The following is a 51,249-nucleotide window of genomic DNA, read 5'->3' as shown; positions in this document are numbered from 1 at the left end:
AGACTTTCTGCACACCTACAACCACCACCGCTGCCACACCGCACTCGGCGGCCACCCACCGATCAGCCGTGTGAACAACGCTTCGGGTCAATACATCTAGGCGGCCCCCCAGCCGGCGGCCGGGTGAGGGTACGGGTGGCACCGGGGCTCCCCGTCGGGGGTGGGCCCCGCCGGGGGCTCCGGTCCGGCCTGCTCGTCAGAGGAGGCACTCACGGCTCTCGCCGCCCTTCGGCATCCGGATCAGCACTGCGGGCGTCGCCCGTGATTCGCGGCGTGCTTGCGGCGCGACTTCTTCTTCCGGCGGCGCTTCGAGGACATGGGACCTCCACGGGGACACGGGCGGAGCGCGGGCGACTCCGGGATCGGAGCACAGGCGACTCCAGGAACATGAACATAAGCACCCTATCCCCGCATTTACCTACCCTCCACCGCAAACCGTGAGAGCATCCAGCCGTCCCACGCCGCGTGCTGCCGGACACCACACCCCCGCCCGGCCACCCGCCCGTCACAGAGGAGCAGACACCATGACCGGTGACCCGGAGCCGATCAGCCCCCAGGCCCGCCGCGCGCTGGAACAGGAGCTGGCCGACCTGCAGGACGAGCGCCGGCTGGTCGCCGGAACGCTCCAGGACACCACCTCGGTGGGCGACCAGGCCGACCAGGCCGACGAGTTGCAGCGTGCCGATCAGCTGGAGCGCCTGGACCGGCGCATCGAGGACATCACCGTACGGCTGCGCCAGGCGGGAACGGCCGGTCCCGCCCCCACCGACGTGGTCGGCGTCGGCAGCACGGTCACCGTCCGGTTCTCCGACGGCACGACGGAGACACTGCAGATCGGTGAGGTCGCCGAGGCGCTGGACCAGACCCTGGTGACGTCCGACAGCCCGCTCGGCCGCGCCCTGCTCGGCCGCCGGTCCGGGGAGACCGTTCACTACTCCACCCCGGACGGACCGACGACGGCGGTCGTGGTGTCGATCGGCGCGCCCGCGTCGTCGTGACGGCAGGCGTCCGGCCGCCGCCGCTACTTCGGCGCTTCCGGAGTGCCGGAACCGGCCGGCGCCCCTGCGTCCGACGATGTCTCGGCCTCGTTCTTCCGTACGAAGAGGTGCAGCGAGTCGTGCTGCACGTCGGCGACGATGGTGTCGCCGGGCTCGGCCTCCCCACCCAGCAGCAGGGTGGCGATGCGGTTGTCGAGCTCCGCCTGGATCGTGCGGCGCAGCGGGCGGGCACCGAACTCCGGCTGGTGGCCGTGGGCGATGAGCAGCTTCTTGGCCGCCTCCGTGACCTCCAGGCCCATGCCCTGGGCGCGCACCCGGCGCTTGCTCCGGTCCAGCAGATGATCCACGATCCGGCTCAGGTCGTCCTCGGTCAGGCTGTGGAAGATGATGATGTCGTCGATCCGGTTGAGGAACTCCGGCAGGAACCGGCCGCGCAGGTCGTCCATCAACTCGTCCTTCAGTTCGGACACATCGCCCTTGTGGTCCAGGATGCGATGCGCGCCGATGTTGGACGTCATGATGACGACGCAGTGCCGGAAGTCGACGGTGCGTCCCTGGGCGTCGGTCAGCCGTCCGTCGTCCAGGATCTGCAGCAGCGTGTTGAAGACGTCCGGGTGGGCCTTCTCCACCTCGTCGAAGAGGACCACGCTGTACGGCTGGCGGCGGACCTTCTCGGTGAGCTGGCCCGCCTCCTCGTAACCGACGTATCCGGGAGGCGCGCCCACCAGCCGGGCGACGGTGTGCTTCTCCTGGAACTCGCTCATGTCGAAGCGGATCATGCGGTCCTCCCCGCCGAACAGCAGCGCGGCGAGGGTCTTGGCGAGTTCGGTCTTGCCGACACCGGTGGGGCCGAGGAAGAGGAAGGAGCCCACGGGGCGGTTCGGGTCGCCCATGCCGGCACGGTTGCGGCGTACGGCCTGGGAGACCGCGGTGACCGCCTCGTCCTGACCGACGATCCGCGCGTGCATCTCCTCCTCCAGCCGGAGGAGTTTCTCCTTCTCGCTGGCGGTGAGCTGGGAGACCGGGATGCCGGTACGGCGGGAGACCACGTCGGCGATGTCGGACGCCGTGACGGAGACGACGCCCTCACGGCGCTCCTCGATGCCGGCGAGTTCCCCCTCCACCTCGGCGATCTCGCGCTTCAGTTCCGCGGCCTTCTCGAAGTCCTCGGCGGAGACGGCCTGTTCGAGTTCGCGTCGCAGCTTGCCGATGCGGTCCTCGCGGCTGACGATCTCGGTGGACCGTCCGGCACCGCGCAGCCGCACCCGGGCACCGGCCTGGTCCATCACGTCGATCGCCTTGTCCGGCAGGTACCGGTCGCTGATGTACCGGTCGGACAACTCCGCGGCTGCCGCCAACGCCGCGTCGTCGAACCGGACCTGGTGGTGCGCCTCGTAGGAGTCACGCAGCCCTTCGAGGATCTGCACGGTCTCCTCGACGGTGGGCTCCGGGACCATCACCGGTTGGAAGCGGCGTTCCAGGGCGGCGTCCTTCTCGACGTACTTGCGGTACTCGTCGATGGTCGTCGCGCCCACCACGTGGAGCTCCCCGCGCGCGAGGGCGGGCTTGAGCATGTTGCCCGCGTCCATCGAGCCCTCGCCGGTGGCACCGGCCCCGACGACGGTGTGCAGTTCGTCGATGAAGAGGATGATGTCGCCGCTGGCCGCCTGGACGTCCTCGATGACCTTCTTCAGCCGCTCCTCGAACTGTCCCCGGTACTGGGCGCCCGCCACCATGCCCGACAGATCCAGCGAGACGACCCGCTTGCCCTTCAGGGTGTCGGGGACCTCGCCCGCCACGATGCGCTGGGCGAGCCCCTCCACGATGGCGGTCTTGCCGACTCCGGGTTCACCGATCAGCACGGGGTTGTTCTTGGAGCGCCGCGAGAGGATCTCGACGGTCTGCTCGATCTCCTCGGCCCGCCCGACCACCGGGTCGAGCCGGCCGGCCTTCGCCTCCTCCGTCAGGTCGCGGCCGAACTCGTCCAGGGTCGTGGCCGGCTGCTTCCGCTCGGCGGAGGCTCCCTCGGGGCGTGCCGCCGTCTGTTCGGCGAGGTTCGTCAGGCGCTTGGTGTCCAGGCCCTCGGCCTGCAGCATCCGGGCGGCGCCGGAGTCGCTGTCGCCGATCAGGGCGCCGAGGATGTGCTCGGGGCCGATGTAGGACACGCCGGCCGCCTGGGAGCGGGCGTAGGCGGCGCCGAGGGTGCGTTTGGCCGCGGGAGTGAGTCCCGGTTGCGCGGAGGGCTCTCCGGCCTCGCGCGGCAGGACCTTGGCCAGCTCGGCGGCGAGCGTGTCGGGGTCCACGCCCACCTGGGAGAGCAGCCGGCGCGAGGGGTCGACCCGGGTGGCCGCCCAGAGGAGGTGTTCGGTGTCGAGGTCGGAGGTTCCGTCCTCGACCGCGCGCTGCGCGGCCAGATTGAGCAGCTGCTGCGACGATTCCGTCAGCAGACGCCCGATGGGTACACGCTGCACCGCGGGAGGCGACGACGCCGGCGACATTCCGAAGAAACGATTCAGCATCTCGCTGAAAGGATCCGACGAACTGAACGGTGCACCGAACGACATCGACATGACAGCTCCAGGCGCGCAAGGGGGGCAGCGATCCACGAAGGGCATCCGCGAGAGGTCAGTAATCACTCATCACTCAACCCCGGTGCCGACGGCCTCGCAAGCGGAGGCGGACGGCGGGAGATCATCGAGAAAGGTCACCGTCGGCACGTGGAAGAGACACCCCGTGACCGCCACCGAGAAGTCGAGAATCCGGTCGTGCTGCCCCGGCTCCCGGCCCAGGAACATGTTCCTCAGCATCTCCTCCGTGACGTCCGGGGTACGGGCGTAACCGATGAAATAGGTGCCGAACTCCCCTTTCCCGACAGTGCCGAACGGCATGTTCTCCCGTACGATCTTGCGTTCGTTCCCGTTCTCGTCGGTGACGGTGGTGAGCGCGACATGGGAATCCGCGGGTTTCACCTCGTCGGGGAGTTCGATATTGGACTGCTTGGAACGTCCGATGACCTCTTCCTGTTTCTCGGCCGGCAGCGCGTTCCAGGCCGTCATGTCGTGCAGGTACTTCTGGACGACGACATAGCTGCCGCCGGTGAAATCCGGGTCCTCGTCCCCGATGAACACCGCGTCGGCCGCGAGCCGCCCCTCGGGGTTCTCGCTGCCGTCCACGAAACCGAGCAGATCGCGCTCGTCGAAGAACTTGAAGCCGTGCACTTCGTCGACCACCGTGGCCGCGCCGTCGAGCCGCTCGCCCAGCACCCGGGCCAGCTCGAAGCAGAGGTCCATGCGGTGGGAGCGGAGGTGGAAGAGGATGTCGCCCGGGGTAGCGGGGGCCCGGTGGCGGGGGCCCGTCAACTCCACGAAGGGGTGCAGATCCCGGGGCCTGGGCCCGCTGAACAGCCGGTCCCACGCCGACGATCCGATACCGACGACACAGCTCAGTTCCTCGGCGGGCTCCCGGAAGGCGACCGAGCGGCGCAGACCGGAGACGTCCTCCAGCAGGTCCCGGACCCGCTCCTCGCCCCCCGGGTCGATCGTGGCGACGAGGAACACGGCGGCTCTGGCCGGCGGGACGACGACGGGCTGCGGCTCGGACACGTGCGTCTGCCTCCTGAGTGGGCGCCTGCGGGGTGCCCTCCTTCGACCGGCTCGTACCGCACCAGCATCGCGCGGCTCCGGCCGCTCGGCAGGTCGTGGCCACCGGCGGTGCCCGTTCGGCGGTCGCCCACACCCCCGGTACGCGCGGCCGGGGCAGTCGACTCCGTGGAGCGGGCGGTGGCCGCGTGCGCCGAGGCCGTCGAGTGGGCGGAGCGAGCACCGGCCGAGGTCGGCGGTCCGCCGCATCCGGTCGTCCAGACGGGGCGCTTGGGTTCCCGCGGCAAGTGGACGCCGGCGCCGGCCCGGGACTGTTCCCCGCGACGCCCGGGCCTGCCGAGTCGGTGCACGGGCCGTCCGAGTCGGTGCACGGGCATGCCGAGTCGGTGCGCAGGCTGTCGAGTCGGTGCTCGGGCCGTCGAGTCGGTGCTCGGCGTGGCGGCCGGTTCGGCTTCGGTTCACACGGGCGTGTGCCCCTGGAGATAGGTGCGCACGGTGCCCGGCAGGGATATACCGGCGGTCTCCGACAGCGATGCCCAGCGCAGTTGCTCCGGCGGGCGGCGGCCCCCGGCCGAAGGTTCCTCGCTCAGCAGCTGGCACACCACGGCAGTCACCCCCGCGCCGTCGCCCGGCTCCAGCGGCTCGGTGCCGTCGACGAGGTAGCCGGTGCCCTCGTAGACGACACGCGCCGCGGTGGCCCGGGCCGTCTCCGCGGGTTCCGGGGTGCCCGAGGGCAGCCCCCAGCCGTCTGCCTCCCGCACCAGCAGCAGCCGCCCGTCGTACACGACGACCGCCCGCACCACACCCTCGGCCTGCTCCAGCGTCATCCGTCCCCTCACCCCTCCCCAGGCACCTCTTGCCTACCCAGGGGCGACCAGGTGATGCACCGTACGCGACGGCGGGGTGCCGCTACCCGCGGAGCTGGGCCAGGAACTCCTGCGGGGTGAGGGCGGGGCCTCCCTCGGGGTGCACGACGGGGACGACGGTGTCGTCGTAGCGGACGACCGGTGTGCCCACGAGACCGAAGGAGCCGAAGGTGCCCACCGATTCCCCGGCCCAGGTCAGGTAGGTGCCGTCCGCGACCTTCCGGTCGAACTCCGCGGAGCGCAGTCCGTCGACCCGGCCGGCCAGCGTCAGCAGCACCGCGGCGTCGGAGAACCGGTCGTCGTCCGGCGGGAACGGCTGCTCGGCGAAGAGCACCGCCAGATACTCGATGAACTGCTTCTGCCCCACGTCGCTCGCCGCGCCGAGGGCGCCCAGCGCCCGCCGTGAACCGCTGCCGCCGACGGTGTCGTCCAGCGCCGCCGCGAAGTGGAACCTGAGCACGAACGTGCCGTCGTCGGCACCCTGGCGCAGGGTGCCGAGCAGGCTCTCGGCCATACGCCGGCTCGCCCGGTCGCGCAGTTCGAGGAACACCTGGAGCACATGGGGAGCGTCCGGGTTGCCGTAGTACACGGTGGTGCCGTCAGCGCCCGTCGTGTTCGCGGGAGTCATGTTCCGAGCTTGGCACACCCGCCCGCGCTCCACGAGCGGGGAGGCGCACGGTCAGTACAGCACCGGCAGGTCGCCGGGCCGTACCCGGAGCGTGACCGGCAGGGTGGCGTCCACCTCGCCGTCGGCGCCGTAGGGGACCGGGCGGTCGGCCTCGATGCGCAGTTCCCTGCCCCGCAGGACGCGCACCTCGGGACGGCGGACGTGGGCGCCGGTCTTCAGTTCGTTCATCAGGGTGAAGAAGAGCCGGCGCGGGGCGTCGCGGATCATCACGACGTCCAGCAGCCCGTCGTCGACGCGCGCGTCGGGGGCGATGAGCCGGCCGGAGCCGTAGTAGGGCGAGTTGGCCGCGACGACGGTGTAGCCGCGGTGGGCGTGTTCCTCGCCGTCGACGGTGACGCGGTAGTCGGCCGCCCGCCAGGTGGTGACGGCACGCAGGCCGCCCGCGTAGTAGGAGGCGGCGCCGCGCAGCAGCCGGGCGTTGTTGGCGTGCCGATTGGCCTCCGCGTCGACTCCGGCGTACACGCTGCCCAGGACCACCGTGCGCGGGTGGACGGCCGATTCGACCTCGATGGTGTCGACGGGCCGGGGCTCGGCGTGCAGCAGGATGTCCGCGAGCGCGTCGGGGTCGTCGGGCAGGCGCAGTGCGCGGGCGAAGTCGTTGCCGCGGCCGGCGGGCACCAGGCCCAGGACGGTGCCGGTGCCGCTGAGCGCGCCGCCGACGCCGCCCGCGATCCCGTCGCCGCCCACGGCCAGGACGATCCGGCCGCGTTCGCCGGCCTTGCGGGCGATGTCCTGGGCGTGGGCGAGGCTGTGGCTGTACTCGGTCTCCAGCTCGGCACCGGCCGCGCGGAGCAGCCGGGCCAGCCGGAGCAGGGTCGCCGCCCCGGTCGAGCCACCCGCGGTGGGGTTGACGACGGCGGTGAACTGGCGCATCGGAGTGCCTCCGGGGCAGGCGGTCGGGTGGGGTGGGTCAGTCGGTGGGCAGGAGGACGCCGGGGTTGAGCAGCCCCTCGGGGTCCAGGCGGCGCTTGACGGCACGCAGGGCGGAGACGCCGAGCGGGCCGGCCTCGCGGACGTACCAGTCGCGGTGGTCGGTGCCGACCCCGTGATGGTGGGAGATGGTGCCGCCGGCGGCCAGCACGGCCTCGTTGGCGGCTTGCTTGGCGGGCGTCCAGTGGGCCACCGGGTCCTCGCCCTGGGCGCTGACGACGGTGAAGTACAGCGAGGCGCCGTTCTCGTACACGTGGGAGATGTGACACATCACCAGGGGCGGGGTGCCGGCCTGGGTGAGGGTGTCCGTCAGGGCGGTGCGGACCGCCGTGTACAGATCGGGGATGCGGGACCAGAACGCCGCGGTCTCCAGCGTCTCGGCGAAGGCGCCCACGTCCAGCAGGGCGTCGCGCAGGTAGGGCGCGGAGTAGCGGCCGTGTGCCCAGCGTTCGCCGGGTTCCGCGCCGGCCGGGGTGCCGCCGCAGGCCGTCAGGACGGCAGCCGCCCGCTCGCGGCGGTACGCGGTGTCCTCGGCCGTCCCCTCGTAGCCGGTGATCGCCAGGCATCCCGCGCCGCCCTGCACCGGGTCGGCGCCGATCGCGTCGGGCTGGGCGAGGCCGATGAGCGTCTCGGTCTCGTCGGACAGGCGCAGCACGGTCGGCCGGGGACCGTCCTGGGCGAGCCGGCGCAGCGCTGCGGCACCCTCCTCGAAGGAGGCGAACCGCCAGCCCTCGTACACCCGCACCTCGGGCAGGGGTCGGATCCGTACGGTGACGGAGGTGATGACCCCGAAGGCGCCCTCGGAGCCCAGGACGAGCTGGCGCAGGTCGGGGCCGGCGGCGGAGCGGGGGGCCCGGCCGGTCTCGATGGTGCCCTCGGGCGTGGCGAGGGTGAGGCCGAGGACCATCTCGTCGAAGCGGCCGTATCCGGCGGACGCCTGTCCGCTGGAGCGGGCGGCGGCGAACCCGCCGATGGTGGCCCATTCGAAGGACTGCGGGAAGTGGCCGAGGGTGAAGCCCTGTTCGGCGAGCAGGGCCTCGGCCTCGGGGGCACGCAGCCCGGGCTGGAGCACGGCGGTGCGGGAGACGGGGTCGAGTTCCAGCAGGCCGTTCATGCGGCGCAGGTCCAGGGCGACGAACGCGCTGCGCTGCGGGGCGAGTCCGCCCACCACCGACGTGCCGCCGCCGAACGGGACGACGGCCAGGCCGTGCGCGGCGCAGGCACGCAGGACGGCGAGGACCTCGTCGTGGCCGGCGGGCAGGACGACGGCCTGCGGGACGTCGGTGACGTCGGCGGCGCGGATGCGCAGCAGGTCGGGGGTGGACTTGCCACGGGTGTGGCGGATGCGGCTCTCCGCGTCCGTACGGACGTGGTCCTCGCCGCCGACGGCTTCGGCGAGCGCCTCGAGGGCGGCGGGGGCGGCCGTGGTGGCGGGCGGGCGGATGTCCGCCAGGGCGGGCGCGGGTGCGCTGCGCGGCTTCACGCCGAGCAGGTCGCGCAGCAGTCCGGTCACCGTCTCGGGCAGCGGTGCCGCCTTGGCCGGGTCGCCCCAGCCGTTCCACAGCATGTCCATTGAACGGTCGTCCTCACAGGTCGGTGTGCTCGGTTCAGGCGGCTCGGCTGCCGTCCCGGGGGCCGGGCCGCTTCCGCCCGGCCCCCGGGGCGTTACACTGTGACACATGACGCCTATTCGTCACAACGGTTCGGACAACGATCACGTGCTCGACGCGGTACGCGACTGTGTACTGGCCGTCGGGGTACGGCGCACCACCCTCGCCGACGTGGCACGCCGTGCCGGCGTCTCCCGCATGACGCTGTACCGGCGCTGGCCCGACCTGCGGACCCTCGTGGGTGATCTGATGACCCGGGAGTGGATCGCCGTGGCCACCGGGGCCATACCGCAGCCCGCGCCCGGCACCAGCACGCGCTCCCGGATCGTGACCGGTCTGGTGGCCGGGGTCGAGGCGTTCCGGGCGCATCCCCTCTTCCGGAAGATCGTCGACGTCGATCCGGAACTGCTCCTGCCGTACGTGCTCGACCGGCGCGGCGCGAGTCAGGAGGCGCTGCTGGCGCTGCTGGGCGACGCGCTGCGCGAGGGCCACGCGGACGGGTCCGTACGACCCGGCCACACCGAACGGCAGGCACGCGCCCTGCTGTTGACCGTGCAGTCCTTCACCCTGTCCCTGCGCACGATGACCGACGAGGACGATCCGGAGCTGGACTCCCCCGCGTTCCTCGGTGAGCTGCGCACCCTTCTGGAGAGGACCCTGACGCCATGAGCCACACCGAGGCCGCGCCCGGCTCGTCCCTCAGCGCACACCGGCGCGGCCGGGAACTGGCCGAGGCCACGGGCGGCCGGGTGGCCGACGTCCTGGTCGTCGGGCTCGGCGCCACCGGTGCCGGGGCCGCGCTGGACGCGGCGGCCCGCGGACTGGACGTCGTCGCGGTGGACGCCCACGACCTGGCCTTCGGCACCTCCCGCTGGAGTTCGAAGCTCATCCACGGGGGGCTGCGCTACCTGGCCTCCGCGCAGTTCGACGTCGCTCACGAGAGCGCGGTCGAACGCGGGGTGCTGATGACCCGTACGGCCCCCCATCTGGTGGCCGCCCAGCCGTTCGTGCTGCCGCTGACCCCCCTGGTGTCCCGGGCCCAGGCCTCGCTGGCGTGGGCCGGGTTCCGGGCCGGGGACATGCTGCGGCTGGCCGCCCGCACCCCGCGGCAGGTCCTGCCGGCGCCGCGCCGGCTGTCGGCGACGGAGGCCCGGCACCTGGCGCCCTCGGTCCGCGCGTCCGGGCTGCGCGGCGGGCTGCTGTCCTGGGACGGCAAGGTCACCGACGACGCCCGCCTGGTGACCGCCCTGGCCCGGACCGCCGCCGCGCACGGCGCCCGGGTGCTGACCCGGGTGCGGGCGCTGCGGCTGACCGGGACGGGCGCCCTGATCCGGGACGAACTCACCGGGGAGGAGGGCGAGATCAGGGCGCGCGCCGTGATCAACGCCACCGGTGTGTGGGCGGGCGGCCTCGCCGACGGCATCCGGATCCGCCCGTCCCGCGGCACCCACCTGGTGCTGCGCTCGGAGCGGCTCGGCACCCTGCCGGCCGGCCTGCACATCCCGATCCCCGGGGAGACCAACCGCTTCGTCCTGGTCCTGCCCCAGGGCGACGGCCGGGTCTACGTCGGCCTCACCGACGAGCCGGTCGACGGTGGCATCCCGGACGTGCCGGAGGTCCCCGAGACCGACATCGGCTTCCTGCTGGACGTGCTCGGCTCGGCCCTCGACGTCCCCGTGACCCGGGACGAGGTCGTCGGTGCCTTCGCCGGGCTGCGCCCGCTGCTGGACACCTCCGGGCACGACGCCGCGGGCGGCGGGCCCCGCACCTCCGACATCTCGCGCCGGCACGCCGTTCTGACCTCTCCCGAGGGTGTCACCACGATCGTCGGCGGCAAGCTCACGACCTACCGGCGGATGGCACAGGACGCGGTGGACGCCGTGGCCGCGGCCCGGGGGCTGCGCACGGGCCCCTCCCCCACCGCCGGGCTGCCGCTGGTCGGCGCCGCCGCCCCCGAACGGCTGCGCGCGCTGCCCGCGCCCCGCCGCCTGATCCGCCGGTACGGCACCGAGGCCGTGGCGGTGCACGCTCTCGCGGCCCAGGACCCGGCCCTGGCCGAGCCGGTGCTGCCCGGGCATCCCGTCACCCGGGCCGAACTCCTCTGGGCGGTCCGGCACGAGGGCGCCCTGGACGAGTCGGATCTTCTGGACCGCCGCACCCGCATCGGCCTGGTCCCCGAGGACCGCGCCGAGGTGCTCGCCGCGGCGCGGGAGATGCTGGCGAGGCCGGCGACCGCGCACTCCTGACGGTGCGGCGGACGCGCGGGGCGGGCGGCCTGCGCGCCGGCCGCCCGCTCGTCGCGTCGGTCCGGGGCGGGCGGTGTCAGAGCAGGCGCCGGATGTCGCCGCGGACACGGTAGAAGCCGCCCGCCGCCGGGTGCAGGGCGTCGACGACGTACCGCGCCCCGGGTTCCCGTATCGCGCGCGGGAACTGGACGTTCCAGGAGGAGTCGTAGCCGTCGGAGATCACGTGCACCCGGAGCCGGCCGGCCGTCTGGACGCACTCGACCACCACCGCTCCGGCGGGCGCCTGGGCGACGGTGGCCACCGCGGCCGCGGCGGTGGCCGGAGCGTACGTCGGCAGGGCGGCGGCGAGCTTGACGTCCCGCACCGCCGGCACCGAGCCCTGCTGGGCCGCGGCGACGGCCGCCTCGCTCGCGTCGACGCACACCAGCGAACCGTCGGTGGTGACCAGGTACAGCCGCTCGTCGCGGTACTGCATGGAGAGCGCCGAGCCGCCGCCCGTGCCGAGCTTCCACAGCCGGGTGCCGTCGCGGTCGAAGCAGTACACGGACGAGGCCGCGTCCCCGGCGAAGACGAACCGGCCGCCGGGTGAGGTGGCGCACGAGTACACCGCGCTGTCGCACGCGTATGTCGCCTCGACGGCCCCGCCGGCCTTCGACAGCCGCTGGACCACGCGGTGCGCGGTGCCCGCGTACACCGCGTCCTGCTCCTGCCAGCCGAACAGCACGCCGCCCTTGGTGGGCGTGTGCCACAGTTCGCCGCCGCCGTCGGGGGCGTAGGCGGTGACACCCCGGTGGTGACCGTGGTAGACCGCCCGGTCGTCGGCGCGGACCATCCAGGCGTGCTCGCCCTGGCTGCGGCGGGACCACTGGTGCTCGTCCTCGTGGTCGATGACGGTGAGCCGGCCGTCCCGGTCCGAGACGTCCAGGATTCCCTCGTGGATGTCCAACCAGAAGATGTCGACGTCGGCGGCGATGTCGTAGGCGGCGAAGGGGATTTTGGCGGAGAGGTCGTAGACCTTGCCGTCGTCGCAGCCCGCGTAGATCCAGAAGTCGTCGGCGACCAGACACTTCACCCCGTCCGGCAGGCTGAAGTGGGCCAGGACGGCGCCCTCGTGGTCCAGGGTGTAGACATCACCGGACTGGTTGCCGACCCAGCAGCGCTCGTCGTCCACATGGATGCCGAACGCGGCGGAGCCGGTGCGGAACCGCCACAGCACCGGTGCCACGGCGCGGGCGGTGGAGGGAGCGGAGCTGACCTGACGGCGGGTCACCGCGCGGGGGGCTCGGCCGCCCTGAACCGCCGGGGCGTATCCCTTGCGGACCTTCTCGCCCACCTTCTTCGCGGCGGCGGCCCGCGCCTTCTCCACGGTGGGGAACGTCGTGGTCTGCGTCTGCCCACCGGCGCCGATCCGGCCGTACCGCACCGTCACCACCGGGCCGTCGACGGTCACCTCGTAGAACTTGTGAGCGCCGCCGCCCTCCTGCGACAGCTCCAGATACGTCGTCGACACCGCGGACGCCGTGGACATGGCAGACCCCTCCCCAGGTGGACCCGTGGCCGTTCCCGCAGGTCCTCAACTGCTCCTCACCGTAAGGGCACCCACTGACAACGCCCCGTGGGCAGCCGGTGTGGCACCGGAACCGCGGCGGCGAGGCCGCCGAAGGGGCCGTCAGGCGAGGGTGACCAGGTCGCGGTAGTCCTCGTGCCACAGGTCCTCGTCCGCGTCCGGCAGGAGGAGGACCCGGTCCGGGCGCAGGGCGTCGATGGCGCCGTCGTCATGGGTGACCATCACGATCGCGCCGGGATACGAGCCGACCGCGGCCAGCACCTCGTCACGCGAGGCCGGGTCGAGGTTGTTGGTCGGCTCGTCCAGCAGCAGCACGTTGGCGCCGGAGTGCACCAGTCCCGCCAGCGCCAGCCGGGTCTTCTCCCCGCCCGAGAGCACGCCGGCGGGTTTGTCGGCATCGTCGCCCGTGAACAGGAACGCGCCCAGCACGCGCCGTGCCTCGCCCGGGCTCAGGTGCGGTGCGGCGAGGGCCATGTTCTCCAGGACCGTACGCCCGGTGTCGAGCGTGTCGTGTTCCTGGGCGAAGTAGCCCAGCCGCAGCCCGTGACCGTGCACCACGCGCCCCGTGTCGGGCCGTTCGGCGCCGGCGAGGACGCGCAGCAGGGTGGTCTTGCCGGCGCCGTTGAGGCCGAGCACGACCAGCCGGCTGCCCCGGTCCACCGCCAGGTCCACCCCGTCGAGGACGCGGTGACCACCGTAGGACTTCGCGAGACCGATCGCGCCGAGCGGTGTCCGCCCACAGGGGGCGGGCTCGGGCAGCCGGATCCACGCGGTCTTCTCGGTGCGCCGCGTCGGCTCCAGTTCGGACAGCATCCGGTCGGCGCGCCGGACCATGCTCCGGGCCATGGTGGCGGTGGCGGAGCGGGCCTTCATCCGGTCGGCCTGTGCGTGCAGGGCGGCGGCCTTGCGTTCGGCGCTCGCCCGCTCCCGGGTGCGGCGCCGCTCGTCCGCTTCGCGCCGGCTCAGGTACGTCCGCCAGCCCGTGTTGTGGATGTCGATGGTCGCCCTGGTGGCGTCCAGGTGGAAGACGCGGTTGACGACGTCGGCGAGCAGGGCGGTGTCATGGCTGATGATCACGAGACCGCCCTGGTGGGCCTGGAGGAAGGTGCGCAGCCAGGCGAGCGAGTCGGCGTCGAGGTGGTTGGTCGGCTCGTCCAGCAGCAGGGTGCGGTCGGTGCCCGCGAACAGGATGCGGGCGAGTTCGACGCGGCGCTTCTGCCCGCCGGACAGGGTCCCGACCGGGTCGCCCAGCACCCGTTCGGGCAGGCCGAGTCCGGCCGCGACCCGGGCCGCCTCGGCCTCGGCGGCGTATCCGCCGCCCGCCTGGAACGCGGTCTCGGCGCGGGCGTAGGCGCGCATCGCACGCTCCAGCGCCGCCGCGTCGGCCGCGTCGGCCATCGCCGCCTCGGCCTTCCGCAGCGCGCGCAGGGCGCTGTCGAGGCCCCGGGCGGACAGGATCCGGTCGGTGACCGTCACGGCGGGGTCGGCGGCGCGCGAGTCCTGCGCGAGGAAGCCGACCGGCCCGGTGCGGGCGACGTCGCCGGCGGCGGGCCTGGAGTGCCCGGCGAGGGCTGTCATCAGGGTGGTTTTGCCGGCGCCGTTGCGGCCCACGAGGCCGATGCGGTCCCCGGGCGAGACGGTGAAGGAGACACCGGAGAGCAGGAGGCGGGCACCCGCGCGCAGCTCGGCATCACGTACGGTGATCATGGGAAAACGCTCCGAAAAAGCAAGAGGACACACTTCTGGCGTGGAAGCGGGTCCTCAGCTAGGAAATTCGGGGCGTGGACATGCCGTCACGGTAACGCGGACGCCCGCACCGGCGCACACCGTTTTCCGGCCGCGCGGTGCGGGCGCACGCAGCACGGCCGGCCCCATGAAGACGTCGTGACCGGACCGGCTCCATGAAGGCGCCGTGGCTCGACCGGCTCCATGAAGGCGCCGTGGCCCGACCGGCTCGACAAAGGCGCCCTGCCCGATCCGCGTCGGGAAGGCGTCACGGACGACCGGGCCGTCTGCTCACCGACGTGTCGGACACCGACGTCTCGGGCACCGACGTCTCGGACGCCGACGTCTCGGACACCGGCATCTCGGACGACGCGACCGGAGCCAGGCCGACGGCTGCCGAGCGCGTCCGGAGCCAGGCCGCGGACTGCGGAGCGCGTCCGGAGCTAGGCCGCCAACTGCGGGTACAGCGCCGCCAGGTCTGCGGAGAGCCCCGCCTTGACCTGTCGGCTCAGGTCGTCCGCCAGGACCTCGTACGCCCCGGCCTCGACACCCTCCAGCGCGAGCGCGGCGACGCCCTCGGGGGTGGACTTGGGAGCGTCGACGTCCGCCACCATGTCGGTGTCGATGTAGCCGACGTGCAGTCCGGTCACCCCGATGCCCCGCGGGCCCAGCTCCAGCCGCAACGAGTTGGTCTGGGACCACAGGGCCGCCTTGGTGGCGCTGTAGGAACCGGCGATGCCGACCCAGGAGAGCACGGAGTGGACGTTCAGCAGATGTCCGCCGCCGTTGCGCTCGATGATCGGCGCGAAGGCCCGGGTGACCAGCAGCGGTCCGTAGAAGTTCGTCTCGAACTCCCGGCGCACGTCGTCGACCGGGGCGTCGAGGAAGGAGGTCAGGCCGAGCGAGATGCCCGCGTTGTTGACCAGGACGGTGACGTCCCGGGCCTGCGCCGCCGCGGCCTCCACGGAACGGGGGTCGGTCACCTCCAGGCCGAGGGGCACGGCGTCGGGGTGCGTCACGCTGCGCGGGTCGCGGGCGGTGGCATAGACCTTGGCGGCACCGCGCGCGTACAGCTCCTCCACGAGCGCCTTGCCCAGACCCCGGCTGCCGCCGGTGACCAGCGCGACAGAGTTCTTGATCGACGTCATGACCATCTCCAGAAGGGAAACCGATCGGTTTCCCTCACCGTAAACCGATCGGTTTCCAACGGCAAGCGCAAGCAGGGGCGAGTCGGCCACCCCCCGGCGAAGTCACCCCTTGCCCCGGCGGCCACCGCCCGGCATAGTGAGTTTGAAATTCCAACCCAGCTGGAAGGGTCAGGATGAGCGAGCAGGACACCACCGGGGGCACAGGGCGCCGCAAGCTCCCCGCCGGACTGGCCGCCCACCGCTCCGTGCGGGCCGTGCTGGCCCGGCGGGCGGACGCCCCGGCGGGCCCGCCTGAGGTGATCGACGCGGACTGGCTGCGCGACCTCTGCCTGGAGGCCGGCGCGGACGACGCCGCGGCCGTGAGCCTGGACCATCCCGACCTCGCCGGGGAGCGCGAGCACGTCCTGGCCGCCCTCCCCGGAGCCCGGTCGCTGATCTCGCTCATGGTGCGGATGAACCGCGACAACACGCGCTCGCCCGCCCGCAGCGTGGCCAACCAGGAGTTCCACCAGACCGACGAACAGGTCAACGCCGCCGCGCGAACGGTGTCCCGGGCCCTGCAGGACGCCGGCCATCGCGCGCTCAACCCGTCGGCGGGGTTTCCCCAGGAGATGGAGCGCTTCCCGGGCCGGATCTGGGTGGTGGCCCACAAGACCGTGGCCGTGGCCGCCGGGCTGGGCGTGATGGGCCTGCACCGCAACGTCATCCACCCCAGGTTCGGCAGCTTCGTCCTGCTGGCCACGGTCCTGGTGGACGCCCCGGTGAGCGCGTACGGGCAGGCGCTGGACTACAACCCGTGCGTGGACTGCAAGCTGTGCGTCGCCGCCTGCCCGGTGGGCGCCATCGGCAAGGACGGGGCGTTCGACCCCCTGGCCTGTACGACCCACAACTACCGGGAGTTCATGAGCGGGTTCACCGACTGGGCGCAGACCGTGGCCGACAGCGAGGACGCCGCCGACTTCCGCGAGCGGGTCTCCGACCCGGAGAACGCCTCCATGTGGCAGAGCCTCGCCTTCAAGCCCAGCTACAAGTCCGGCTACTGCCTGGCCGTGTGCCCCGCCGGGGAGGACGTCCTCGGGCCGTATCTCGACGACCGCAGGCATTACCTGGACACGGTCCTGCGCCCCCTGCGGGAGAAGACGGAGACCCTCTACGTGCTGCCCGGCTCCGCGGCGCAGCGCTACGCCGAGCGCCGTTTCCCGCACAAGCCCACCCAGGAGGTCACCGGCGGCTGGCGCCCGCCCGCGACGCGGCGCCCGGACCCGGACCCGGACGCCGGCTCCTCCGCCCCGCACGACGGGTGAGCGGCGGCACCTCTCCGTCGCGCGGCGGTGCAACGGGGCGGGGAACGGCCCGAGCGCATGGATTCACCGTTCCCCGCCCCTGCCGGTCGGCCCGCCGCCGCTCGGAAGGTCGAGGCGGCGTGCCGGTCCTTGGGGGCCACGGCCTCGGCGGGCGTACCGAACCACCGATCCTGTTCAGACCCTCCGACGCCCGGGACGCGCGGGCCATCCGAAGGGGTCCGGCCGGGTGAGCCACTCCCACGGGCCCACGCCGCACCCGTCGTACTGGCCACCACCGGCCCACACCCCCGGCACAGGCCACCACCCCCGAGCCGCAGCCCACGCCGTACGCCCCTCCCGCCCCGTGCCACGGCCTGGCCCGTGCCACCGCCCGGCCCATGCCACCCCCGACGGCCTCGCGCGACCGTCCTCCTGCTCGGCCGGCAGCCTGCGGGAACTCCCCGCACGATCGCAGAAGTTGATGTGGGAAGCTGTGCCCGGCCGGTACGGGCCGAGGCCGTGACGGCCGTGGAGAGGAGCTCAGCGTGACACAGGACGGCTTCGAGGCCGTGAGCATCGACACCAGCAGACCGCACCCCGCGCGGATCTACGACTATCTGCTGGGCGGCAAGGACAACTACGAGGTGGACCAGCGGGCGGGCGACGAACTCGCCTCCGCGGCGCCCGAGGCGCGGATCGGGGTACGCGCCAACCGCGCGTTCCTGCAGCGCGCCGTACGCCACGTGGTCGGCAGCGGGGTCCGCCAGATCCTGGACATCGGCACCGGACTGCCCACCTCGCCGAACGTGCACGAGGTCGCCCAGTCGGTGGCGGCGGACGTCCGCGTGGCCTACGTCGACAACGACCCGATCGTCGCCGCGCACGGCAACGCCCTGCTCAGCCGGTCCGGCACGACCCGCATCATCCTCGGCGACCTGCGCGATCCGCAGTCCGTCCTGGACCACCCCGACGTCCGCCAGCTCATCGATTTCGAGCAGCCGGTCGCCCTGCTCCTCGTCGCCATCCTGCACTTCCTCACCGACGCGGACCGGCCCGCCGAGATCGTCGCCGCCCTGCGCGACGCGCTGCCGCCCGGCAGCTACCTGGTGCTCTCGCACGCCACCGGCGACTTCGCCGACCGCAGCGCCGCCCAGGCCGTCTACACCAAGGCGACCGCCTCCCTGAACCTGCGCACCCGCTCCGAGATCGAACGGTTCTTCGTCGGCTTCGACCTGGTCGAACCCGGCCTGGCCCAGGTCCCTTTCTGGCGCCCGGACACCCCGCCGCCGCCCCGGTCCGAGGAGATCGGCTTCTACGGCGCGGTGGCCCGCAAGACCGCCTGACCGCCCGGCCCGTCGCGTCGCCCGGCACGGCGGGCCATCGGCGTCGACCCTCTTGATCGTGGACCGGCGGGCACCGGTGACATGGTCACGCGCCCCGCTGCCCCGCTGCCGCCGCGCGGGACCACCCGGTCACCGCGCGGGGGCGGGGCGAGTGCGGGCTCGGCCGGGCATCCGCTTGGTGGGCATCGCGCGATGATGCGACGCTGGAGTCAGAGGTGTCCGACGAGGGGACCCTGGAGGGCCGATGGGGCGTGACGTCCCGGCGCTCGTCTTCACCCGCGAGGACCGCCGCCGGTACCGGATAAAGATGCAGGAGTGCCTGGACTCGCTCGCGCAGATGCTGCGCGAGGCACGGTTCGAGTCGGAGCGGCCACAGGTCGGCCTGGAAATAGAACTGAACCTCGTGGACGACGACGCCGAGCCGGCGATGCGCAACAGCGATGTGCTGGAGGCGATCTCCGATCCCTCCTGGTCCACCGAGCTGGGCCGGTTCAACCTGGAGATCAACGTGCCGCCGCGGCGGCTGACTGCGGGTGGGCCGGACTCCTGGGAGTCGGAGATCCGGTCCGCGCTCAACCACGCCGACGAGCGGGCCCGGTCGGTGGGCACCCGCCTGATCATCGTGGGCATCCTCCCCACCCTGCGGCAGGAGGAGATCGGCGAGGGGGCATTGTCGGAGAACCCCCGCTACCGGATGCTCAACGACCAGGTCTTCGCGGCCCGCGGCGAGGATCTGTGCATCGAGATAGACGGGCCCGACCGGCTGCGCACGTACGCGGACACGATCACGCCCGAGGCCGCGTGCACCAGCACGCAGTTCCATCTACAGGTGTCTCCGGAGGAGTTCGCCGGTTACTGGAACGCGGCGCAGGCGATCGCCGGCGTCCAGGTCGCGCTCGCGGCCAACTCCCCCTTCCTGTTCGGCAAGGAGCTGTGGCACGAGACCCGGATCCCGCTGTTCGAGCAGGCCACCGACACCCGCCCGGAGGAGATCAAGGTGCAGGGGGTACGTCCCCGGGTGTGGTTCGGGGAGCGGTGGATCAACAGCGTCTTCGATCTGTTCGAGGAGAACCTCCGTTACTTCCCGGCGCTCCTCCCGCTGTGCGACGAGCAGGACCCGGCGGAGACGCTGCACCGCGGCGACGTCCCGGAACTGTCCGAACTCACCCTGCACAACGGCACGATCTACCGCTGGAACCGGCCGGTGTACGCCGTCGCCAACGACCGGCCGCACATCCGGGTGGAGAACCGGGTGCTGCCCGCCGGCCCGACCGTGGCCGACACCCTCGCCAACGGGGCCTTCTACTACGGGCTCACCCGGGCCCTGGTGGAGGAGGACCGGCCGGTGTGGTCGCGGATGTCCTTCTCGGCGGCCGAGGACAATCTGCACACCGCCGCCCGGCACGGCATCGACGCGCGACTGTACTGGCCCGGGATGGGCGAGGTGCCGGTACCGGAGCTGGTGCTGCGGCGGCTGCTGCCCCTCGCGCACCGCGGCCTGGAACTCTCCGGCATGGACGAGGCGTGGCGGGAGCCGCTGCTCGGCGTGATCGAGCAGCGCTGTGTGACGGCGCGCAACGGAGCGGTGTGGCAGAAGGAGATGTTCCATCACCTGGAGGCCACCACGCACACCGGGCGGCACGAGGCGCTGCGCCGGATGACGCAGGTGTACATCGACTACATGCATCTCAACGCCCCGGTGCACACCTGGCCGGTCGACTGACCGGACCGGAATACGGGGAAGGCCCCCGGGCACCGCTAGGCCGGAGCGGTCGGTCGCTCCAGGGACGTCTCGGGATACGCCGACGCCGCCTCCGGCAGATGGGACTTCGCCCACTCCGCCAGCTCGCGGAGCGCGGGCTCCAGGGCCGCGCCGGCGTCGGTCAGCCGGTAGGAGACCCGCAGCGGAGGGCCTTCGTCGACCTCGCGCAGGACGAGGCCGGCCGACCCGAGTTCGGCGAGCCGGTCGGACAGCATGCGTTCGCTGATGCCGGGGATGGCGCGCCGGAGGTCGGCGAAGTACGTGGGCTGCTCCACCAGGACGGCCACGATCGGGCCGCTCCAGCGCTTGCCGAGCAGCTGGAAGACACGGGTGATGCCGTCGTCCACCCGCTTGCACGCCGCGCTGTCGTGATTCTGCTCCGCCGCCATGGCTTCAGGGTACTACTTCCCCGTAGGGGGCTGAAAAAAAGTAAGTCCATGTGTTAAAAGTAGTCCAGTACGAAACGTCAGCCAGCCCGCTGCGGCGTCCGGCTGCATAGCCCTTGTATGGAGACACCATGGCCACCCTGCTGCACATCGATTCGTCCGTGTTCCCGACCGAGGCGTCGGCTTCCCGCGCCGTGACCGCGGCCTTCCGCAAGCACTGGGAGGAGGAGCACCCGCAGGGCACGGTCATCTACCGCGACCTGGCGGCCGAGCCCGTTCCGCACATCACCGCCGATGCGCACCTCGCCGGTTTCCTCCCGGCGGCCGTCCACACTCCCGAGCAGGCCGCGCTCTTCGCCGAGCGCGTCAAGCTCATCGAGGAGGTGGAGCAGGCCGACGCGATCCTGATCGGCGCCCCGATGTACAACTACACGATCCCGTCGACCCTCAAGGCCTGGCTGGACAACGTGGTCCTCATGGGCCGCACCGGTGGCGAGACCCCGTCCGCCAAGGGCACCCCGGTGACCGTCGTCGCCAGCCGGGGCGGCTCCTACGCGCCGGGCACCCCCCGCGAGGGCTACGAGTACGTGCAGAACTACCTCAAGGCCGTCCTCGCCGACGCCCTCGGCCTGGAGCTGGAGTTCATCGTCCCGGAGCTGACCATGGCGTCGAAGAACCCGGCGATGGCCGAGCTGGTCCCGCTGTACGAGGCCTCCCGTGACCGCGCTTTCGAGGCCGCGGCCGCCAAGGCGCGGGAGCTCGCCGAGCGCCTCGCGGTCTGACCACCCCTCCCGGGTGCCGTCGGCTGGGCGGTACCCGCACCACCGACCCCGGGCCGGCTCGCAGACGGCCCGGGGTCGGCGTGTGCCCGCGGCCGGCACGGCCGCCCTCAGGCCAGGACGAGCACCAGGGGCACGCCCCGGCACGGCACCAGCCGCAGGTCCTCGTACGCGCCGGGCCGGGCGGAGCCGAGCAGTGCACCGAAGTCCGGCCCCCTGGTGAGCGAGCCGGCCAGATGGGCGGGGTCGGCGGAGGCGGCGACCCGGCCGCGGGCGTTGACCAGACGGGCCGGGCGGGACAGGCGCCGCAGCAGCGGGAGGACGGCCGCCTCGAAGTGCCGCAGATACACGTCGGCCGCGGCGACTCCGGCGAACCGCCCCTGGACATGGACCGGTTCGGACAGCGTGAGGCTGTACTCGTCGGAGCAGAGGTAGTCCACGTACGGCCCGGCCACGGCCCGGCGCCCGGTGTCACGGGGCAGCGCGAACCAGTCCCAGTGCGTGTAGTCGGAGTAGGCCGACCGCCGGGGGTCGAGATCGAGCAGGAGCGGGTGCACGGCGTCGTCGGCGCCCGACTGCCACCACTCCAGCCAGGCCGGTACGTCGGCCAGCAGTCCGGGGGCCGCGACGAAGCCGACACCGGAGACGAGCTGCTCGTGGCGCAGCCGCAGATGCAGTGCGGGGCGCAGGGCGGCGAGGTCGCGGCTGGCGGGCCGGCGCCCCTCGGCGGCCACCCGGTGCAGCAGGGCCGCGGTGTCGGCACGGGTGGCGGCGACCGTCTCGAACACCGCCTCCAGCGCGCCGCCGACCTGCGCGGCCACCCATGTCTCCGGCTCCGTGGCGACGGTGGCGAGCCCGGGGCTGACTCCCATGGTGTCCTCCAGCGGACGGGAACCGGACGCGGCGCTCAGAGGGTGAGGCGTACGGCGACGAGCCGCGCCGTCGACTCCCTGACGCACCGCTCGGCCAGCGTTCCGGCCGTTTCGTGCGCCCCATCCTGCACGGCGGAGATTACGGAGCGGTGACGGTCCGCAACTTCTTCACGATATGTGTCGTCGGCCAGAACAAGACAGAGCAGGGCGCCCACTTCGCTCTGGAGCGCGACCTGTTCGCGGGTGAGCCGGGCGGACTGGGCGGCGGCGGACAGTTCGACGTGGAAGCGGCCGTACAGCCGGCCGCGCGCCGCCGCCTCCGCGGCGTGCGCCAGCTCCCGCGCCGTGCGGCGCAGCGGCTGGAGGTCCGCGGGTTCGGTGCGCTGGGCGGCCAGCCGGGCGGCGGCACCGGACAGCGCGGCCCAGTGGTCGCCGAGGTCGCGCAGCTCCTCGGTGCTCCAGCCGCGCAGCCGGGACCGGAGCCGGTCGTCGGCGGGGACCTCGGGCAGGGAGACGAAGCTGCCGCCGCCGCGGCCCCGGCGGGTGGTGACCAGGCCCTGCTGCCGTAGCGCCATGAGCGCCTCCCGCAGGGTGACCGTGGAGACGCCGAGCTGTCCGGCCAGCTCGCTCTCCCCGGGGAGCTGCTCGCCGTCGGCGAGCAGGCCCAGCTCTATGGCGTCGCCGATGCGGCGGACGACCGTGTCCACGCGGGCCCGGCTGTCCACCGGGCTGAAGACGGCCCTGCGGGCGCCTCCGTCGATCTCGTGCTGCCTCACGGTCACCACCTCGTGCGTTGACTCAAGCTTTACCCTAAGGGGCTCTTGAGCTATGACCTATGACTTCATATGTTTGCGTTCAACGTACAGCGCGCCAGAAAGGTTCCCGTATGGAGGGAATTGCGATCCGGCTGCAGGGTCTGCGGAAGTCGTTCGGCGAGACCACCGCGGTGGCCGGGGTCGATCTGGAGATCCGGGACGGCGAGTTCTTCTCGATGCTCGGCCCCTCGGGTTCCGGGAAGACGACGGTCCTGCGGCTCGTCGCCGGGTTCGAGATCCCCGACCGGGGCCGGATCGAACTCGCCGGGCAGGAGGTCACCGGCCTCGCCCCGTTCGAACGGGACGTGCACACCGTCTTCCAGGACTACGCCCTCTTCCCGCACATGACGGTCGAGCAGAACGTCGCCTACGGGCTGCGGGTCCGCAAGGTACCGAAGGCCGAACGCCTGGTCCGCGCCCGCAAGGCGCTCGCCGAGGTCCGCCTCGAAGGCTACGGGCCGCGGCGGCCCGCCCAGCTCTCCGGCGGGCAGCGCCAGCGCGTCGCACTCGCCCGGGCGCTCGTCGGCCGGCCCCGCGTCCTGCTGCTGGACGAGCCGCTCGGCGCCCTCGACCTGAAACTGCGCGAGCAGATGCAGGTCGAACTCAAGGCCCTCCAGCGGGAGGTGGGCATCACCTTCGTCTTCGTCACCCACGACCAGGAGGAGGCCCTGACGATGAGCGACCGGATCGCCGTCTTCGACCAGGGCCGCATCGCCCAGGTCGGCACCCCCGCGGAGATCTACGAACGTCCCGCGACCCCGTTCGTCGCCTCCTTCGTCGGCACCTCGAACCTCCTGGACGGGGAGTCGGCCCACCGGCTCACCGGCTCGCCCGGCACCTACAACATCCGCCCGGAGAAGATCCGTGTCCTGAAGGAGTCCGCCGAGGCGAACGAGGCGGAGCACGCCACCGTCGCCGGCACCGTCGCCGAGGTCGTCTACCTGGGCGACGCCACCCGCTTCCTGGTCGACCTGGACGGCGGTGGCCGGCTCACCGCGCTCCAGCAGAACCTGGAGACCTCCTCCGCGGACGTCGCCGCCTACCGCGGCACCCGGGTCCGTCTGCGGTGGCACCGCCGGCACGCCGTCCGGCTCCCCTCCTGATCCCGTCCCCCTCCCCCTGGAGAACGCCGTGCGTCTCACCCGTACCCTGCGCGCCGCGGCCGTCTGCGCCGCCACGCTGCTGCTCGCCGCCGCCTGCGACTCCTCCGGTTCCGACGGCTCGTCGGCCACCGGGCTCAACCCGCCCGACCTCAAGGCGCCGACGCGGCTCGGCCGGACGGAAGGCCAGGTCAACCTCATCGCCTGGGCCGGCTATGTCGAGGACGGCTCCAACGACCCCGAGGCCGACTGGGTCAGCGGCTTCGAGAAGCGCACGGGCTGTCAGGTCCACTCCAAGGTCGCCGCCAGCTCGGACGAGATGGTCAAGCTGATGAAGACCGGCGAGTACGACGCGGTCTCCGCCTCCGGCGACGCCTCCCTGCGCCTGATCGCCTCCGGCGACGCGGCCCCCGTCAACACCGACCTGGTCCCCCACTACAAGGACATCTTCAGCGGACTGAAGAACGGTGCCTGGAACTCCGTCAAGGGCCGGATGTACGGCATCCCGCACGGCCGGGGCGCCAATCTGCTGATGTACGACACCGCCAAGGTGACGCCCGCGCCCACCTCCTGGTCCGCCGTCTTCGACGACGCCTCCCGGTACAGGGGACACGTCACCGCGTACGACTCGCCGATCTACATCGCCGACGCGGCCCTGTACCTCAGGGCCACCAGGCCCGAGTTGAAGATCAAGGACCCGTACGCACTGGACCAGAAGCAGTTCGACGCCGCCGTGGCGCTGCTGAAGAAGCAGAACGCGAACGTCGGCGAGTACTGGAGCGACTACCTGAAGGAGGTCTCGGCGTTCAAGAGCGGTGACTCGGTGGTCGGCACGACCTGGCAGGTGATCGCCAACCTCGCCGCCTCCGAGGGCGCGAAGGTCAAGGCGCTGGTACCGAAGGAGGGTTCGACCGGCTGGTCCGACACCTGGATGGTCTCCGCCCGGGCGAAGCACCCGAACTGCGCCTACAAATGGCTGGACTGGATCGTCTCCCCCAAGGTCAACGCCCAGGTCGCCGAGTACTTCGGCGAGGCGCCGGCCAACTCCGAGGCGTGCGCCGAGACCAGCGACAAGAACTTCTGCGCCGTCTACCACGCCGCCGACGAGAGCTACTGGAAGCGGATCGCCTTCTGGAACACGCCCATCGAGCAGTGCCTCGACGGCCGCCAGGACGTGACGTGCGTGCCGTACGCCAAGTGGGTGCAGGCCTGGACCGAGATCAAGGGCTGAGCCGTGACGACCGATGTGCCCTCCGCCGTCGGCCGGGGTGCCGTCCGGCGCCTCGCCGGCACCCTGCACCGCAGGCCCCGGCTGCGCCTGGCCCTCCTGCTCACCGCCCCGCTGCTGTGGCTCGCCGTCCTCTACCTGGGCTCGCTCGCCGTCCTGTTCGTCTCGGCCTTCTGGACGACGAACTCCTTCACCTCCCAGGTGGTGAAGGTGTGGTCGACGGACAACTTCCACGAGCTGTTCACCACGCCGGTCTTCCGCCAGGTGATCCTGCGCAGCGTCGGGGTCGCCCTCGCGGTGACCGTGCTCTGCGCGGTGATCGCCTTCCCGGTCGCCTTCTACACCGCCCGGGTGGCCCGGCCCGGACGGCGCCCACTGCTCGTGGTGGCCATCCTCACCCCGCTGTGGGCGAGTTACCTGGTCAAGGTGTACGCCTGGCGGCTCATCCTGTCCCAGGGCGGTCTCGCCGACTGGATGCTCGCGCCGTTCGGGCTGAGCGGCCCCGGCTACGGCCTGCCCGCCACGGTCCTCACCCTGACCTACCTGTGGCTGCCGTACATGATCCTGCCGATCCACACCGCCCTCGAACAGCTCCCCGCCGGTCTGCTGGACGCCTCCGCGGACCTCGGGGCCCGCGCGGGCCGCACGTTTCGTTCGGTCGTGCTGCCGATGGTGCTGCCGTCCGTCGCCGCCGGATCCGTCTTCACGTTCTCCCTCAGCCTCGGCGACTACATCACCGTCCAGATCGTCGGCGGCAAGACGCAACTGATCGGCAACCTCGTGTACTCCAACATCGAACTCAACCTGCCCATGGCCGCCGCCCTCGGCACCGTGCCCGTGGCCGTGATCGTCCTGTACCTGCTGGCGATCCGCCGTACGGGCGCCCTGAACAGCCTGTAGCCCGCCCCGCACGCCTGGAGAAGAAGAGCGTCATGCATCTCAGCCGCACCGCGCGCATCGCCCTGCGCATAGGCGCCGGGCTCGGTTTCACGGTGATCTACGTCCCGCTGCTGCTCGTCCTCGTCAACTCCCTGAACCCCGACCGCAGCGCGAGCTGGCCGCCGCCGGGACTCACCGCGCACTGGTGGTCCGTGGCCGCGCACAACTCCGGTGCCCGGCAGGCCCTGTGGGTCTCGGTGAAGGCGGGGCTGGGGGCCACCGCCGTCGCGCTGGTCCTCGGCACGCTCATCGCGTTCGCCGTGGCCCGGCACCGCTTCTTCGGCCGGGACACGGTGTCCTTCATCGTGGTGCTGCCGATCGCGCTGCCCGGCATCGTCACGGGCATCGCCCTCAACTCGGCCTTCGGTACCGTCCTGGCGCCGCTCGGCGTGGGCCTCGGACTGTTCACGGTGATCGTCGGACACGCCACGTTCTGCATCGTCGTGGTCTTCAACAACATGGTGGCCCGGCTGCGCCGTACGGCCCGGTCGTACGAGGAGGCGGCCATGGACCTGGGCGCGACCACCTTCCGCGCCTTCGCGGACGTCACCTTCCCGCTCGTGCGCTCCGCGCTGCTGGCGGGCGGGCTGCTCGCCTTCGCCCTGTCCTTCGACGAGATCGTGGTCACCACGTTCACCGCGGGCCCCGGCATCGAGACCCTCCCCGTCTGGATCTTCGGCAACATGACCCGGCCGCAGCAGGCTCCGGTGGTGAACGTCGTCGCCGCCGTGCTCGTCCTGCTGTCGGTCGTCCCGATCTACACAGCCCAGCGGCTGTCCGCGGACACGGCGACCTCCAGCCGGGTATGAGGGGCGCTGGAGTCAGTCGCCGACAGACCGTTCGCCACGGACAGGGAGACGTATGACCACGGAGAACACGACGCGCCCGGCACGGACCCTGCGCGCCGCCTACGGGACCGCCTCGACGGTCGTCGCCGCCCTGGGCGACGAGGAGTCGTGGCTGCCGACGGGGTGTACGGGCTGGGCGGTCCGTGACCTGCTCTTCCACTGTCTCCAGGACGCCCAGCGCGGCCTGGTGGCCCTGCACACGCCGGCCGGCCGGCGCGCCGACCGGGACGCGGTGACGTACTGGCGGGACTGGCGGCCGGACTCGGCGGGGGCCGCGAACGGCCGGCGCTGGGCGCGGGTGAACGGCAGCATGTTCCTGGACTTCGGCCAGTTGCGGGAGCTGTGTCTGGAGACGCTGGCGGCGGCCGTGCACGCGGCGGAGGCGGCCGACCCCGCGTGCCGGGTGGCCACCCAGGGACACGTGCTGGCGGCCGGTGACCTGATCACCACGCTCGCGGTGGAGGCGACCGTCCACCATCTCGACCTGATCGTCGGGCTCCCGCTCGCACCGGGGCCCTCGCCCGAGGGACTGGCCGCGGTGCGCGCCACCCTGGACGGGCTGCTCGGCAGGCCCGCCCCGGCGGACTGGAGCGATGCGCACTACGCGCGCGTGGGCACCGGGCGGGCCGCGCTCACCGACGCCGAGCGTGCCGCCCTGGGCCCGGCGGCGGACCGGTTCCCGCTGTTCGGCTGAGGACCCGCAGGCCCCGGCCACACGCCCGACACGGGGACACACCGGTACGACATCAGCGCGGTGCGGGGCAGTCCGGCCGCGTTGATGGAAGCCTGCGCCCCATGAACCACCCTCCCAGCGTCACCACTTATGTCGACCGGGTCACGGCCGGACCCGGCGGGGCCATGACCGACGAAGTCGGCGTCATCACGGGCGACCTCACCGTCGCGACCATCCTCCGGCCCGACGGCCACAGCGTGCGCGTCGCCGTCCAGCATGCCGGCAGCGACACCTGGTACACCCTCTCCGGCTGTCCCGCGCCGGTGCCGGCCGGCCGCCTCGCGGCCTATCACCGGGACCTGCTGGGCCGCATCCGACGGGGCGGCGGCACGCGTGCCAGCTGAGCGGGGGGCCGAACAGGCGACATCGGCACCGGCGTGGCCCCATGCCCCATGCCGCGTGCCGCGTAGGCCGTGCCCTGTGCCTCTCACTCATGAGGGGGCGGGTCCGGCCTCGCCGGGGCTCGGCGCCTGGCCGCACCCGGCGTGACGGCGCCGCCTTCCGTAGGCTGAAAGGGCCCGGCATCCCCTCCGGGAGGTCCGCCCCAGGCAGGAGACGGTCGTGATCGAACTGGCCGCGGTGTTCGCCGTCGCGGGAGCCGCGAGCAACGCCGTGGGCACCGCGTTCCAGCGCAAAGCCGCCTCGGCCAGCGACCGCGGCGGACTCCGGCTGATCGCGGAGCTGGTGCACCGGCCCTACTGGATGATCGGCATGGCCGGCGTGATCTGCGCCGCGCTGTTCCAGAGCCTGGCCCTGGTCAACGGTCCGCTCGCGCTGGTCCAGCCGCTGTTCATCCTGGAGCTGCCCTTCGCCCTGCTCGTGGCCGCCCCGCTGATGCACCGCCGGCTGCCCCACTGGGGCTGGTGGGGTGTCGGCGGGTGTGTGACGGGCCTCGCCGTCCTGCTCATCGCGGCCGCCCCGCACGGCGCGACCGACCAGGCGCCCCTGGTCCGGTGGATCCCCGCCCTGCTCCTGTGCACCGGCGCGATGGCCGCGGCGGTGCTTCTGGCGGGCAGGGGGCGCCCGCCGGCCCGGCGCGCCGCGCTGCTGGCCGCCGCCTCGGCCACGGGCAACGCGCTGACCGCGGCCCTGTTGAAGTCGGCCAGCGGCACCTTCGCCGACCACGGCTTCGCGGCCTTCCTCCGGTCCTGGCAGACGTACGGCTTCGCCCTCGCCGGCGTCGTCTCCGTGCTCCTGCTGGAGAACGCGCTCCAGGCCGGTCCCCTTGCCGCGGCACAGCCCGCGCTGACCATCGGCGACGCCGTGGTCAGCCTGACCCTCGGCGTCACCCTCTTCGACGAGCGGATCCGCACCGGGTGGTGGCTCGTGCCGGAGGTGTGCGGAGCCCTGCTGATCGTCGGGGGCGTCCTGGTCCTCAGCCGCGCCGTCCAGCGGATCATCGTGCTGCCGGTACCGGCGGAGGAGCGGCGCCTTGCGACGTGAAGGCCGCGGGGGCAGGGCCGAGGGGCCTATCGCAACACCCTGGCCCACGTGGCGTTCCGGAAGAGGTGTTTGATGGCACCACTGTCCCTGCGGGAGAAGACGTGCTGCTGGGCGCCACCCCACACGAAGGCGGCCGGATCCCCCACGGCGTCGGCGGCGACATGCGCCTGCGCATGCCCATCGTCCGCGAAGACGGTCGGTGCGGCCGGACCGCTGCCGGCCGGAATGGCCCGCTGTCCATCGATGTTGCCTGCGGGCCGGCCCATGAGAGCGCTGGACCCCTCCGTGCCCTATAGCTGATCCGCACCTGCCGCCGTCGGAAGATCGCCCGTCTGCGCGTCCGCTCCGCCGCCCGGCACCGCGCCGCCCTGATACGCAGAGGCAGTCGACGTCGAGCCCGTCATGACGAGGCCGCAGACGGCGGCCACCGCCATGGCGAAGTAGTTCGGCTTCATCGCACACCTCGATGTGGATGTCATCGAAGGTCAGGATGTCGGGGATGTCGCGCACCACCGTCCAACCGCCCCCCGGTAGGCGCGGTGGGCGTGGGGAAGTCACGTCCCACGTAGCCTCTCTCCCATGCCAGCCTCCCGCCTGCATCGCGTCGCCGTCCTTGTGCTCGAGGGTGCGAAGCCGCTCGACGTCGGCATTCCCGCGCAGGTGTTCACGACTCGCGCGAGCATGCCGTACGAGGTGCGGGTGTGCGGGGCGACACCGGGCCTCGTGACCGGCGGGGACGGCCTGTCGTACTCCGTCGCCCACGGCCTCGACGCGCTTGCCTGGGCCGACCTCGTCTTCGTCCCCGGCTACCGGTTCCCGGACCGCGACGACCCCCCGCAGGCCGTCGTCGACGCACTGATCGCCGCCCACGCTCGGGGCGCGCGGCTCGCCGCCATCTCGACGGGCGCCTTCGCGCTCGCCGCCACGGGCCTGCTCGACGGCAAGCGCGCCACGACGCACTGGCACTACACGCGGGAACTCATGGCCAGGCATCCGCTCGTCCAGGTCGACGAGAACGTGCTGTTCGTCGACGAGGGCAGCGTGCTCACCTCGGCCGGTGCCGCCTCCGGCATCGACCTGTGCCTGCACATCCTGCGCGGCGACCTCGGGGTGGCCGCGTCCAACCACGCGGCCCGCCGCCTGGTCGCGGCCCCCTACCGCAGCGGCGGCCAGGCCCAGTACGTGCCGCGCAGCGTCCCCGAGCCACTCGGCGAACGCTTCGCCGCCACCCGCGAGTGGGCGCTGCACCGGCTCGGCGAACCCCTCACCCTCGACACACTGGCGCGGCAGGCCGAGGTCTCGCCGCGCACGTTCTCCCGACGTTTCGTCGAGGAGACCGGCTACACACCGATGCAGTGGGTGATGCGCGCCCGCATCGACCTGGCCCGGGAACTGCTCGAACGGTCGGAGCGCAGCGTCGAACAGATCGCCGCCGACGTCGGCCTCGGCACCGGCGCGAACCTGCGCCTGCACTTCCAGCGCATCCTCGGCACCACACCGAGCGAGTACCGGCGCACCTTCACCCGGGGCGAGTGACCCGCCCGGCGCGGCTGGCGGGATCCTTTTGAACCATGGCGATCCCGCCACTGTCGGCGACGCGAGCCGCGGGCGAGCCTGGTGGCGAAAGGAAGGGACATCACTCATGACTCGCATCGCCATCAACGGATTCGGCCGCATCGGACGCAATGTGCTGCGCGCACTGCTCGAACGCGACAGCGCCCTCGAGATCATCGCCGTCAACGATCTGACGGAGCCCGCCACGCTCGCCCGGCTGCTCGCCTACGACAGCACGGCCGGCCGGCTCGGGCGTCCGGTGACCGTCGACGGGGACGCCCTCGTGGTCGACGGTCACCGGATCACGGTGCTGGCCGAACGCGAACCGGCGCAGCTGCCGTGGGCCGAACTCGGCGTCGACATCGTCCTGGAGGCCACCGGCCGTTTCACCTCGGCCAAGGCCGCCCGCGCCCACCTCGACGCGGGCGCGAAGAAGGTGCTCGTCAGTGCGCCGTCGGACGGCGCCGACGTCACGCTCGCGTTCGGAGTCAACACCGACGCCTACGACCCGGCCGTGCACACGATCGTCTCGAACGCCTCCTGCACCACCAACGCGCTCGCGCCGCTGGCCGCGGTCCTCGACGAACTCGCCGGCATCGAGCACGGGTTCATGACGACGGTGCACGCCTACACGCAGGAGCAGAACCTCCAGGACGGTCCGCACCGCGACCCCCGTCGCGCGCGGGCCGCCGGCGTCAACATCGTGCCGACCACGACCGGCGCCGCCAAGGCGATCGGCCTGGTGCTGCCGAACCTGGACGGCAAGCTGTCGGGCGACTCGATCCGCGTACCGGTGCCGGTGGGTTCGATCGTCGAACTGAACACGGCCGTCGCCCGTGACGTGACGCGCGACGAGGTGCTGGCGGCGTACCGCGCCGCAGCGGAAGGGCCGCTCGCCGGCGTCCTCGAGTACTCGGAGGACCCGCTCGTGTCGTCCGACATCACGGGCAATCCCGCCTCGTCGATCTTCGACTCGGCCCTGACCCGCGTCGACGGCCGTCACGTCAAGGTGGTGGCGTGGTACGACAACGAGTGGGGCTTCTCGAACCGCGTGATCGACACGCTCGAACTCCTCGCCACCCGCTGACCGGACGCCGGGGCGGTACCCCGCCGGGCGACCTCGGCGGGGCGGAGGACCTTCCGCCCGGGTCCTGTCCGGCGGGTCACGTGGCTGCCTGGGTGCGGCGGGAGTCGGGGTTGACCTCAAGTCTGGTTGAGCTTCTAGGTTCGAGGGCGTCGATGTCCATGTACCGTGCGCCGGACGGCACCTAGCGTGACCGCACCAGCCGTACCTCCTCCACGCCCAGCAGTCCGAGCAGCGGCACCTTGCCGACCCGCTGGGCGGGGTCGACCACCAGCCCGGAGCCGCGGATCCGGTCCAGCAGCAGCTCGGCCAGCGGCATGACCATGTGCCGGCCCCAGCAGCGTTCCGACACATGGCCGAAGGGCAGATAGCCCGGGGTGGCGTCGGGGTCGAGGCCGTCCCAGCGCTCGGGGCGGAAGGTCTCGGGGTCGTCCCAGAGGGCGGGGTCCCGGTGGGACAGCAGCGGCAGCAGCAGCACGTCGTCCCGCTCGCCGATCCGGCCGTCGACGGCCGGATACTCGGGGGACGCGTTGCGCAGGATGTTCCACGACGGCGGCAACAGCCGCAGCGACTCCAGGACGATGTTCCGGTGGGACACGCCGTCGTCGAACGGGGAGCCGAGCCACAGGGCGTTGGCCACCAGGGTGGAGACGGTGAAGCACACCGGTGCCGCGGCCCTGCGGTACACGCCCATGGCGTACCGCCGTTCCTGGTACCCCCGCGTCCGCGCGGCGCGGTCCGCGAGACCGGTCAGCCGGGAGTCGGGCCGGGGCCAGCCGGGCAGGGCGGCGCCGACCGCGATCACCGACCAGGTGAGTTTCGGGGTGAGTTCGAGGTTGCGGCTCATCAGCATGCGCAGCCGGTACGGGTCCCGGCCGAGGATGAGGTCACGCAGGAAGAGGTGACCGGTCAGCGGCCAGGGGCCGGCGAGGTCCACGTCGTCGGGCAGGGGGCGGGTCAGTGCGTCGCGCACGTCGTTGCCGATGGTGCGGGTGACCGTGGAGGCCTCGGCACGGGTGATGGAACGGCCGTGCAGCGGCTTGAAGGTGGGGCGCTCCGTCTCGGTCGCCCGGCGCGCGGCCAGGATGCGGTCGGCGACCTCGTGTCCCGCGACCCCGATGGTGTCCGGTTCGAGCCGGAAGACGTCCTGGCCCAGGTGGTCGCCGATGAGCGCGGCGAGCCGCGGGGCGAACACGGTGGTGCGCGCACGCGCGAGGGATGACGGCGGCATGGCTCCTCCGATACGGGGACAGGGCACGGGGAAGGCCGCGGCACGGCGGGACACCGCTGGCCGGCCGGACCGCATCGCGGCTCGGCCGGACAACGATGTCACCACGTCCGCGCACGGCGGAGCGGGATCAGTACCACAGGTACCAGGCGTTGGCCTTGAGGCTCTTGGCGGCGGCGACCCGGTTGCGGATGGCGAAAAGAAGCTTCATCACTGCACCTCCCCTCGGGGGACGGACGGGTGACACGGGACGACTCCGGAGGGGGCCGGTGAAGATCACGTGTCGGCGACGCTCGGAACCTTCCCTCGATCGTTCATCGCTTAATCACCAGAACACTCAACGGCCCTGTCGACCAGTCGGTTTCGGACTTTCGCCGATCATCGGCGCTCCGGTTTGACGCGCCCTCCTGGCACTGGGGCGCCTTACGGCCGCCGGGACGTCACGCACTGGTGGCAAGCCGTGCCGACCGCCCGGATGCCGGACGGCCGGTCACCGAGAGCGGACACCCGTCGTGCCACCGGATCCCGGCCCGGCGACCGGAGATTGGCCGGAAGCGCACACCCGCCCAGCCGGAGACCGGTGGGCGGTGTCGATCGGCTTCGCGGCCTCGCTCGCCCTCACCGTCCTGCCGGGCCTGCTGCGCGAGTTCCGGCAGGGGTTTCCGGACGTGCGACGGGACATCATCACCGAGATGACCACGGCGCCGCAGCTCGCCGCCCTGCGCGAGCGGACGATCGACATCGGTCTGCTGCGCGAGCCTCCGGACCGGGACCCGGAGCCGGCGTTCCGGACCGTACTGAGCGAGCCGTTCGTGGCCGTACTGCCCACCGCGCACGCACTGGCCGCCCGGCGCACCGTGCGGCCGGCCCAGCCGGCCGGCGAGCCGTTCGTCCTGCTGCCGCGCGCGGCGGGGCCGCGGCTGTACGACCGGATCACCGGCCTGCGCGAGGCCGCGGGCCACACCCCGCGCGTCGCCCAGCACGCGGTGGAGTGGCAGACGGTGTGCGCCCTCGTGGAGGCGGGCCCGGGGGTGTCGGTGGCGCCGGCGAGCATCCGCCGGATCCGTCTCCAAGGCGTCGCCTTCCGCCGGATCGCACCCGGAACCCTGCGCACCGGGGTCGCCGTCACCTGGCGCCGGGACGACGACGATCCCCTGGTCGACCGGCTGTTGGCGACGGTCGGCCGGGCGTCCCCACCGGGCCCCTCACCCGCCGCCGGACGGACGTCCCGACCGGGTCACTCCTGACGTACGGTCCTCGTCACTGTTCGGCGTGCACCGGGTGCCTGCTCATGATCGAGACCCGGTTGAAGGCGTTGATGGTGACGGTCACCCAGATCACCGCGGCGATCTGGTCGTCGGTGAGGACCTCCCGCGCCGCCGCGTAGGCGATGTCCTGGGCGGCGGAGTCGGCCGCGGCGGTGGTCGCCTCGGCCAGGGCGAGGGCGGCCCGTTCGGCGGGGGTGAACAGCTCGGTCTCACGCCAGGCGGCGAGCACGCCGAGGCGCTGCGCGGTGTCGCCCGCCCGCAGCGCGGCCCGGGTGTGCACATGGAGGCAGTAGGCGCAGCCGTTGAGCTGGGACACGCGGAGGTTGACCAGTTCCACCAGGACGCGGTCCAGGCCGGCCTCGGCGGCGACCCCGCGGACCGCCTCGGACGTCTGCACCAGCGCGTGGTACGCCTTCGGACTCTGCTTGTCGATGAAGATCCGCCGGTCGACACCGGCCGGAACGGGACTGGTCAACCTGGACTCCCCACGCGGCAACTTTGTTGAACTTGAAACTATCATGCGTGGCTGCCGGGCGACAGGTCGTCCGCCGGGACCCTTGATCACAGCGCCGCGCGCCGCCCCGGCATTCCCCGTACCTCCGGGGCGGCGTCCGGCGTGCCGCGGGTTCGTCATGCGGCGGGCCGGGGACAGCCGACGTCCTCGGCCGGCAGGCGGCCGGTCGCGAGGTAGGCGTTGACCGTGCCGTCCACGCAGGAGCTGCCGAACGCGCCGTAGACGCCGTGCTGGTCCGCTCCGCGCAGGGTCACCAGACGGGAGCCGGGCCAGTCGCGGTGCACCTTCAGGGCGTTGCGGTAGGTGGTGCGCGGGTCGCCGGTGGCGTTCACGAGCAGGGCCGGGAGATCGTCGCGGATCGTGGTCGGGCGCTCGCGCGGCGGGTCCCAGAACGCGCACGGGGTGATGTTGTCGGCGACGGGCGCGAACAGCTGGTCCCGGTCCCCGGCGCGCCGCAGGTCGCGCCAGTACGTCTCCGGGTCCCGGGGCGCGGGCACGTCCCCGCACAGGATGGCCGTCTGCGCACTGCCGTAGCCGGATTCGTGCCCGGTCAGCATGAACTCCAGTACCGAGGCCAGCCACGGGGACGGGGTGACCGTCCGGCTGTCGGCGGCGCGCCGCAGGTCCCGCACGCCCCGGGCGAAGTCGCCGTAGGCGGTGGGGTTGTCCTGCGAGAGGCCGTTGAAGACCACGACGGGCACGGTGTGCTCGTCGACCTGGTAAGTGCCGACGCGCAGGGGTGAGCGGGCGGCGGCCGACCGGACCGCGTCCACGGTGGCCAGCACGGCGCTGCCGGTGCGCCCCAGTCCGTACGTCGCGTGGTGCGCGGCGGTCCAGTCGGCCCAGTCCCGCAGGGCGTGCCGGTTGGCCCGCTCGCTCCCCCGCAGCAGCCGCGAGCCGTAGACGGCGGGGTTCGCGACGCCGTCCAGGACGACCCGGTCGACGCGGCCGGGGAACATGGTCGTGTACACCTGGCCCAGGTAACTGCCGTAGGAGTAGCCCAGGTAGGAGATCCTGCGCTCACCCAGCGCGGCGCGGATCACGTCCATGTCGCGGGCGGTGTTCCGGGTGGTGGCGTACGGCAGCAGGTCACCGGCGTGGGTACGGCAGCGGCGGGCGAGGTCCGCGGCGAAGTCGACCGAGCGGTCGAAGCCGGCGCGTCCGGTGCCGGCTCCGCGGATCATGCTGCCGGTGGGCCAGCCGCAGTCCAGCCCGGTGCTCCGGCCGACGAAGCGGGGGTCGACGCCCACGACGTCGTAGCGGGCGGCGACGTCCTTCATGGCGCTGCGCACCCAGGGCGGGTCGCCGAGCGTCTGGCCGCCGGGGCCGCCGCTGTTGAGGAGCAGCGCGCCGACGCGGTGGGCGGTGTCGGTACCCCGGATCCGGGAGATCGCGACCTTGATCGTACGGCCCTCGGGGCGGGTGTAGTCCAGCGGGACGGTGACGTCGGCGCACCGGGCACCGGCCTGTTCGAGGTCCTTGCCGATGGCGTCGTCGGGGCCGAGCAGACAGCTCTTCCAGTGCGGGTGCTGGTGGTGGAAACGGGCGAGAGGATCGGGGGCCTGGCCGGCGGCGGGTGTGGCGGGCGCGGCGCCCAGGGTCAGGGCGCCCGCCAGGGACACGGCGACGGCCGCCGCGGCCCGCGCGGTGAAGCGGCGCGAACGGCCGGGACGCGGACGGCGCCCGCCGCCCGGGGAGGTGGAGCCGGTCATGCGGAGGTCCTTTCGGCAGAGCTGCCCTCGCAGAGGGCCTTGTCGACGACGTCGAGGAAGTCCTGTTCGGCGGGGAGCGTGGCGGGCACCTCGGTCAGGGCGAGGGCGGCGGCTCGGCCGTCGGGGCCGACGGCGACGAGTGCCCGGTGGCCGCCGGGCACGGTCCCGGCGTGTCCCCACCAGGTGCCGCCGCACGACAGCGGGGAGGAGATCAGGCCGAGCCCGTAGCGGGCGCCGGGCCAGAGCCGGTCCGGGTCGGCGGCCACCGTCCGCCGCATCTCGGCGAGTTGCGGCGCGGGCAGCAGCCGCCCGGTGAACAGCGCCCTGGCGAACCGGGTCAGGTCCGCCGGAGTGGACACCAGGGCTCCGCCGACGCCGCCGAAGGTCGTGTTCCAGTCGGTACCGTCCACCCGGCGGCCGTCCTCCGCGGTGAAGTAGCTGTGCGAGTGCGGGCCCCGGATGCGGGTGTCGTCGCCGGGCCAGTAGGTGTCGTGCAGGTCCATCGGCGCGATGACACGGCGGGTGATCTCCGTCTCCGGGCTGTGGCCGGTGACCGCGCGGACGAGCAGACCGGCGACGAGGTAGTTCGTGGTGGCGTAGTGCCAGGTGTGCTCCGGGCGCGGCAACCGCAGGGCGCGGGCGACGAGACGGCGGGGCTCGAAGTGGCGGTCGCGCACCCGCTCGGGGTGTTCCCACTCGGGCGCGTCGAGGTAGTCGGGCAGCCCGCTGGTGTGCTGGAGGATCTGCCGCACGGTGATCCGGCGGCCGTCGTGTCCGCCTTCGCGGATCAGACCCGGCAGGTAGCGCTCGACGGGCGCGTCCAGCGACAGCCGTCGTTCGGCGGCGAGTTGCAGGACGACGGTCGCGGTGAACGTCTTGGTGACGCTGCCGACGCGCAGCCGGTCGGTGGTGTTCATGGGGCGGCCGGTGCCGAGGTCGGCCACGCCGTCGGTCACCGTCCAGCGCGTGCAGGGGGCGTCCGGGTCGACGTCGGTGACCAGGACCGCGGCGCCCGCGATCCGGTCGTGCGCCACCAGGCGGTGCACCGCCCGGACCGGCGCGGGGTGCGGCCCGCAGGCGCGGGGCACGTCCGGTCGCGGCTGCACCGCGGCGGCCGGGGCGGCGGCCGTCAGCAGGCAGGTCAGAGCCACGGCGAGGAGCCCGGTGCGGCGGCGGCGCGAGATGGTGGACAAGGAGATCGCCATGGGGCCTCACGCTAGGCAGCGCCCGGGCCGCACTCACTCCGGCAGGCAGGCGGTTCCGTGCGGGGGACAGCCCCAGCGCATGGACGGAGGCGAACCCCCCGGAGCCGTCCGCCCGGCCCGGTCCCGGTCGGCGATCCGGCCTGCGCTCAGGGCGTCGGACAGCAGTGCCAAGGGTGAAGCGCGCGCATTGCGCCGCCCGCGGATCCGGGGGGCTGACACGCTGCTGATCGTGATCGAGCCCGCCGCCTGACGGACGGCGGGCCGGGACGTGACGAAGAGTCCGCTCGTTGCGGCTGGGGGCAGGCGTTGTCGGTCGAGGAAGACATCGGCGGTTCCGCCTCGTCGCCCGGTCCGGACCGGGGGCGTTCGCGGGGCGAGGGGCGCCGGAGCGTGCCGCGGCACGTGGCCTGTGTGATGGACGGCAACGGCCGCTGGGCGGCACGGCGGTCGTTGCCCCGTACGTCGGGTCACCGCGCGGCGGAGGCGACGGTGATCGACGTCATCGAAGCGGCACGGACGGCCGGTGTGCGGTGGCTGAGCCTGTACGCGTTCTCCACCGAGAACTGGCAGCGCCCGAGCGCCGAGGTCGACTTCCTGATGCGGCTGGTCCGCCGCGTGGTGCGCAAACACGCCCCGCTGCTGCACGCGCGCGGGATCCGCTGCCGGTTCCTCGGAGTGACGGATCCCCGGATCCCCCCGGCGCTGGCCCGGGACTTCGCCGATCTGACGACGCTGACGGAGGAGAACCGGGGCATGACGCTGACCGTGGCGTTCGATCACGGCGGGCGCGGTGACATCGTGGCGGCGGCGCGCTCGCTGATCCGCAGCGGAGTACCGGCCGAGGCGGTCGACGAGCGGAGCTTCGCCGCCCATCTCCCTTTCCCCGACACGCCCGATGTGGACCTCGTCATCCGGACCTCCGGGGAACAGCGCATCTCCAACTTCATGCTCTGGCAGGTCGCCTACGCGGAGTGGATCTTCCCCCCGGTGCTCTGGCCCGATTTCCGCGCACCGCACTTCCTGGAGTGCCTGCACGCCTATCAGCAGCGCGACCGCCGCTTCGGCGGCGTGACGCCGAACTCGAACGGAGCGGAACGACCGTGACCGACACAGGCAGCAACGAGCCCGGCCACACCGGCGACGGCGCCGAGCACCACGACCGGGCGCCGGGGCCGACCGCGTACGACGAGGACACCGCTTCCCTGTTCGGACCGGACAGTGGGTTCAACGCCTTCTTCAACGATCCGCGCTGGGCGCTGGCCATCATCCGGGCGACCGTGCTGGAGGCCGCACATCCGCAGGTGGGTGCGGCCCTGATCGACAACTCGACGTTCGTGGCCCACCCGTGGCGACGGCTGCGCAACACGCTCGTGAGCCTTCAGCGTATGTTCGGCGCCGACGACGAGGTGCGGCGCCGGGAGGCGGCGCGGCTCAACCGGCTGCACGCGCGGCTGACCGGCACCGACGCCCGCGACCGGCCCTACGACGCGATGGATCCCGAGGTCCGGGCCTGGGTGGTCGCGACCGTTTTCGAGAGCAGCGTCACGATGTGCCGCCTCGGCGGGCAGCCGCTGGAGCAGAGCACCATCGAGCGGCTGTACGCGGAATTCCGGGCCTATCTCGCCGCCTTGGACGGCGACGCCGGTCATCTCCCGACCACGGTCCAGGAGTTCTGGCAGTACTACGACCGCGTGGTCGAGGAGAAGCTGGAGAACACGGAGGCGATGCGCATCATCCTCTACAGGCTGTTCGACCATCTGCCCGCGCCGCCGCTGCTGCACGGTCTGCCGACCATGTGGGCGGCCGGCCGCGCGATCGCCGGCCCCCTCATCGGGGTGGTCACCGTGGCGTCCCTTCCGGAGCCCTTCCGCCGGCGGGCGGGGCTGCCCGAGACGCCCGGCGCCCAGACCCTGATGCAGAGCGCCTATCTGGCCGCCGGCCTCGCGCGGTTCCTCCCGGACGGCTGGATCCGGACGGAGGCCCTCACCAAGCTGCTCACCCTCTCCCCCGACAGCGACGATCCCCGGGCCCGGACGGTCAGCGCGCTGCGGGACCGGATGAAACGGGCCGGTGCCCTGGTCCGGCTGCTCACCCCTCTTCCGCCGGAGCCGGAGACCGGCGGGGCGACCGAGTCGCGGCGTAGCGCCGAGGAGTTCTTCTCGGCGGTCCTGGACCAGACCGGGGACGGCTACGTGGACTGGCCCGACCTCGCCGCCATGGCCCGGGAGATCGCCGGCCGTCTCGACCTGGACGAGCCGGCGGAGACCCGGCTCTACGACGCCTTCGCCGACTGGTGGCGGGAGCTCCAGACCGCTCTCGACTCCGACGGCGACGGCCGTGTCAGCGCCCCGGAGTACGCCGCGGGCGTGCCGTCGCTCGCCGGTCCCGCCCTGATCCGGGTCGCGGAGGTCCTCTTCGACGTCACCGATGCGGACGGCGACCAGCGCGTGGACGCGGACGAGTACCGGGCACTGTTCCGCCGGGGCTTCCGGCGGAACGTGCCCGGCGCCGACGGCACGTACACGCGCGGCGTGTTCGTGCGGGAGTTCCTGTCCTTCATGTCGGGGCGGGAGCGCTCGACTCCGTACGACCCGCTGTTCGCCGACGCGTGAGCCCGCCTCCGAGGGAGCGGCGCGGCCCGGTCAGCCCAGGCCTAGGACGCTCATGGTGCGTTCGGCCATGCGCCGCTCGCCGAGGGCGTTGGGATGGACCGGGACGATGTTCAGCCCGAACAGGAGCGGCTCGATCCACCGGGTGCCCACGGCCTGGCAGGCGTCGTGCCCGGCGGAGGCCTGGGCGAAGTCCACGTAGGTGGCCCCCGTCTCCTCGGCGGCGCGTTGGACGACGGAGTTGAGGTGGGCCTGCAGGGCGTGCAGATACGGCACGTCGCCCTCGGCGATCGGCAGCCGGGCGAAGCAGGAGGGGTCGGCCGTGGCGGGTGTGATCCACGGGTATCCGAGCACCGCCACCCGGGCGTGGGGGGCCTTGGCGCGGACGCTGCGGAGCGCGGACCGCAGCGCCGGATAGGTGTGGGTGTCGATCGCGTCGTCGAAGGACGAGCCGTACTTGTCCTGGCACGGGCTGCCCTCGCCGCCGCCGAGGACCCCCTCGGTGCCGCACGCGATCACGGCGTTGATGAAGGTGCCGTTGTCGTTGCCGCCGATCGTCAGGGTCACCAGGTCGGTGTTCGCGGTGACCGCGTCGGCCTGCGGGGCGACGCCGGGGTACTGGGCCTCGGTGAAGTCCTTGGTCTGGGCGGCACCGCAGGTGACGTCGGTCAGTCGCGCGGCGGTGCGGGCGGCGATGACGTGGGGGTAGTCGGCCGTGGAACGCAGACAGAGCGGGCTGGTCAGGTCGACGGGGAGGACCCCCGAAGCGGCGCTGTAACTGTCCCCCAGGGCGGCGTAGTCCAGGGGCGCCGTGGCCTGGGCGGGGACTGCGGTGAGACCGAGGGCCAGCGCGCCGACGGCCGCGGACGTCGCGGTGAGGACACGGCGCAGGGCAGGCAGGGGCATGGGCGATCCCTTCTCGGGACGGGACGCGCGGCGACCGGGCATGGCGGTGCCGCGGGCGTGGTGGGTCGAGGGCGTGACGGGTCGAGCGCGTGGGCGTGCCGGCTCGTGAGCACGGGTGGGCCGGCTGGCGAATGCGGGGCGGCTCGGTCGTGGGGCGGCTCGATCGAGCGACAGGACGTGCGGGGCGGGCACGGGAGACCGGCCGCGGGGTTACCGCGAGGTTCTACCGATAGGTAATGTGAGGCCGCCGCAACGACGAGTCAACATTGCCGACAAAACTTTTGAAACCCGGATCGTCTGATATTCCGGGCGTATCGGGGGCACTCGGAGAGCAGAAGCACCACTACCGGCTGGAGGCACGTCATGATCGCCCTCGGCGTCATCCTGCTCATCATCGGCTTCGTCACGGGAATATCGATCCTGTGGACCATCGGCGTGATCCTGCTGGTGGTGGGGGCCATCCTGTGGATCATGGGGTCGATGGGGCACGCGGTCGCCGGCCGTCGCCACTATTGGTGACCGAGGCCCGCAGCCGCCGCTCGTGAGCAGCGACACACCATCCCTCCCGGCGCATCCGCTTCCCGAAGCGGGCCGGGAGGGCCGTTGATGAGGCGGCCTCCCGCGCGGCGGTGCCCGGGGACACGGATGCGGCCCGTCGGACGGACGTCCGGCGGGCCGCTGGTGGACGGGGTCAGGCGCACTTTCCGGCGGGGCGGGCCCGGGTCACCACGGCGCTGACGCCGGTGGTCGCGTCCAGCCAGATGACTCGGGTCCCGCCGGCCGCGGCGGCGGAGAGCTGCTCACCCCGGTTGCAGGAGACCCGGCCGCGGTGTGTGCCGCCCTGGTGGTCCGGGGTGAACTGCCAGAGCTTGGCCAGCGCCGCGTTGCCGATGGCGTCCGAGGGCATCCGGGCGACCGTCGTCACCGCCGCGTCGGAGACCGTCAGGTCGGCGATGTCGAGGGCGTCGGGACCGGTCTCCGGACTGAGGTCGGTGACGTCCGAGCCGTCGAGTCCGGCGCGGCGCAGGGTGGTGGTGCCGTTCTGGCCGACGGTGTCGAGCAGCCAGTAGACGTGGTCGCCGGTGACGGCCGTCGGTCCGAGGCTCGTCCCGGGTGCGGCGCGCTGGATCACCGTCTGGTCCCCGGTTGCCACGTCGATCAGCCGGGTGGTCTCCTCGTACACCGCGCTGACGCGCTGCCGGTCCTGGTAGACGATCTTGCCGTTGCGCACGGACGGGAAGGTCGACCGGTGGTAGGTGCCGCCTCCAATGGTGACCACGTTCGACGGGTCCCGCAGACTCAGGTAGGCCACGCCGGCCCGGCCGCCGTAGGTGTAGTACGCGAAGGTCACGACGTCGCCGTCGACGCCGAGCGCCGTACCGACGCTCCGGCCGTGCCACAGCGTGCGTATCGGCCCACCCGCGAGGGGCCGCGCCAGGATGTCGACTCCGGTGGGCCCGTGGGCCTGCCAGACCACTGTTCTGCCGTCGGTGGCCGGATTCACGTGGTAGCGGCCGTCGTTGGGGCTCATCAGTCTGAGCTGCCCCTTGCCGTCGGTCCGCCCGGCCCACACCGAGTACGGCTCGGCCCCGGACTCGTCGGAGTTCGAGGCGACCCACCGCCGCCGCCGGCGCCGAGACGGGTGTCGTGGGTGTTGACGCGGGAGAGCAGTACATCGGAGTCGATGCCGAGGGCCTTCTCCCAGTGCGGGACGATGCCGTGCGCGGTGAAGGCCCGCTGGACCGCCGCGAGGTTCTTCCCGCCCGCGTTGAGCTGCTTGGCGGCGGCGACGACCGCGGCACGGCCCTGGGTGAAGCCGTCGAGCGGGGTGAGGTACTCGGTCAGCGCCTTGTGGACGACGGCGTCGGCGAGGCCGGGGCCGAGGTCCTGCCGGATGTCCCAGAGCGCGCCCGCGAAGATGGTGGAGTTCAGGTGCACACCGCCGTTGTCGGTGCCGAATCCGACACCGAGGTACGAGCCGGCGGTGGTGCGCCCGTCGTTCAGGTCACGGAACGCGCAGGCGTGCGGGTCCTTGGTCCGGCACAGCGTCTCGCCCAGGAGGCCGGAGTCCGGGTCGTCCATGGGGAGGTGACGGGCGTCCGCTTCGATGGCGTTGCCGAAGTAGTCGGCGAGGGCCTCGTTCATGGCGCCGGACTGGCCCGCGTAGACCAGGTCGGCGGAGTGCTCTATCACCGCGTGGGTCATCTCGTGGCCGACCACGTCCAGCGCGGCCGACAGGGGGCGGTACTCGGCGTCACCGGAACCGTAGACCATCTTCCGGCCGTCCCAGAAGGCGTTGACGTACGGCTGCCCGTAGTCGGTCGCGCCGACCAGTGAGTTGACGGTCATGCCGTGTCCGTCCAGGCTGTCCCGGCCGAACCTGGTCCGGTAGAAGTCGTAGACCTGTCCGGCGGCCCAGTGGGCGTCGACCGCGCCGGACTCGGTGGCCTCGGCGCCGAACGCGGGTGTGGGGGAGGCGAATTCCCTGATGTCGTCGGGCCAGGTGCCGGACAGCTCGCTCGCCCATCGGCCGCGCGCGTCCCAGGTGGCCAGGACGTTGTCGGGGTTGCTCTGGATGCGGGTGCGGTCGCGCAGCACGTAGGCGTCACGGGTGTCGTCGTGGGTGATGCCCAGCGCCACGGGGGTGCCGTCCAGCCGGACGCCGGTGCCGGGGACTCCGGGTGCGGGGTCGTCGGCCCCGACGCGTGCCGCGCTCCCCCGGGCGGCGGTGGCGCCGGGCGTGCCGAAGGTGCGGACCCCGCTGTACTGGAGGACCGGGTAGCCGGCCCGGGCGTCGATGTACACCTCGCGCAGCACCGGTTCGCCGTGCCCCGGGCCGGTGCCGCGGACGGTGATGTGGCGGGTGAGGACACCGGTTCCGCCGGGTACGACGACCAGCCCGTGGGAGGTGCCGGTGAGCGGCGTGTCCTCGTTCTCGCCGTCCGAACCGGCGGTGAACGCGCGGGCGTCGAGGTCCCGCCGGACGGCGTCGACCGCGCGCTCCACGGCCCGCGCGTCGTCGACCTCGGCGGTCGTGCCGGTGCGCAGCCCGGTGAAGTACCTGCCGGAGGTGCCGGTGACGATCCGGCGGCCGTCCTTCCGCTCCATGCGGACGAGGTACTGGCCGCCCAGGACCGGCACGCCGTGGTGCGTCTGCCGGAGCCGTACGGTCTGCCGGTCGCCGGAGGTGAGCGTGCCGACGGGCTTCAGGTCCCGTCCGGGGGCGGCGATCCGGTAGCGGTCCTCGCGCCGGGCGAGGTACGCGCGTGCGGCGTCCGCGGCGGTGCGGGCCGCCGGTGCCTGTTCCCGGATGCCGTCCACCAGGGCGGGGGTCGCCGTGTCCTGCCCCGCCCCGGTCGTCTCGGGTGCCGCCGCGGTCGTCGCGGGTGCCGCCGGTGCGGCGTCGGCGGGTGCCGCGGAGACGACGAGTGCGGCGGCGCCCAGGAGCGCCGCCGCACTGGGCAAGGCGTTTCGCCGAGTTCTCGGTGCTGCCGCCGGAGACTCGGCGCGCTTTCTCGCATGACGCACTGTCTTCCCAACCCCCCACATGGACAAGGCTGTTCCGGCGGCGGGCCGCCGCCGGGCAGGCCCATTGGAAGCGGCGCTACGGCGGTGCATCAACAGGTCGGACGGGACGACCGGCGATTTCCGGACCTCGGGGCGGTGCCGACTGTCGCGAAGCCGACCCGGAATTGTCCGTGATCTGTAACAGCGGGATCCCGTGATCTCTCCCGGCCGTCCTGCCAGGTGCACGGAAGTCGTCGACATACCAGGGGGCGGGACGGACATGGCACGGCATGGCGGGCGAGGATGGTACGGCCGGGTCGTCGCGGCGGCGGTCGGGGTCACGGCGGTGGCCGCCGCCACCTCGGTCTGGACAGCGCAGGCCGGTCAGACCGGCGGCGGGTCCGCCGCACCGGGTGCCTCCCGGCCCGCGGCGCCGAAGGCGGCGCCCGTGTCGGCGACCATCGTGCACGCCTCCGACCGGGGCGAGCACGCGGTCAACATCACCATCGACGACGGCCCGGACCCGGTCTGGACCCCGCAGGTGCTCCAACTGCTGCGGGACAACGGCGTGAAGGCGACGTTCTGCATGGTCGGCCCCCAGGCGCAGGCACACCCGGATCTGGTCAAGCAGGTGGTGGCCGCCGGGCATCGGCTGTGCGACCACACGGTGTCGCACGACACCGCCATGGACCACAAGTCCCAGGCCTACCAGTCGCAGCAGATCGTCGACGCGGAGCGGCAGATCACCAAGGCGTCCGGGGGTGTACGGCCGATGTACTACCGCGCCCCGGGTGGCGCCTTCACCCCGTACAGCCGGAAGCTGGCGGCCTCGCACGGGATGCGGCCGCTGGGCTGGAACGTCGACTCCAAGGACTTCGAGCGGCCGGGCAGCGACGCGATCATCGCGACCGTCAAGGGCCAGCTGTCCAACGGCCCCACGATCCTCTTCCACGACGCGGGCGGCGACCGCTCCCAGACGGTGACGGCGCTGCGCACCCTGCTGCCCTGGCTGAAGCAGCAGGGATACGCCTTCGGTTTCCCTGTGCGCTGACCCGCCGTCTCCTCGTGCGCCCAGGGGCCCGCCACTCGATCGGAGTCGGCGGGCCCTTCGGCGTACCGGCGCCACACCGACGGGCACGTGTCTCCCTGCTCGCCCTGGCCTTCGCGGCGGCCGTGACGGACGACGATGCGGACCCTGTGGCGGGAGGACGTGGCCTCGTTCGAGGGAGAGTTCACGCGTTTCCATGATGTGCGCGTCAGCCCCCGGCCGGTACGCGACCGGCGGATCCCCGTCGTCATGGGCGGCAACGGCGAGGCGGCGCCGCGCCGAGCCGCGACGCTCGCCGACGGCTGGTACGGCTTCGACCGTCGCCGGTATCGCCGGCCGGTGGCCGGTGCCCGCCGGTTCGTGAGCAGCGGCCCTCGCGCCCCTCCGGGCCGGCCGGTCCGTCGGAAGGTCAGCTTCCGGCTGTCGACGCGGTCCGTACGGCGGCCAGTTGAGCGGCGGCGTTCTCCAGCAGGGTGTCCAGGACGACCGGGTAGGCACTGTGGGGCATGCGGGCGGCCAGGAGGCCGGCGGTCGCGGCGATGTGGGGATAGGACTCCGCGGGGAGCCGGGCGTACGTGGAGGTCCACATCTCCTCGTCCGTCGTCCGGGCCTCCTCCGCCAGGGCGAGCGCTCCGGCGTCCAGGGCCGCGAAGGCGAGGCTCAGGTCGATGAAGGCGTGGTAGAGGCGGACCGCGTCGGCGTCCGGGAAGCCGGCGGTGCGCAGGATGCCGATGATCGTCTCGTCGACGGCGATCTCCCGGGGCCGGCCGGTGACCCGGCTCGCGGTGAGGGCGGCGGCCTGCGGGTGCGCGAGGTACGAGGAGTGGATGGCGAGGCCGAGGGCACGCAGGTCGGCCGGCCACTCACCGGTGGCGGACCAGTTGTCCAGCGCGCGTCCCATCAGCTCGTCGCCGATGGCGCGGGTGAGGTCGTCCATGCCGGCGAAGTAGCGGTAGAGGGTGCTGGGGTCGGCGCCGAGAGCGGTGCCCAGGCGGCGCGCGGTGAGGCCGCCGGTGCCGTGCTCCCGCAGCACGCGCAGCGCGGTCTGCACGATCAGCCCCTCGGACAGCACCGTGCCCTGCCGGGTCGGCCGGCGCCTGCGGCGCGCCGACTCCGGCACCACGTGCTTGGTCATACGGACTCCAGATCCGTCGTGCGCGCTCCGCCCGCGCCGAGCGCGGGGCGGAGGCAACGCACCACTCCCCCTCATCGCCACGACGGCGCACCTTATGCCAACGCTGTTGACTCTACCGGAGCCGATCCCGTTGCATCGGGGCATCTCACTGGCGTGTGGTTGAGGAGAAAGGTGTGTGACATGCGCGTACTGCTCGTGGGCGCGGGCGGGGTCGGAACGGCCGTCACGCGGATCGCGGCCCGCCGCGGCTTCGTGACCCGCATGGTCGTGGCCGACTACGACCCGACCAGGGCCGAGGCCGCCGTCGCCGCGCTGAAGGAGCACGGGGACCGGTTCGTCGCGCGGCGTCTGGACGCCTCCGACGAGGACGGCGTACGCCGGCTGCTGATCGAGGAGCACTGCGACGTCCTGCTGAACGCCACCGACCCGCGGTTCGTGATGTCCCTGTTCCGCGCGGCGCTCGCGGCGGGCGTGCACTACCTGGACATGGCGATGTCCCTGTCCGCTCCGCACCCCCGGCGCCCGTACGAGGAGTGCGGCGTCAAGCTCGGCGACGGCCAGTTCGAGCTGGCGGACCGGTGGGCGGACTCCGGCCGGCTGGCCCTGGTCGGCATGGGAGTGGAACCGGGGCTGTCCGACGTCTTCGCCCGGTACGCCGCGGACGAACTCTTCGACGAGATCGAGGAGATCGGTGTCCGTGACGGGGCCGACCTGGCCGTGGAGGGGTACGACTTCGCTCCCTCCTTCAGCATCTGGACCACGATCGAGGAGTGCCTGAACCCTCCGGTGGTGTACGAGAGGGACCGGGGCTGGTTCACCACCGCGCCCTTCAGCGAGCCGGAGGTCTTCGACTTCCCCGAGGGCATCGGCCCGGTCGAGTGCGTGAACGTGGAGCACGAGGAGGTGCTGCTGATACCGCGCTGGGTGGACGCTCGCCGGGTGACGTTCAAGTACGGGCTGGGCGACGACTTCATCGCCAAGCTGAAGACCCTGCACGAGCTGGGCCTGGACTCCACCGCGCGGATCACCGTCCCCGGCGAGGACGGGCCCGTGCGGGTGTCACCGCGCGACGTCGTCGCCGCCTGCCTCCCCGACCCGGCCACCCTCGGCGAGCGGATGACCGGCAAGACCTGTGCGGGAACCTGGGTGAAGGGCACGAAGGACGGCGCTCCGCGCGAGGTGTACCTCTACCACGTGGTCGACAACCAGTGGTCGATGCGCGAGTACGGCTCTCAGGCCGTGGTCTGGCAGACGGCCGTCAACCCGGTCGTCGCCCTGGAGCTGATCGCCGGCGGCGTCTGGTCCGGCAAGGGCGTCCTCGGCCCCGAAGCCCTCCCGCCCCGCCCCTTCCTCGACCTGCTCACCGAGTACGGCTCGCCGTGGGGCCTGCGCGAACAGGGCTGACACGGAGAGGGCGGCGAAGGGGCGGGGGCCGTCGGCGACCGTCGGCTCACCGACGGGACCGGGGGGACCCCGTCTCCGGTTCCTGCGCCGGCTTCTCCTTCTCCGCCTTGAGCTTGCGCCACACCGTGCCGAGGGCCTCGATGTCGCGCTCGTCGAGGAGGTCGGTGAAGACCGGCGCCAGGACCTCACGGCGGGTGGTGTCGGCTTCCTCGAAGACACGGCGCCCCTCGGCGGTGAGCGCGACCTCGACCGACCGCGCGTCGCGCACCGATGGCGTACGGGCCACCAGTCCCCGGGCCTGGAGGGCGTCCACGACCCGGGAGACCTGGCTGCGGCTGAGCATGGTGCTGTTGCCGAGGACGGAGGCGGGCACGGGCTCGGGGCTGGACGCCAGCCACAGCATCACCTCGAACCAGGACACCGGCAGGTCGTGCGCCTTGACGAGGGCCCGGTCCACGCGCTCGGTCATCACCGTGCCCGCCCAGACCAGCCCGTAGAAGGCGTAGTCCGCGGCGGGCATCTCGGTCTGGGGCAGCTTCTTCGGCATGGTCCGATTATAGGCGCGTTGCGTGCGCACACACATAAAGCTATGTTGTGTGTGCACGCACACAACCGGCCGAGAAAGGCTCCGCCATGTCCACCACCCCCCGCACCGTCCTGATCACCGGAACCTCCTCCGGTATCGGCCTCGCCGCCGCCGTCGCCGCCGCCCGGGCGGGCTGGCGCACGGTCGCCACCCTCCGCGACACCACCCGGGCCGGCGCCCTGCGCGAGGCCGCCGCCGAAGCGGGGGTCGAACTCGACATCCGGCGCCTCGACGTGACCGACGAGGCATCCGTCGCCGCCGCCGTCGACGGCGTGATCGCCGACCACGGCCGCCTGGACGCCGTCGTCAACAACGCGGGCGCGGGCCACCTGGGCACCCTGGAGAACGACTCCATGGAGGACATCCGGAAGGTGATGGAGGTCAACTTCTTCGGCGTACTGAACGTCTCCAAGGCCGCGCTGCCGCATCTGCGCGCCACCGGCGGCCGGCTGATCACCGTCACCAGCGTCGGCGGCGTCGTCGGCCAGCCGTTCAACGAGGCGTACTGCGCCGCCAAGTTCGCCGTCGAGGGCTACCTGGAGAGCCTGGCCCCCGTCGCCCGGACCCTGGGCGTGAGCGTGTCCGTCGTGGAACCCGGTGCCGTGGCCACCGAGTTCGTCCACAACATCGGCGTCGACCTCGGGGCCGACATCGACGCCGGGCCGTACACCGGCGCCCTGCGCCGCTACATCGACCGCACCGTCGAGCAGTTCCGGGAAGGCAGCGCCCAGACCCCGGCCGGGGCGGCGGAGGCGGTCATGGAGGCCCTCCACGCCGAACGGCCCGCCTTCCGGATCCAGACGACCGACTGGGCGCGCACCTTCGTCGACACCAAGCTGGCCGACACCGACGGCTCCGCGGTCCAGGACCTCACCGCCACCTGGGTCGCCTGACCCGCCGTACCCCTCGGCGCGACCGCGGCAATCGAGGGTTTTGCGTGTCCTGGGGGATTTGTGCCGCTCCGGCGTTGCACAGCGTGCGTCCGCCGGTCACAAGGTGGTTGAGACCTCTTGTGGGCGTGTTCATGCAGTCCCTAGCCTCCGGGGTGTTGTGCACAGCGAAACAGTCGTTGCGCATGTTGCAACACCTCATCGGAGGAGCACTCCATGAACCTGTCCGTCCGTTTCATCGGGCCACTGGCGCTCGCCGCCGCCCTGGCCACCGCCTGCGCGCCGCAGACCTCCGGCAACACCTCCTCCGACAAGGACGAGAAGACCGGCACCCTGCGCGTCTGGCTCTTCCAGGAGGTCGACAACCAGCCCAAGGAACGCGTCGTCGACGCGGTTCTCGCCGGCTTCGAGAAGGCGCACGACGGCACCGACGTCACCGTCGAGTACATTCCCGTGGAGACCCGGGCCCAGCGCATCAAGGCCGCCTTCAACGACCCGAAGTCCGCACCCGACGTCATCGAGTACGGCAACACCGACACCGCCGGCTATGTGAAGGACGGCGGACTCGCGGACGTCACGAAGGACTTCCACACCTGGAGCGAGGCCAAGGACACCGACCCGACCGCCCGGCAGTCGGTCACCGTGGACGGCAAGGTCTACGGGGCACCGTACTTCGTCGGCGTCCGGGCGCTGTACTACCGCACCGATGTCCTGCGCGAACTCGGCCTGGACGTACCGAAGTCGCAGGCCGAGCTGATCTCGACCGCGAAGAGGATCCGGGCCGCGAAGCCCGACCTGTACGGCCTCGCCGTCGGCGGCGCCTACACGTACGGCGCGATGCCGTTCATCTGGGCCAACGGCGGCGAACTGGCGACCGGCAGGAGCGGTTCGTACGCCTCCGCCATCGACAGCCCCGACGCGCGGAAGGGCATCAAGGCGTACACCTCGCTCTTCGGCGACGACAACTGTCCCGCCGCCAAGTGCGCGGTCATGGGCGGCAACGACACGGTGACCGCCTTCGCCTCCGGCAAGGCGGCCATGGCGATCGGCGGCGACTTCAGCCACGCCGCCGTCGAGGCCGGGAAGGTCAAGGGGAAGTACGCGGTGGTTCCGCTGCCGGGGGTGAAGCCCGGCTCGATCGCACCGGCCTTCGCGGGCGGCAACAACATCGGCGTGCTGAAGAGCACCTCGCACCGCACGCTCGCCGTGGACCTGATGAAGCGGCTCGCCTCGAAGAAGACGCAGGGCGAACTCTTCGACGCGATGGGCTTCCTGCCCACCTTCACGGACGTACGGCAGCAGGCCGCGACCAAGGAGCCGTTCGTGAAGCCGTTCGTCGAGACGCTCGCCGCCGGCACCGAATTCGTCCCGGCCTCCCCCGCCTGGGCACAGATCGACTCGTCGCTCGTGCTGCCGACGATGTTCCAGGAGATCGTCAGCGGCAAGAAGGACGTCGCGCACGCCTCCGAGGACGCGGCGAAGAAGATGGACGACGTGTTCGGATCCGCGGGGTGACGCGGATGACGGACGCGGCGCTCCCGCCGGAGCCGGGCGGAGCGGTGACGACCGCCGGTCAGCCGGGGGCGGCCGGGGCGGCCGGCGCCCCCACGGCCGGCCCCGCCCCACGCAAGGCGGCCCGGCCGACGGGCCCGTCGCCCGGGCGTCCCCGCCGCCGGCCACGCCCCCGCGGG

The 51,249-nt window shown here is 72.6% G+C and carries 49 protein-coding genes and 2 pseudogenes (1 of these 51 only partly in view); 27 read left to right on the top strand and 24 right to left on the bottom strand.

All coding sequences use genetic code 11. From position 1 onward, the window contains the following. Positions 1–100 (top strand): annotated as a pseudogene (locus tag ACZ7KF_RS07520) (IS481 family transposase); the annotation flags it as partial. Between the two features lie 140 nt (positions 101–240). Here the strand turns inward: ACZ7KF_RS07520 and ACZ7KF_RS07515 are convergent. After that, the gene (locus ACZ7KF_RS07515) at positions 241–318 is read right to left on the bottom strand and encodes a hypothetical protein (RefSeq protein ID WP_466330927.1); all 78 of its coding nucleotides are present in this window, start codon (positions 316–318) and stop codon (positions 241–243) included. Between the two features lie 206 nt (positions 319–524). On the opposite strand from ACZ7KF_RS07515, the gene ACZ7KF_RS07510 reads away from it, so the two are divergent. Then, on the top strand, positions 525–998 hold the full coding sequence (locus tag ACZ7KF_RS07510) for a GreA/GreB family elongation factor (RefSeq protein ID WP_471070006.1): 474 nt from the start codon (positions 525–527) through the stop codon (positions 996–998). A gap of 23 nt (positions 999–1,021) precedes the next feature. Here the strand turns inward: ACZ7KF_RS07510 and ACZ7KF_RS07505 are convergent, their stop codons facing one another. The 6 genes from ACZ7KF_RS07505 to ACZ7KF_RS07480 all read right to left on the bottom strand — a co-directional run bounded on the left by ACZ7KF_RS07505 (position 1,022) and on the right by ACZ7KF_RS07480 (position 8,654). Beyond that, complete coding sequence (locus ACZ7KF_RS07505) at positions 1,022–3,568, bottom strand: ATP-dependent Clp protease ATP-binding subunit (RefSeq protein ID WP_471070005.1); 2,547 nt, start codon at positions 3,566–3,568, stop codon at positions 1,022–1,024. A 69-nt stretch (positions 3,569–3,637) separates the two neighbouring features. Next, on the bottom strand, positions 3,638–4,600 hold the full coding sequence (locus ACZ7KF_RS07500) for a Dyp-type peroxidase (RefSeq protein WP_471070004.1): 963 nt from the start codon (positions 4,598–4,600) through the stop codon (positions 3,638–3,640). Between the two features lie 455 nt (positions 4,601–5,055). Then, positions 5,056–5,424 carry an NUDIX domain-containing protein gene (locus ACZ7KF_RS07495; protein WP_471070003.1) on the bottom strand — a complete coding sequence of 123 codons (369 nt, stop codon included), beginning with the start codon at positions 5,422–5,424 and terminating at the stop codon, positions 5,056–5,058. 82 nt (positions 5,425–5,506) lie between these two features. Beyond that, positions 5,507–6,091 carry a thioredoxin domain-containing protein gene (locus ACZ7KF_RS07490; RefSeq protein WP_471070002.1) on the bottom strand — a complete coding sequence of 195 codons (585 nt, stop codon included), beginning with the start codon at positions 6,089–6,091 and terminating at the stop codon, positions 5,507–5,509. A 51-nt stretch (positions 6,092–6,142) separates the two neighbouring features. Next, positions 6,143–7,024 (bottom strand): YegS/Rv2252/BmrU family lipid kinase, encoded by an 882-nt coding sequence (locus tag ACZ7KF_RS07485; protein WP_471070001.1) that lies wholly within the window; start codon positions 7,022–7,024, stop codon positions 6,143–6,145. 37 nt (positions 7,025–7,061) lie between these two features. Beyond that, complete coding sequence (locus tag ACZ7KF_RS07480) at positions 7,062–8,654, bottom strand: FAD-binding oxidoreductase (protein WP_471070000.1); 1,593 nt, start codon at positions 8,652–8,654, stop codon at positions 7,062–7,064. A gap of 106 nt (positions 8,655–8,760) precedes the next feature. Between ACZ7KF_RS07480 and ACZ7KF_RS07475 the strand changes: the two genes are divergently transcribed. Both ACZ7KF_RS07475 and ACZ7KF_RS07470 read left to right on the top strand, forming a co-directional pair. Then, a complete protein-coding gene (locus ACZ7KF_RS07475) occupies positions 8,761–9,360 on the top strand; it encodes a TetR/AcrR family transcriptional regulator (RefSeq protein ID WP_471069999.1) in 600 nt (199 codons plus the stop codon). Beyond that, on the top strand, positions 9,357–10,937 hold the full coding sequence (locus ACZ7KF_RS07470) for a glycerol-3-phosphate dehydrogenase/oxidase (RefSeq protein WP_471069998.1): 1,581 nt from the start codon (positions 9,357–9,359) through the stop codon (positions 10,935–10,937). Before ACZ7KF_RS07475 ends, ACZ7KF_RS07470 begins: the two co-directional genes overlap by 4 nt. 76 nt (positions 10,938–11,013) lie before the next feature. Here ACZ7KF_RS07470 and ACZ7KF_RS07465 read toward each other — a convergent pair whose 3' ends face one another. The 3 genes from ACZ7KF_RS07465 to ACZ7KF_RS07455 form a co-directional block, all read right to left on the bottom strand. Further along, a complete protein-coding gene (locus ACZ7KF_RS07465) occupies positions 11,014–12,465 on the bottom strand; it encodes a WGR domain-containing protein (protein WP_471069997.1) in 1,452 nt (483 codons plus the stop codon). 141 nt (positions 12,466–12,606) lie between these two features. Continuing rightward, a complete protein-coding gene (locus ACZ7KF_RS07460) occupies positions 12,607–14,211 on the bottom strand; it encodes an ABC-F family ATP-binding cassette domain-containing protein (RefSeq protein ID WP_471069996.1) in 1,605 nt (534 codons plus the stop codon). 461 nt (positions 14,212–14,672) lie between these two features. Next, positions 14,673–15,377, bottom strand: coding sequence for an SDR family oxidoreductase (locus ACZ7KF_RS07455; RefSeq protein WP_471069995.1), 705 nt, complete (start codon positions 15,375–15,377; stop codon positions 14,673–14,675). Between the two features lie 173 nt (positions 15,378–15,550). Here ACZ7KF_RS07455 and ACZ7KF_RS07450 point away from each other — a divergent pair, with 173 nt between their 5' ends. From ACZ7KF_RS07450 to ACZ7KF_RS07440, 3 genes are all read left to right on the top strand, one after another. Then, on the top strand, positions 15,551–16,681 hold the full coding sequence (locus ACZ7KF_RS07450) for a 4Fe-4S binding protein (protein ID WP_471069994.1): 1,131 nt from the start codon (positions 15,551–15,553) through the stop codon (positions 16,679–16,681). Between the two features lie 524 nt (positions 16,682–17,205). After that, the gene (locus ACZ7KF_RS07445; protein WP_471069993.1) at positions 17,206–18,003 is read left to right on the top strand and encodes an SAM-dependent methyltransferase; all 798 of its coding nucleotides are present in this window, start codon (positions 17,206–17,208) and stop codon (positions 18,001–18,003) included. A 244-nt stretch (positions 18,004–18,247) separates the two neighbouring features. Then, a complete protein-coding gene (locus tag ACZ7KF_RS07440; protein ID WP_471069992.1) occupies positions 18,248–19,726 on the top strand; it encodes a glutamate-cysteine ligase family protein in 1,479 nt (492 codons plus the stop codon). A gap of 35 nt (positions 19,727–19,761) precedes the next feature. On the opposite strand, the gene ACZ7KF_RS07435 is transcribed toward ACZ7KF_RS07440, so the two are convergent. Beyond that, positions 19,762–20,154, bottom strand: a complete 393-nt coding sequence (locus ACZ7KF_RS07435; RefSeq protein ID WP_471069991.1) for a winged helix-turn-helix transcriptional regulator — start codon at positions 20,152–20,154, stop codon at positions 19,762–19,764. A gap of 128 nt (positions 20,155–20,282) precedes the next feature. Here ACZ7KF_RS07435 and ACZ7KF_RS07430 point away from each other — a divergent pair, with 128 nt between their 5' ends. After that, on the top strand, positions 20,283–20,933 hold the full coding sequence (locus ACZ7KF_RS07430; RefSeq protein WP_225823619.1) for an FMN-dependent NADH-azoreductase: 651 nt from the start codon (positions 20,283–20,285) through the stop codon (positions 20,931–20,933). 107 nt (positions 20,934–21,040) lie between these two features. Here ACZ7KF_RS07430 and ACZ7KF_RS07425 read toward each other — a convergent pair whose 3' ends face one another. Beyond that, positions 21,041–21,802, bottom strand: a complete 762-nt coding sequence (locus ACZ7KF_RS07425; protein ID WP_471069990.1) for a cache domain-containing protein — start codon at positions 21,800–21,802, stop codon at positions 21,041–21,043. A 35-nt stretch (positions 21,803–21,837) separates the two neighbouring features. After that, positions 21,838–22,578, bottom strand: coding sequence for a FadR/GntR family transcriptional regulator (locus tag ACZ7KF_RS07420; protein WP_471069989.1), 741 nt, complete (start codon positions 22,576–22,578; stop codon positions 21,838–21,840). Positions 22,579–22,688: 110 nt separating this feature from the next. Here ACZ7KF_RS07420 and ACZ7KF_RS07415 point away from each other — a divergent pair, with 110 nt between their 5' ends. The 7 genes from ACZ7KF_RS07415 (at position 22,689) to ACZ7KF_RS07385 (ending at position 28,908) form a co-directional block, all read left to right on the top strand. Continuing rightward, the gene (locus ACZ7KF_RS07415) at positions 22,689–23,720 is read left to right on the top strand and encodes an ABC transporter ATP-binding protein (protein ID WP_471069988.1); all 1,032 of its coding nucleotides are present in this window, start codon (positions 22,689–22,691) and stop codon (positions 23,718–23,720) included. Between the two features lie 28 nt (positions 23,721–23,748). Next, the gene (locus tag ACZ7KF_RS07410; protein ID WP_471069987.1) at positions 23,749–24,948 is read left to right on the top strand and encodes an ABC transporter substrate-binding protein; all 1,200 of its coding nucleotides are present in this window, start codon (positions 23,749–23,751) and stop codon (positions 24,946–24,948) included. A 3-nt stretch (positions 24,949–24,951) separates the two neighbouring features. Next, the gene (locus ACZ7KF_RS07405; protein ID WP_471069986.1) at positions 24,952–25,845 is read left to right on the top strand and encodes an ABC transporter permease; all 894 of its coding nucleotides are present in this window, start codon (positions 24,952–24,954) and stop codon (positions 25,843–25,845) included. A gap of 32 nt (positions 25,846–25,877) precedes the next feature. Beyond that, positions 25,878–26,693, top strand: a complete 816-nt coding sequence (locus ACZ7KF_RS07400; protein WP_471069985.1) for an ABC transporter permease — start codon at positions 25,878–25,880, stop codon at positions 26,691–26,693. A gap of 52 nt (positions 26,694–26,745) precedes the next feature. Continuing rightward, the gene (locus ACZ7KF_RS07395) at positions 26,746–27,426 is read left to right on the top strand and encodes a maleylpyruvate isomerase N-terminal domain-containing protein (protein ID WP_471069984.1); all 681 of its coding nucleotides are present in this window, start codon (positions 26,746–26,748) and stop codon (positions 27,424–27,426) included. A 101-nt stretch (positions 27,427–27,527) separates the two neighbouring features. After that, on the top strand, positions 27,528–27,809 hold the full coding sequence (locus tag ACZ7KF_RS07390) for a hypothetical protein (protein WP_471069983.1): 282 nt from the start codon (positions 27,528–27,530) through the stop codon (positions 27,807–27,809). 217 nt (positions 27,810–28,026) lie between these two features. Next, on the top strand, positions 28,027–28,908 hold the full coding sequence (locus tag ACZ7KF_RS07385; protein WP_471069982.1) for a DMT family transporter: 882 nt from the start codon (positions 28,027–28,029) through the stop codon (positions 28,906–28,908). A gap of 290 nt (positions 28,909–29,198) precedes the next feature. On the opposite strand, the gene ACZ7KF_RS07380 is transcribed toward ACZ7KF_RS07385, so the two are convergent. Next, positions 29,199–29,363 (bottom strand): hypothetical protein, encoded by a 165-nt coding sequence (locus tag ACZ7KF_RS07380; RefSeq protein ID WP_471069981.1) that lies wholly within the window; start codon positions 29,361–29,363, stop codon positions 29,199–29,201. A gap of 124 nt (positions 29,364–29,487) precedes the next feature. Between ACZ7KF_RS07380 and ACZ7KF_RS07375 the strand changes: the two genes are divergently transcribed. After that, positions 29,488–30,444 (top strand): GlxA family transcriptional regulator, encoded by a 957-nt coding sequence (locus ACZ7KF_RS07375; RefSeq protein WP_471069980.1) that lies wholly within the window; start codon positions 29,488–29,490, stop codon positions 30,442–30,444. A gap of 106 nt (positions 30,445–30,550) precedes the next feature. Further along, entirely contained in the window at positions 30,551–31,549 is a 999-nt protein-coding gene (gap, locus tag ACZ7KF_RS07370) for a type I glyceraldehyde-3-phosphate dehydrogenase (RefSeq protein WP_471069979.1), read from the top strand. A 181-nt stretch (positions 31,550–31,730) separates the two neighbouring features. Here gap and ACZ7KF_RS07365 read toward each other — a convergent pair whose 3' ends face one another. Further along, positions 31,731–32,777: a cytochrome P450 gene (locus ACZ7KF_RS07365; RefSeq protein ID WP_471069978.1), complete on the bottom strand. Its 1,047-nt coding sequence runs from the start codon at positions 32,775–32,777 to the stop codon at positions 31,731–31,733. A 127-nt stretch (positions 32,778–32,904) separates the two neighbouring features. Continuing rightward, the gene (locus tag ACZ7KF_RS07360) at positions 32,905–33,021 is read right to left on the bottom strand and encodes a tryptorubin family RiPP precursor (protein WP_471069977.1); all 117 of its coding nucleotides are present in this window, start codon (positions 33,019–33,021) and stop codon (positions 32,905–32,907) included. Between the two features lie 340 nt (positions 33,022–33,361). Here ACZ7KF_RS07360 and ACZ7KF_RS07355 point away from each other — a divergent pair, with 340 nt between their 5' ends. Beyond that, positions 33,362–34,021, top strand: a complete 660-nt coding sequence (locus ACZ7KF_RS07355; protein WP_471069976.1) for a LysR family substrate-binding domain-containing protein — start codon at positions 33,362–33,364, stop codon at positions 34,019–34,021. A gap of 13 nt (positions 34,022–34,034) precedes the next feature. Here ACZ7KF_RS07355 and ACZ7KF_RS07350 read toward each other — a convergent pair whose 3' ends face one another. The 3 genes from ACZ7KF_RS07350 to ACZ7KF_RS07340 all read right to left on the bottom strand — a co-directional run bounded on the left by ACZ7KF_RS07350 (position 34,035) and on the right by ACZ7KF_RS07340 (position 37,473). Beyond that, positions 34,035–34,517 carry a carboxymuconolactone decarboxylase family protein gene (locus ACZ7KF_RS07350; RefSeq protein ID WP_471069975.1) on the bottom strand — a complete coding sequence of 161 codons (483 nt, stop codon included), beginning with the start codon at positions 34,515–34,517 and terminating at the stop codon, positions 34,035–34,037. A 155-nt stretch (positions 34,518–34,672) separates the two neighbouring features. Then, positions 34,673–36,268, bottom strand: a complete 1,596-nt coding sequence (locus tag ACZ7KF_RS07345) for an alpha/beta hydrolase (protein WP_471069974.1) — start codon at positions 36,266–36,268, stop codon at positions 34,673–34,675. Further along, positions 36,265–37,473 (bottom strand): serine hydrolase domain-containing protein, encoded by a 1,209-nt coding sequence (locus tag ACZ7KF_RS07340; protein WP_471069973.1) that lies wholly within the window; start codon positions 37,471–37,473, stop codon positions 36,265–36,267. The genes ACZ7KF_RS07345 and ACZ7KF_RS07340 overlap by 4 nt, the downstream gene beginning before the upstream one ends. Positions 37,474–37,887: 414 nt before the next feature. Here ACZ7KF_RS07340 and uppS point away from each other — a divergent pair, with 414 nt between their 5' ends. Together uppS and ACZ7KF_RS07330 are read left to right on the top strand one after the other, a co-directional pair. After that, complete coding sequence (uppS, locus tag ACZ7KF_RS07335) at positions 37,888–38,577, top strand: polyprenyl diphosphate synthase (RefSeq protein WP_471070038.1); 690 nt, start codon at positions 37,888–37,890, stop codon at positions 38,575–38,577. Between the two features lie 98 nt (positions 38,578–38,675). Further along, positions 38,676–40,085, top strand: a complete 1,410-nt coding sequence (locus ACZ7KF_RS07330) for an oxygenase MpaB family protein (protein WP_471070036.1) — start codon at positions 38,676–38,678, stop codon at positions 40,083–40,085. Between the two features lie 30 nt (positions 40,086–40,115). Here ACZ7KF_RS07330 and ACZ7KF_RS07325 read toward each other — a convergent pair whose 3' ends face one another. Continuing rightward, a complete protein-coding gene (locus ACZ7KF_RS07325; protein ID WP_471069972.1) occupies positions 40,116–40,988 on the bottom strand; it encodes an SGNH/GDSL hydrolase family protein in 873 nt (290 codons plus the stop codon). A gap of 363 nt (positions 40,989–41,351) precedes the next feature. Between ACZ7KF_RS07325 and ACZ7KF_RS07320 the strand changes: the two genes are divergently transcribed. Next, entirely contained in the window at positions 41,352–41,507 is a 156-nt protein-coding gene (locus ACZ7KF_RS07320) for a DUF6131 family protein (protein ID WP_225823638.1), read from the top strand. 172 nt (positions 41,508–41,679) lie between these two features. Here the strand turns inward: ACZ7KF_RS07320 and ACZ7KF_RS07315 are convergent, their stop codons facing one another. After that, positions 41,680–42,519, bottom strand: a complete 840-nt coding sequence (locus tag ACZ7KF_RS07315; RefSeq protein ID WP_471069971.1) for a hypothetical protein — start codon at positions 42,517–42,519, stop codon at positions 41,680–41,682. Beyond that, positions 42,519–44,453: a M4 family metallopeptidase gene (locus ACZ7KF_RS07310; RefSeq protein ID WP_471069970.1), complete on the bottom strand. Its 1,935-nt coding sequence runs from the start codon at positions 44,451–44,453 to the stop codon at positions 42,519–42,521. The genes ACZ7KF_RS07315 and ACZ7KF_RS07310 overlap by 1 nt, the downstream gene beginning before the upstream one ends. 322 nt (positions 44,454–44,775) lie before the next feature. On the opposite strand from ACZ7KF_RS07310, the gene ACZ7KF_RS07305 reads away from it, so the two are divergent. Together ACZ7KF_RS07305 and ACZ7KF_RS07300 are read left to right on the top strand one after the other, a co-directional pair. Further along, a complete protein-coding gene (locus ACZ7KF_RS07305) occupies positions 44,776–45,546 on the top strand; it encodes a polysaccharide deacetylase family protein (protein WP_471069969.1) in 771 nt (256 codons plus the stop codon). Positions 45,547–45,681: 135 nt separating this feature from the next. After that, positions 45,682–45,846: pseudogene (locus ACZ7KF_RS07300) on the top strand (LLM class flavin-dependent oxidoreductase); the annotation flags it as partial. 106 nt (positions 45,847–45,952) lie between these two features. Here ACZ7KF_RS07300 and ACZ7KF_RS07295 read toward each other — a convergent pair. Continuing rightward, entirely contained in the window at positions 45,953–46,678 is a 726-nt protein-coding gene (locus tag ACZ7KF_RS07295; protein ID WP_471069968.1) for a TetR/AcrR family transcriptional regulator, read from the bottom strand. 180 nt (positions 46,679–46,858) lie between these two features. On the opposite strand from ACZ7KF_RS07295, the gene ACZ7KF_RS07290 reads away from it, so the two are divergent. Further along, a complete protein-coding gene (locus ACZ7KF_RS07290; RefSeq protein WP_471069967.1) occupies positions 46,859–48,082 on the top strand; it encodes a saccharopine dehydrogenase family protein in 1,224 nt (407 codons plus the stop codon). Positions 48,083–48,128: 46 nt separating this feature from the next. Here ACZ7KF_RS07290 and ACZ7KF_RS07285 read toward each other — a convergent pair whose 3' ends face one another. After that, positions 48,129–48,629, bottom strand: coding sequence for a MarR family winged helix-turn-helix transcriptional regulator (locus ACZ7KF_RS07285; protein WP_471069966.1), 501 nt, complete (start codon positions 48,627–48,629; stop codon positions 48,129–48,131). A 47-nt stretch (positions 48,630–48,676) separates the two neighbouring features. Between ACZ7KF_RS07285 and ACZ7KF_RS07280 the strand changes: the two genes are divergently transcribed. From ACZ7KF_RS07280 to ACZ7KF_RS07270, 3 genes are all read left to right on the top strand, one after another. Continuing rightward, entirely contained in the window at positions 48,677–49,561 is an 885-nt protein-coding gene (locus tag ACZ7KF_RS07280; RefSeq protein ID WP_471069965.1) for an SDR family oxidoreductase, read from the top strand. Between the two features lie 213 nt (positions 49,562–49,774). After that, on the top strand, positions 49,775–51,073 hold the full coding sequence (locus tag ACZ7KF_RS07275) for an extracellular solute-binding protein (protein ID WP_471069964.1): 1,299 nt from the start codon (positions 49,775–49,777) through the stop codon (positions 51,071–51,073). A 5-nt stretch (positions 51,074–51,078) separates the two neighbouring features. Then, positions 51,079–51,249, top strand: partial view of a carbohydrate ABC transporter permease gene (locus ACZ7KF_RS07270; RefSeq protein ID WP_471069963.1) — the 5' end (the start) only. The gene runs 867 nt beyond the window's last position; 171 of the gene's 1,038 nt are visible here — the first part of the coding sequence; the start codon lies at positions 51,079–51,081; its stop codon lies off the right edge, out of view.

The sequence above is a fragment of the Streptomyces sp. NPDC038200 genome, assembly GCF_055600785.1.
Note: the sequence above shows the minus strand (reverse complement) of the source record. Positions and strands in the feature narration are given on the sequence as shown.

Coding starts and splice junctions, on each gene's coding strand:
- ACZ7KF_RS07515 (WP_466330927.1), bottom strand. CDS start 318: ATGTCCTCGAAGCGCCGCCGGAAGAAGAAGTCGCGCCGCAAGCACGCC.
- ACZ7KF_RS07510 (WP_471070006.1), top strand. CDS start 525: ATGACCGGTGACCCGGAGCCGATCAGCCCCCAGGCCCGCCGCGCGCTG.
- ACZ7KF_RS07505 (WP_471070005.1), bottom strand. CDS start 3,568: ATGTCGATGTCGTTCGGTGCACCGTTCAGTTCGTCGGATCCTTTCAGC.
- ACZ7KF_RS07495 (WP_471070003.1), bottom strand. CDS start 5,424: ATGACGCTGGAGCAGGCCGAGGGTGTGGTGCGGGCGGTCGTCGTGTAC.
- ACZ7KF_RS07490 (WP_471070002.1), bottom strand. CDS start 6,091: ATGACTCCCGCGAACACGACGGGCGCTGACGGCACCACCGTGTACTAC.
- ACZ7KF_RS07485 (WP_471070001.1), bottom strand. CDS start 7,024: ATGCGCCAGTTCACCGCCGTCGTCAACCCCACCGCGGGTGGCTCGACC.
- ACZ7KF_RS07480 (WP_471070000.1), bottom strand. CDS start 8,654: ATGGACATGCTGTGGAACGGCTGGGGCGACCCGGCCAAGGCGGCACCG.
- ACZ7KF_RS07475 (WP_471069999.1), top strand. CDS start 8,761: ATGACGCCTATTCGTCACAACGGTTCGGACAACGATCACGTGCTCGAC.
- ACZ7KF_RS07470 (WP_471069998.1), top strand. CDS start 9,357: ATGAGCCACACCGAGGCCGCGCCCGGCTCGTCCCTCAGCGCACACCGG.
- ACZ7KF_RS07465 (WP_471069997.1), bottom strand. CDS start 12,465: ATGTCCACGGCGTCCGCGGTGTCGACGACGTATCTGGAGCTGTCGCAG.
- ACZ7KF_RS07460 (WP_471069996.1), bottom strand. CDS start 14,211: ATGATCACCGTACGTGATGCCGAGCTGCGCGCGGGTGCCCGCCTCCTG.
- ACZ7KF_RS07455 (WP_471069995.1), bottom strand. CDS start 15,377: ATGACGTCGATCAAGAACTCTGTCGCGCTGGTCACCGGCGGCAGCCGG.
- ACZ7KF_RS07450 (WP_471069994.1), top strand. CDS start 15,551: ATGAGCGAGCAGGACACCACCGGGGGCACAGGGCGCCGCAAGCTCCCC.
- ACZ7KF_RS07440 (WP_471069992.1), top strand. CDS start 18,248: ATGGGGCGTGACGTCCCGGCGCTCGTCTTCACCCGCGAGGACCGCCGC.
- ACZ7KF_RS07435 (WP_471069991.1), bottom strand. CDS start 20,154: ATGGCGGCGGAGCAGAATCACGACAGCGCGGCGTGCAAGCGGGTGGAC.
- ACZ7KF_RS07430 (WP_225823619.1), top strand. CDS start 20,283: ATGGCCACCCTGCTGCACATCGATTCGTCCGTGTTCCCGACCGAGGCG.
- ACZ7KF_RS07425 (WP_471069990.1), bottom strand. CDS start 21,802: ATGGGAGTCAGCCCCGGGCTCGCCACCGTCGCCACGGAGCCGGAGACA.
- ACZ7KF_RS07415 (WP_471069988.1), top strand. CDS start 22,689: ATGGAGGGAATTGCGATCCGGCTGCAGGGTCTGCGGAAGTCGTTCGGC.
- ACZ7KF_RS07400 (WP_471069985.1), top strand. CDS start 25,878: ATGCATCTCAGCCGCACCGCGCGCATCGCCCTGCGCATAGGCGCCGGG.
- ACZ7KF_RS07395 (WP_471069984.1), top strand. CDS start 26,746: ATGACCACGGAGAACACGACGCGCCCGGCACGGACCCTGCGCGCCGCC.
- ACZ7KF_RS07390 (WP_471069983.1), top strand. CDS start 27,528: ATGAACCACCCTCCCAGCGTCACCACTTATGTCGACCGGGTCACGGCC.
- ACZ7KF_RS07380 (WP_471069981.1), bottom strand. CDS start 29,363: ATGAAGCCGAACTACTTCGCCATGGCGGTGGCCGCCGTCTGCGGCCTC.
- ACZ7KF_RS07375 (WP_471069980.1), top strand. CDS start 29,488: ATGCCAGCCTCCCGCCTGCATCGCGTCGCCGTCCTTGTGCTCGAGGGT.
- gap (WP_471069979.1), top strand. CDS start 30,551: ATGACTCGCATCGCCATCAACGGATTCGGCCGCATCGGACGCAATGTG.
- ACZ7KF_RS07365 (WP_471069978.1), bottom strand. CDS start 32,777: ATGCCGCCGTCATCCCTCGCGCGTGCGCGCACCACCGTGTTCGCCCCG.
- ACZ7KF_RS07345 (WP_471069974.1), bottom strand. CDS start 36,268: ATGACCGGCTCCACCTCCCCGGGCGGCGGGCGCCGTCCGCGTCCCGGC.
- ACZ7KF_RS07340 (WP_471069973.1), bottom strand. CDS start 37,473: ATGGCGATCTCCTTGTCCACCATCTCGCGCCGCCGCCGCACCGGGCTC.
- uppS (WP_471070038.1), top strand. CDS start 37,888: ATGGACGGCAACGGCCGCTGGGCGGCACGGCGGTCGTTGCCCCGTACG.
- ACZ7KF_RS07325 (WP_471069972.1), bottom strand. CDS start 40,988: ATGCCCCTGCCTGCCCTGCGCCGTGTCCTCACCGCGACGTCCGCGGCC.
- ACZ7KF_RS07320 (WP_225823638.1), top strand. CDS start 41,352: ATGATCGCCCTCGGCGTCATCCTGCTCATCATCGGCTTCGTCACGGGA.
- ACZ7KF_RS07315 (WP_471069971.1), bottom strand. CDS start 42,519: ATGAGCCCCAACGACGGCCGCTACCACGTGAATCCGGCCACCGACGGC.
- ACZ7KF_RS07305 (WP_471069969.1), top strand. CDS start 44,776: ATGGCACGGCATGGCGGGCGAGGATGGTACGGCCGGGTCGTCGCGGCG.
- ACZ7KF_RS07295 (WP_471069968.1), bottom strand. CDS start 46,678: ATGACCAAGCACGTGGTGCCGGAGTCGGCGCGCCGCAGGCGCCGGCCG.
- ACZ7KF_RS07290 (WP_471069967.1), top strand. CDS start 46,859: ATGCGCGTACTGCTCGTGGGCGCGGGCGGGGTCGGAACGGCCGTCACG.
- ACZ7KF_RS07285 (WP_471069966.1), bottom strand. CDS start 48,629: ATGCCGAAGAAGCTGCCCCAGACCGAGATGCCCGCCGCGGACTACGCC.
- ACZ7KF_RS07275 (WP_471069964.1), top strand. CDS start 49,775: ATGAACCTGTCCGTCCGTTTCATCGGGCCACTGGCGCTCGCCGCCGCC.